Annotated in this window: 44 protein-coding genes and 1 pseudogene (1 of these 45 running past the window's edge); 17 read left to right on the forward strand and 28 right to left on the reverse strand. The window is 50.2% G+C overall.

Annotation, left to right across the window (positions count from 1 at the left end):
- Positions 1–84, forward strand: an 84-nt coding sequence (locus KNP62_RS05615) for a zinc ribbon domain-containing protein (RefSeq protein ID WP_214784096.1), incomplete at its 5' end; no start/stop codon positions are given.
- Between the two features lie 213 nt (positions 85–297).
- On the opposite strand, the gene KNP62_RS05620 is transcribed toward KNP62_RS05615, so the two are convergent.
- From KNP62_RS05620 to KNP62_RS05670, 11 genes are all read right to left on the reverse strand, one after another.
- Positions 298–717, reverse strand: a complete 420-nt coding sequence (locus KNP62_RS05620) for an RDD family protein (protein WP_214693873.1) — start codon at positions 715–717, stop codon at positions 298–300.
- Between the two features lie 14 nt (positions 718–731).
- Positions 732–1,808, reverse strand: coding sequence for a nitric oxide synthase oxygenase (locus tag KNP62_RS05625; protein ID WP_214784128.1), 1,077 nt, complete (start codon positions 1,806–1,808; stop codon positions 732–734).
- A 95-nt stretch (positions 1,809–1,903) separates the two neighbouring features.
- On the reverse strand, positions 1,904–4,735 hold the full coding sequence (locus tag KNP62_RS05630) for an EAL domain-containing protein (RefSeq protein WP_214784131.1): 2,832 nt from the start codon (positions 4,733–4,735) through the stop codon (positions 1,904–1,906).
- 145 nt (positions 4,736–4,880) lie between these two features.
- A complete protein-coding gene (gene pulA, locus KNP62_RS05635; RefSeq protein WP_214784133.1) occupies positions 4,881–7,802 on the reverse strand; it encodes a type I pullulanase in 2,922 nt (973 codons plus the stop codon).
- A 175-nt stretch (positions 7,803–7,977) separates the two neighbouring features.
- Positions 7,978–8,547: a hypothetical protein gene (locus KNP62_RS05640; protein ID WP_214784136.1), complete on the reverse strand. Its 570-nt coding sequence runs from the start codon at positions 8,545–8,547 to the stop codon at positions 7,978–7,980.
- Positions 8,548–8,607: 60 nt separating this feature from the next.
- On the reverse strand, positions 8,608–10,266 hold the full coding sequence (locus KNP62_RS05645) for an FAD-dependent oxidoreductase (protein ID WP_214784139.1): 1,659 nt from the start codon (positions 10,264–10,266) through the stop codon (positions 8,608–8,610).
- A gap of 12 nt (positions 10,267–10,278) precedes the next feature.
- A complete protein-coding gene (locus tag KNP62_RS05650) occupies positions 10,279–11,565 on the reverse strand; it encodes an arsenic transporter (RefSeq protein ID WP_214784142.1) in 1,287 nt (428 codons plus the stop codon).
- A 33-nt stretch (positions 11,566–11,598) separates the two neighbouring features.
- Positions 11,599–11,877, reverse strand: a complete 279-nt coding sequence (locus KNP62_RS05655) for a Fe-S cluster assembly protein HesB (protein WP_214693883.1) — start codon at positions 11,875–11,877, stop codon at positions 11,599–11,601.
- Entirely contained in the window at positions 11,874–13,631 is a 1,758-nt protein-coding gene (gene arsA, locus KNP62_RS05660; protein ID WP_483299204.1) for an arsenical pump-driving ATPase, read from the reverse strand. Before arsA ends, KNP62_RS05655 begins: the two co-directional genes overlap by 4 nt.
- Before the next feature lie 13 nt (positions 13,632–13,644).
- Positions 13,645–14,004 carry an arsenite efflux transporter metallochaperone ArsD gene (gene arsD / locus KNP62_RS05665; RefSeq protein ID WP_483299205.1) on the reverse strand — a complete coding sequence of 120 codons (360 nt, stop codon included), beginning with the start codon at positions 14,002–14,004 and terminating at the stop codon, positions 13,645–13,647.
- A gap of 12 nt (positions 14,005–14,016) precedes the next feature.
- A complete protein-coding gene (locus KNP62_RS05670; RefSeq protein WP_214784151.1) occupies positions 14,017–14,334 on the reverse strand; it encodes an ArsR/SmtB family transcription factor in 318 nt (105 codons plus the stop codon).
- A gap of 200 nt (positions 14,335–14,534) precedes the next feature.
- Between KNP62_RS05670 and KNP62_RS05675 the strand changes: the two genes are divergently transcribed.
- From KNP62_RS05675 to KNP62_RS05710, 8 genes are all read left to right on the forward strand, one after another.
- Positions 14,535–16,016, forward strand: coding sequence for a SulP family inorganic anion transporter (locus KNP62_RS05675; RefSeq protein ID WP_214784154.1), 1,482 nt, complete (start codon positions 14,535–14,537; stop codon positions 16,014–16,016).
- A gap of 69 nt (positions 16,017–16,085) precedes the next feature.
- Positions 16,086–16,499 (forward strand): universal stress protein, encoded by a 414-nt coding sequence (locus tag KNP62_RS05680; protein ID WP_214784157.1) that lies wholly within the window; start codon positions 16,086–16,088, stop codon positions 16,497–16,499.
- A gap of 112 nt (positions 16,500–16,611) precedes the next feature.
- Entirely contained in the window at positions 16,612–16,818 is a 207-nt protein-coding gene (locus tag KNP62_RS05685; protein WP_078147432.1) for a PLD nuclease N-terminal domain-containing protein, read from the forward strand.
- On the forward strand, positions 16,815–17,663 hold the full coding sequence (locus KNP62_RS05690) for an ABC transporter ATP-binding protein (RefSeq protein ID WP_214784159.1): 849 nt from the start codon (positions 16,815–16,817) through the stop codon (positions 17,661–17,663). Before KNP62_RS05685 ends, KNP62_RS05690 begins: the two co-directional genes overlap by 4 nt.
- Positions 17,663–18,421, forward strand: coding sequence for an ABC transporter permease (locus tag KNP62_RS05695; protein ID WP_214784161.1), 759 nt, complete (start codon positions 17,663–17,665; stop codon positions 18,419–18,421). The genes KNP62_RS05690 and KNP62_RS05695 overlap by 1 nt, the downstream gene beginning before the upstream one ends.
- A 92-nt stretch (positions 18,422–18,513) precedes the next feature.
- Positions 18,514–20,148: a C39 family peptidase gene (locus KNP62_RS05700; RefSeq protein ID WP_214784163.1), complete on the forward strand. Its 1,635-nt coding sequence runs from the start codon at positions 18,514–18,516 to the stop codon at positions 20,146–20,148.
- Positions 20,149–20,323: 175 nt separating this feature from the next.
- A complete protein-coding gene (locus KNP62_RS05705) occupies positions 20,324–21,559 on the forward strand; it encodes an exo-beta-N-acetylmuramidase NamZ family protein (protein WP_214784165.1) in 1,236 nt (411 codons plus the stop codon).
- Between the two features lie 110 nt (positions 21,560–21,669).
- On the forward strand, positions 21,670–22,569 hold the full coding sequence (locus tag KNP62_RS05710) for a CAP domain-containing protein (RefSeq protein ID WP_214784167.1): 900 nt from the start codon (positions 21,670–21,672) through the stop codon (positions 22,567–22,569).
- Between the two features lie 81 nt (positions 22,570–22,650).
- Here the strand turns inward: KNP62_RS05710 and KNP62_RS05715 are convergent, their stop codons facing one another.
- Positions 22,651–23,046 carry a hypothetical protein gene (locus KNP62_RS05715; RefSeq protein WP_214693899.1) on the reverse strand — a complete coding sequence of 132 codons (396 nt, stop codon included), beginning with the start codon at positions 23,044–23,046 and terminating at the stop codon, positions 22,651–22,653.
- Positions 23,047–23,190: 144 nt separating this feature from the next.
- On the opposite strand from KNP62_RS05715, the gene KNP62_RS05720 reads away from it, so the two are divergent.
- The 3 genes from KNP62_RS05720 to KNP62_RS05730 are packed head-to-tail and all read left to right on the forward strand — an operon-like array spanning position 23,191 to position 26,355.
- Positions 23,191–24,123: an ABC transporter ATP-binding protein gene (locus KNP62_RS05720; RefSeq protein WP_214784170.1), complete on the forward strand. Its 933-nt coding sequence runs from the start codon at positions 23,191–23,193 to the stop codon at positions 24,121–24,123.
- A gap of 11 nt (positions 24,124–24,134) precedes the next feature.
- Positions 24,135–25,268, forward strand: coding sequence for an ABC transporter permease (locus KNP62_RS05725; protein ID WP_214784173.1), 1,134 nt, complete (start codon positions 24,135–24,137; stop codon positions 25,266–25,268).
- Positions 25,255–26,355 (forward strand): ABC transporter permease, encoded by a 1,101-nt coding sequence (locus KNP62_RS05730; protein WP_214784175.1) that lies wholly within the window; start codon positions 25,255–25,257, stop codon positions 26,353–26,355. The genes KNP62_RS05725 and KNP62_RS05730 overlap by 14 nt, the downstream gene beginning before the upstream one ends.
- 39 nt (positions 26,356–26,394) lie before the next feature.
- Here KNP62_RS05730 and KNP62_RS05735 read toward each other — a convergent pair whose 3' ends face one another.
- Positions 26,395–29,079, reverse strand: a complete 2,685-nt coding sequence (locus tag KNP62_RS05735) for an HD domain-containing phosphohydrolase (protein WP_353047517.1) — start codon at positions 29,077–29,079, stop codon at positions 26,395–26,397.
- 200 nt (positions 29,080–29,279) lie between these two features.
- On the opposite strand from KNP62_RS05735, the gene KNP62_RS05740 reads away from it, so the two are divergent.
- The 3 genes from KNP62_RS05740 to KNP62_RS05750 all read left to right on the forward strand — a co-directional run bounded on the left by KNP62_RS05740 (position 29,280) and on the right by KNP62_RS05750 (position 32,752).
- Positions 29,280–29,588 (forward strand): PadR family transcriptional regulator, encoded by a 309-nt coding sequence (locus KNP62_RS05740; protein ID WP_074036378.1) that lies wholly within the window; start codon positions 29,280–29,282, stop codon positions 29,586–29,588.
- 4 nt (positions 29,589–29,592) lie between these two features.
- Positions 29,593–30,777, forward strand: coding sequence for a chromate efflux transporter (gene chrA / locus KNP62_RS05745; protein ID WP_214784178.1), 1,185 nt, complete (start codon positions 29,593–29,595; stop codon positions 30,775–30,777).
- A gap of 154 nt (positions 30,778–30,931) precedes the next feature.
- A complete protein-coding gene (locus KNP62_RS05750) occupies positions 30,932–32,752 on the forward strand; it encodes an acyltransferase family protein (RefSeq protein ID WP_214784181.1) in 1,821 nt (606 codons plus the stop codon).
- A gap of 20 nt (positions 32,753–32,772) precedes the next feature.
- On the opposite strand, the gene KNP62_RS05755 is transcribed toward KNP62_RS05750, so the two are convergent.
- Positions 32,773–33,270, reverse strand: a complete 498-nt coding sequence (locus tag KNP62_RS05755) for a YdcF family protein (protein WP_214784183.1) — start codon at positions 33,268–33,270, stop codon at positions 32,773–32,775.
- 184 nt (positions 33,271–33,454) lie between these two features.
- On the opposite strand from KNP62_RS05755, the gene KNP62_RS05760 reads away from it, so the two are divergent.
- Positions 33,455–33,748: a hypothetical protein gene (locus KNP62_RS05760; RefSeq protein ID WP_074036371.1), complete on the forward strand. Its 294-nt coding sequence runs from the start codon at positions 33,455–33,457 to the stop codon at positions 33,746–33,748.
- A 135-nt stretch (positions 33,749–33,883) separates the two neighbouring features.
- Positions 33,884–35,155, forward strand: coding sequence for an alginate O-acetyltransferase AlgX-related protein (locus tag KNP62_RS05765; RefSeq protein WP_214784186.1), 1,272 nt, complete (start codon positions 33,884–33,886; stop codon positions 35,153–35,155).
- Between the two features lie 34 nt (positions 35,156–35,189).
- Here KNP62_RS05765 and KNP62_RS05770 read toward each other — a convergent pair whose 3' ends face one another.
- The 14 genes and pseudogenes from KNP62_RS05770 to KNP62_RS05835 form a co-directional block, all read right to left on the reverse strand.
- The gene (locus KNP62_RS05770; RefSeq protein ID WP_214784189.1) at positions 35,190–36,620 is read right to left on the reverse strand and encodes an MBOAT family O-acyltransferase; all 1,431 of its coding nucleotides are present in this window, start codon (positions 36,618–36,620) and stop codon (positions 35,190–35,192) included.
- Between the two features lie 58 nt (positions 36,621–36,678).
- A complete protein-coding gene (gene wecB, locus KNP62_RS05775; RefSeq protein WP_074036365.1) occupies positions 36,679–37,788 on the reverse strand; it encodes a non-hydrolyzing UDP-N-acetylglucosamine 2-epimerase in 1,110 nt (369 codons plus the stop codon).
- 77 nt (positions 37,789–37,865) lie between these two features.
- A pseudogene (gene tagH / locus KNP62_RS05780) lies at positions 37,866–38,642 on the reverse strand (teichoic acids export ABC transporter ATP-binding subunit TagH); the annotation flags it as partial.
- A gap of 13 nt (positions 38,643–38,655) precedes the next feature.
- Positions 38,656–39,453: an ABC transporter permease gene (locus KNP62_RS05785; RefSeq protein WP_214784192.1), complete on the reverse strand. Its 798-nt coding sequence runs from the start codon at positions 39,451–39,453 to the stop codon at positions 38,656–38,658.
- Positions 39,454–39,470: 17 nt separating this feature from the next.
- Positions 39,471–40,760 (reverse strand): nucleotide sugar dehydrogenase, encoded by a 1,290-nt coding sequence (locus KNP62_RS05790; RefSeq protein WP_214784195.1) that lies wholly within the window; start codon positions 40,758–40,760, stop codon positions 39,471–39,473.
- A 145-nt stretch (positions 40,761–40,905) separates the two neighbouring features.
- The gene (locus KNP62_RS05795) at positions 40,906–42,204 is read right to left on the reverse strand and encodes a glycosyltransferase (RefSeq protein WP_214784198.1); all 1,299 of its coding nucleotides are present in this window, start codon (positions 42,202–42,204) and stop codon (positions 40,906–40,908) included.
- Positions 42,201–42,554: a hypothetical protein gene (locus tag KNP62_RS05800; protein ID WP_214784200.1), complete on the reverse strand. Its 354-nt coding sequence runs from the start codon at positions 42,552–42,554 to the stop codon at positions 42,201–42,203. Before KNP62_RS05800 ends, KNP62_RS05795 begins: the two co-directional genes overlap by 4 nt.
- A gap of 11 nt (positions 42,555–42,565) precedes the next feature.
- On the reverse strand, positions 42,566–44,527 hold the full coding sequence (locus KNP62_RS05805) for a hypothetical protein (protein ID WP_214784202.1): 1,962 nt from the start codon (positions 44,525–44,527) through the stop codon (positions 42,566–42,568).
- Positions 44,528–44,587: 60 nt separating this feature from the next.
- On the reverse strand, positions 44,588–46,753 hold the full coding sequence (locus tag KNP62_RS05810) for a glycosyltransferase (protein ID WP_214784205.1): 2,166 nt from the start codon (positions 46,751–46,753) through the stop codon (positions 44,588–44,590).
- Entirely contained in the window at positions 46,750–49,833 is a 3,084-nt protein-coding gene (locus tag KNP62_RS05815; protein WP_214784207.1) for a CgeB family protein, read from the reverse strand. The genes KNP62_RS05810 and KNP62_RS05815 overlap by 4 nt, the downstream gene beginning before the upstream one ends.
- A gap of 220 nt (positions 49,834–50,053) precedes the next feature.
- Complete coding sequence (locus KNP62_RS05820; RefSeq protein ID WP_214784210.1) at positions 50,054–52,120, reverse strand: bifunctional metallophosphatase/5'-nucleotidase; 2,067 nt, start codon at positions 52,118–52,120, stop codon at positions 50,054–50,056.
- 241 nt (positions 52,121–52,361) lie between these two features.
- Positions 52,362–54,473: a heparinase II/III family protein gene (locus KNP62_RS05825; protein WP_214784213.1), complete on the reverse strand. Its 2,112-nt coding sequence runs from the start codon at positions 54,471–54,473 to the stop codon at positions 52,362–52,364.
- Positions 54,474–54,644: 171 nt separating this feature from the next.
- Positions 54,645–57,209: a hypothetical protein gene (locus KNP62_RS05830; protein ID WP_214784216.1), complete on the reverse strand. Its 2,565-nt coding sequence runs from the start codon at positions 57,207–57,209 to the stop codon at positions 54,645–54,647.
- Between the two features lie 191 nt (positions 57,210–57,400).
- On the reverse strand, positions 57,401–57,671 hold the final stretch of the coding sequence (locus tag KNP62_RS05835; protein WP_214784218.1) for an Ig-like domain-containing protein. 2,300 nt of this gene lie beyond the right edge of the window; only the last 271 of its 2,571 coding nucleotides appear in the window; the start codon falls outside the window, past its right edge; its stop codon occupies positions 57,401–57,403.

Raw genomic sequence — 57,671 nt, forward strand, 5'->3', positions numbered from 1 at the left:
GTCCGTGAATGGACATGTGTCTGTGGCGCGCATCATGACCGTGACATCAACGCGAGCATCAACCTATTGATGTTGGCCGACTGAACATCATTCAGGGCAGGGACTGCCCGACGAGCTTGGTAAACAACCGTGGCTAGTAAGAGCACGGTCTTCCCAAGAAGCTCCCCCTTCAATTTGCGAAGCAAATAAGTGGCGAGCAGTTCACTCCAATCCCATTATACCTTATTTTCTGTCACGATTCCTACCCGACCGAACGGGACGCAAAAACAGAGCGACACGCGGTCGCCCTGCTTCTTTTCACTTTGTGGAAATCAATTTCGTATGGGCGAACTCGTCATGCGGCAACTCGAGGTCTTTATTCGACTTCATCTGTTGAAGCGCTCGAATGAGTGGGATCCCAAGCGTCGCCGGATAGACGACATCTTTATAAAGCGTTCGTTTGATGACCTGCTCGAGGGAGAGCGGGCGTCCGTCCGCACTCACGACTTTGATCCCGACGACTCGGTCTCCGAGTGTCTGACCATTTTGGTACAGCATACAGTAAACCTCTCCGGCCATCGTCACAACGGTCGGTAAGTAATACCGCTTCACTTCCTTGTCTGGCCATACCTTTTTACGGATGGCCTTTTCAATCAATTTGGCCGGCGTCTGAAAGACGACTTGGTCGATTTGACCGGCGACGGCTCGTTTCCAAAGTGGGACTGCCACAGCAATCATCCTTTCTCTCGGTTCTAGCCTTTTATTTCCTCTTTTACCGGCTGACGAAACCCAGAGAACGGACATCCGCTTCGTGCGAACAAGTTCGGTGTTTTGATGATGTTGTCATACTGTTCATGAAAGACGTGCGTCGTCGCAGGCGATAGAGGCGGGATGAGCCAGCTCCACTGCCCTGTGACGTCACGCCCCGCTTCCCGTTCATTCTTTTCGAATCGTTTGAACTGTTTGGCGGCGGTATGATGATCAACGATCGTGACACCCGCCCGCTCGAACGACTGGAGGACGGCGATATTCAATTCAACGAGCGCGCGGTCCCGCCAGAGCGAGCGCTCTTTCGACGTATCAAGCCCGAGTGAGCGGCCGACGAGCGGCAACAAGTCATAGCGATCGGTGTCTGCCAAGTTACGCGCACCGATTTCTGTCTCCATATACCACCCGTTGAACGGCACTGACGTAAAACGGAGACCGCCGATTTCAAGTTCCATGTCAGCGATGGCCGGAATGGCATGCCATTTAATCAGGCGACCATCAAACAAGTCAAACTCCTCGTGAACGATGTCGACTTCGAGCACGGCATCACTCGGCAAGTCATATAGACGAACATCCTGACCGTCCGTAATCATGAGCGGTAACTTATCAAACGGCGTGCCGGCCCCGACCCATCCGAGTTGTTCTGCCCGTTTCGTCATCGCCACGGACATCGGGTCCCCGATGATTCCGTCCGGTGTCTCATATCCGGCATACCGAATCAATTGCGTGTTCAACAGTTTGAACTTGTTCGGAAGGACCGTCATCGTCGAGCGGATTTTTCCACCGTTTGTGGCGAAATGAAGGTGATCAACAAGCCGAGCGTAAACGTCATCAAACGTTTTCGCATCCCGGGCATCGATCACATGAAGCGTCTGCCAAAACAATCGTCCGATGCAACGGTTCGAGTTCCGCCATGCCACTTTTGCGCCTTCACACAACTCCTCCGTCGTCAACGAATACGTACCCGTGCGTTCAATTTCTTGTTCGATTTCTCGCAAACGTTCGGAAGGGTCGTCTTGCCACTGTCGCATCCACTCGCTCGCTTGTTCATACAAATTCATGTCTTAAGTCTCCTCATTTATTCTCTCTTCTCCATCTTAGAGAAAAGGAGACCTTCGTTTCAACTATCCGTTCTCGCACGTGACAGGTTACGTCGTCACGAGTCATCTGCTTGATGCACGAGTTGCATGTAGTCGGAGAGCGCTTCATCCCCTGTCACTTCCGTCTCTAGAGAAGTCAGTTGTGCTTCGACCGTCGGACTCGATTCGTATGCAGCGGCGTATTGGTAAACTCCATTCGTCACTTCCGTCATCTGACGCAAGCGAACGGGCAAATCCGCTCCGGACGCGAAACGAATGATGAATTCGACCTCGCCATCTAACGGAAGACGGAGCGCAGCGTAAAAATGAAGATGCTGGTCTGAACGCGATGTCAACACAATCGAAGAGATTCCGACCGATACGGGTTGCTCGCGAATCGTCGTGATGGTGATTCCTGCTTGAATGTAGCGATTTGTCGCCATCTCGTGGTCATCGAGCGGGTCGGCGAGCAGTTTCCCGGTATGCATCATCTTCTCGAACACCTCTCCACGGACAGGTGGACTGAACAGATACCCTTGAATCGTTTTGCATCCGAGTTGACGCAGTAGCAATAAATCATCCATCTGTTCGATACCTTCCACGACAACTTCAAGATCGAATTCCTTGGCCAAGACGACAAGACTATGGATGATGGCGCGGGCTTGCTTGTTCTCGGATACACCGTGACCGAAAATCCGGTCAATTTTGATCGTGTTCACTTGGAATTGTTGCAAATAGGCAAGTGATGAGTACCCTTTTCCGAAGTCGTCGAGAGCGAGCTGAATCCCGAGTGCTTTCAGTGAAGAAAAAACGTTCATGATATGGTGTGTTTCATCCAGTTGCGACGTCTCGGCCACTTCGATTTCAATCCAATGTAACGGGACATCATGTCGCCGACTTGCTGCTTCGAACGTATGCAGCAACTGCTCGTGATACAAGTACTTCGGAGAGACATTCAACGAGATGGGGACCTTTTTCGGTAACGTCGCCAAATAGCGAAACACCTCATCAATCAAATAGTCCGTCAATCGAATGAACAGATTGCTCTCTTCAGCGAGTGGGATGAAGTCGAGCGGAGACACCACACCCCATGTCGGGTGATCCCACCGCATCAACGCCTCCGCCCCCGTGATTTCTCCCGTCCACGCATTCACTTTCGGTTGATATAAAAGATAGAATTCATTCCGGTCAATGGCGTTCGGTAAGTCACGCAACAATTCGAACCGCTTCAACTCGTCGAGATTCATGTGGGAGGCATACAACGAAATGGGAGCCGCACCCGACTTCCCGGCTCGCCCCATCGCCATATAACTACGGCGAATGAGTGTCGTCTCATCATCCGCGTCGTTCGGATAGCGACTGACCCCAACTTGCATATTCGGGTATACGGAATACGGTTCGAGTTGAAAACAGTATTTGGATAAGGTCGTGAGTCTCTTCCCGATTTGAAACAGCTGTTCATCCTCGTGATGACCCGGCATGATGACGAGATACGTGTCCCCGTCCAAATGACCGACGACTGCTTCGTCCGGTACACTCTGGAGCAAGCGATGACTCGTTTGAATCCGCCATTCATCGCCATATTCGTAGCCGAAAGCTCGATTGATGTCCCCAATCCGATTGAACGTGACCGTGAATAAGACGAATGCGAGGTCCGTCTGAATCAATCGAGTGATGGACTGAAACATCGTCTCGCGGTTCGGAAGATTCGTCATCGGGTCGAATTCAATCAGTCGAAGGACTTCCGCTTCCTGTTCCCTTACTTCGGTCTTATCACGAATCAACGCCTGAAACCCTCGCACGCGTCCTGCCTCATCGTACAAATGCTGACGGAACTCCTGAATCCATTTCTGCTTCTTCCCGACAAAAATCCGATATTCAAGCTGGACTGGGGTCTCATGACGCGTTTTCTCATTTGCGCGATTAACCTTTTCCAAGTCATCCTGATTGATGACAACTTTCCAATAATCCGGATGGGCATTGAACTGTTTCACCGAAAAACCGAAGATGGTTTGATACTGTCCTGTCGCAAACTCGATTTGGCGCGTGTCGTAACTATAATCACAAATCGCCATGTCCGAAGCCTCACAGACACGACGCAACAGCTCATCTTTATCAGTCAATTCATGCTCGATGCGTTGTTGGTCTTTCGTCGAAAAAAGAACGTACGTGAACACATTCCGTTCGCGAGACAGGGCACCTCGTATCGTTACAGGTAATTCTTCACGTGTCACCTGATGAAGAAGACGAATCTCAATCGCGAAGTCTGCCCCTTCCACGGCTGTTCGCAATGTTCGAATTGCTTGTGTAAGTTGTTCCCAGTCATCAGAATGGACAATTTCACGAATTTCGTTCAACGTCATGTCCTTCAAACGTCGTCTCGAAAGGCTGAGGAATGATGACACTTGAGAAGAGAAAGAAAACGTACCCTCACCAAGATGTGCCTCGATCATCATGAGGCCCGGCACTTGTTCAAGCAATTCACGTCCTACTTTCATGATTGCATAACGATTTTGCGTCTCCCATTCCGCGCTCATGTCTTTGACAATCCCATATACGCCTTGAATGAGTTGATCTTTATAAAGAGGGGTACACGTGACCGCAAGTTTACGTTTTTGCCCTTCATATGTTTTGACTAGTTCAAAATGAACCGTTTCTCCGACTAACGCCTGCTCGTGATAGGGAGCAAACTCTTCTGACTCCGTCGGGGAAAGGGCGAGATTGTCAAACAAAAGTCCCATCTTTTCGTTTGAATCGATCAAGCGACCGTTTGTATCGAGTACGTAGATGGCATCAGGATATTGCTCAATCAACAGGGAGTCCACATGAAATGCAGGGATTGCTCCTTTAGAAAGGATTTCCGTGTCGTCTCCATTGACGCGGTGAATCCACTTCTTGAAAATCGCCATACAATCTCTCCTTTCGAAAGAGATGGAAATTCCAAACGTAAACTCTCGCGTTCATACAAAAAGACTAGTTTTAAAACATTAATTACCAATTACCCATAATTGTGCCATAAGAAAACCCCACTTGTTTGCAAGTGGGGTCAATGAATTAGTTACGCTCGAGGACAAACGTATGGTATGCAGGGACTGTGACTCTGCCAGTCGTACGTTTGATCGTCTTCGTTCCAGCGCGGTCCCCGTCGACAATCACGTTCCACGTTCCTTTTGGAAGTTTCACGGATACAGCGTTCGGGTTTGCGTTATGTGTGATGTACAAGTCGTTCTTTTGTCCTGGTGCGTCTTCATCAATCAAGTACGTGATGACGTTCGCCTCAGACTTGTAGAATTTCAAGAAGCGCTTCACATCAGTCGCTTTCGTCATGCGGAGTCCAGGGTTGGCTTTGCGCATCTCAATCAAGCCTTTCATGTATTGGACATCCGCCTTACGGTCGGCTGCCCGTTTCCAGTCGAGCTGGTTGATTGAGTCCGGTGATTTGTACGAGTTATGGTCGCCGTCTTTCGTACGCATGAACTCCTGGCCAGCGTGAAGGAATGTCGTACCTTGGCTCGTCAACAAAATGCTTGAAGCGAGACGATGCATGTCGGTACGCACTTCTTCAGAAGCTTCCGGATTCGTCAGTTCTAACTTGTCCCAAAGCGTATGATTGTCGTGTGCTTCGACATATGTGATCGCTTGCGTCGGTTCTTTCGTGAAGCCTTTGATCATGTCGTTATACGTGATTTCACCGACGATTCCTGTCTTCACGCGGTTCTCCATGCCTTCTTTTCCGTTGATGAAGCCATTGTCTTCATCATAGAAGACGCTACCTTTCAATCCATCACGGATGTTGTCATTAAAGTGAGCAACACCAGGCATGTCGTAGGCGTTCTTTTGATTCGCTTTGAGTTCGGCGTCAAGTGGCGTGCCGAGATCCCAGCCTTCACCGAAGACGAGAATTGATTTGTCGACTTTATTCAATTCTGCACGAACTTTGTTCATTGTATCGACATCGTGGATTCCCATCAAGTCGAAGCGGAAGCCGTCCCAATGGTATTCTTTTGCCCAGTAGACGACTGAATCGACGATGAGTTTTTGCATCATCGCACGCTCAGACGCTGTATCGTTCCCGACACCTGTTCCGTTTGCGAAGTCGCCACCTGCCGTATAACGGTAGTAGTAACCCGGTACGATTTTGTGAAGGTTAGATGCTTGCGCGTCGAACATGTGGTTATAGACAACGTCCATGACGGCACGTAAGTTGTTGTCATGTAGCCCTTGAATCATTTCTTTCATCTGACTGATCCGCACTTTGGCATCGTACGGGTTTGTCGAATACGATCCTTCTGGTGCATTGTAGTTTTTCGGGTCGTAGCCCCAGTTATATGTCGCCGTCGGGTTCGTTTCGTCGACAGAAGCCGTGTTATAGTCATAGACCGGGATGAACTGGACGTGTGTCACGCCAAGGTCTTTGACGTGGTCGAGTCCCGTCTTCGTCGCTGTCTTCTTCCCGTTCTCGATCAAGCGAGTTCCTGGTTGAACGACACCGAGGTATTTGCCTTTATGGCGGATTCCTGAATCATATGTGTTCGATGTGACATCAAAAATCGAGAAGTCACGGACGTGTGTCTCATAGATGATGGCGTCCGTTGCATTTTTCAACTTCGGCTTCATCGAGTTCCAACGTTTCGGATCTGTTTCTTTCAAGTCGACGATGACACCTTGGTCACCGTTCACACCGACAGCTGTCGCATACGGATCGACCGCACGGACTTTCCCTGTCGCATGTGTCACTTGATACGTATACCCGACACCGTCGAGGTCGCCGCGTACTTCAGCCACCCACGTGCCACGTTCCCCACGTTTCATCTGGATGACTTTTTTCAAGTCTTTGTCGTTCGCTGGTCGGTCTTTCGGCATGTTCCATAGCTCGAGCTCGACTTGCTGAGCGGTCGGTGCCCAAAGAACAAATTGAGTTTTTGATTTTTGGTACGTGATGCCGAGTTTTCCATTATAGGCATACTTCGCATCAAACTCTTTTGAACGAAGTACTTTTCCTGCTTGAAGCGTCTGTTCACCAAACTCAGGATGTGAGGCTTTGATGACTTTTGCTAAATCGATATCTTCTTTGAATTCGATTGTGACTGACTTGTCACCAGCCTTTGTGATTGAAGCGACAGTTGCACCATCTACCGTCACTTCATCGATGAACGCATCTGTAATGACGCGGTTCGTCGTGAGCGTTGCTTGGCGGAACGTGTCCGCCGAGAATGAGACGAGTTTCGGTGAGCGATCGATTTCAGGCTCTGAATAGTAAATTGTCGAATCTCCTTCAACGAGCCAAATTTCTTTCGCTGAACCAAGAACGAAGCGGTCTTCTCCGTCTTTCTCCGTCCATTCTCCTTTTTTCGTGATCAAGCCCATAAGTTTTTTCGACTCTGGGTTGGCGAGCTTGACGTTCGCCACGCCACCGAATGCATCCGTCTCGTCAAACGCGATGTTCTGACCATCGCCACCGTCCGGCCAAGTCCAAAGGCCCCAGTCCGTGTATGTATTGTCGTAACGGAAATAATGAACTTTCATATCGATTTCCGTTGAAGCCGTCTCCCCGTCCGGGTTTGACGTATAAATCTTCGGATCACCTGACTTGATCCACACTTCTGCGACACCATCTTGAATCATGTCGCTCGTGATGAAGCGGTCGTTCTCTGACCCTTTATCTTTATCCCAGTTGTCCGTTCGAACGATGAGACCAATTTTTTCAGGTGAATCGACCGGGAATTCGTAAGCCGCCACCTTTCCGAATGCATCTTCCCCATTAAATGTGAATCCTTTGTTCGGGAAGTAATCTGGGCCATTCGCCCAAAGCCATAAGTTCCAATCCTTTTCGTTATCCGGCGCCTCTTGATAATGGACGACGACGAGTGTCGACTTCCCTTTATCTAAAGCGGACGTCGGCATCGGAAACATTGACAGAATTAGTGCAAACGTTAGCACAACTGCCCATACGGGTTTCCATTGCTTTTTGACCATGAGGGTCCCTCCTTGTAGCACTATTTTGAGAAAACGCTTACACAAAAATTGTAAACGGTTTCCTTTAGCGAAGCAACGTTATTTTAGAAAAGAGTCAATTGGCATCATTCTTCTTACAGATTGTCTAAGGACAATGAACTAAAAAGACGGATGTTGCTCCTTATGGCACAATCCGTCAAAGTTTATTCCATTCCTCGAGTGACTCCAAATACCACCGATAGCTTATCTTGATTTCTTCATCTGTCAAATCGGCTGGCAAAAGCGAACGTGGCACGAGACCCGTGAACTTGGCGCCTCCGACATGCGCAAAAATATAAGAGCCGACTTGCTCCGACATGTATCTCGTCAAAAATCCGGTCACATACTTCCCATCCTTGCTCTCGAAGACGATGTCGAGTCGACGTCCTTCCTGTTCATCGATGATCAACTGATTGTAAAGTCGATGTGCCTCGTCTTTGTGCTTGTATTTCATCCCACGTCTCGCATTGTCATCAATCTCCCACTGATGGTCTGCTCTCTCTTTCGCCGTGAAAATTTTCTCGAGTATTCTGGGGTCATCGATTGTTAAGCAACAAAAGATATGTTCATACGACAGTTGATCGTCGTTCACTAAGTCCATGATGTCCGTCTTCGGAATGATTCTCGCCTTATAGCGCACCATCACACGCCGGACGACTTCTTCCTTATCAAAAATGAGCCACTGCTTCCGTCGCTCAAATTTTTTATGTAGCATCTTATAATTCACACGACTCACCTCACGTTTCAGCATATCAAAAAACGACGTCCGCAATGGACGTCGTCTTATTTAGTTCCCGTACTTTTTGAATAACTGATAGTTCTTATTCCCGCCTGACAAGTTGTACACATCGGTGAACCCGAGGTTACGAAGCACGTTTTGCGCCGCATTTCCTGTCACTCCACCGTTACAATAGACGACGGTCGGCTTGTTTTTGTCCATCTCTTTCGCCGCTTCCCGCAAATTGCCGAGTGGGACGTTGACCGCACAATCGACACACGCTTTCTCGAACTGTGCTGCTTTCCGCGTATCGATGATTTGCATGTCTTCCCCTGCATCGATTCGTGTCTGCAGCTCGGCTGGTGTGATGAGTCGCGCCGCCTTGTCGATACTGTTCGAAAGGACCATTCCCGTATACATGACCGGATCTTTCGTCGTCGAGAATGGCGGTGCGTATGCGAGGTCGAGGTGGAACAAGTCATCCACTTTCGCCTTCAGTGTGATGGCCGTGACGAAGACGTCGATTCGTTTGTCGACTCCTTCGAACCCGACGATTTGGATGCCGAGCAATTGACGCGTCGAACGGTCTGCGACCGCTTTGATTGTCATGTCTTTCCCACCCATGTAGGCAGGCTTATCCGGTTTCGTGTTGTGAAGCACTTCGATGTCATATCCGTATTCGCGCGCTTCCTTCTCGGAAAGTCCCGTCTGCGCCACCGCAAGTCCGAACACTTTGAAGATACCCGTTCCGAGGATACCGCGATGCTCGAGATGACCGCCCGTGATCACGTCCCCAGCGGTCCGCCCCATCTTGTTCGCTGTCGAACCGAGCGGGCGCCAGATTGGTTTCCCCGTCACGATGGAGAAGCTCTCCGCGACGTCTCCGGCCGCATACACGTCCGGGATGTTCGTTTCCATACGTTCATTGACGGCAATCGCTCCCGTCTCACCTAGTTCAACTCCCATATTCATCGCAAGTTCGACGTTCGGACGGACCCCGACCGATAAGATGACGAAGTCAGTTTCGATCGTCTTGCCGCTCTCCGTGACGACACGTTCTACATGTCCATCACCGACAAGTTCCGTCACTGTCTCCCCGAGCATGAGTTCGATTCCGTTCTTCTCGAGGTGTTCCTCGACGCGGCACGCCATGTCTTTATCAAGTGGTGGCATCACCTGCGGCACACGCTCGATGATTGTCACGTCTACACCGCGTAGCTTCAACTGTTCGGCCATCTCCAAACCGATGAAGCCGGCACCGATGATGGTCGCATGTTTCGGGCTCGTCGAATCGACGAACGACCGTGTCGCTTCAGCGTGCTGAATGTTTCGGATTGGGAAGACGTTATCTGACTTCACACCCGGAATCGGTGGGATGATGCTCGTCGCCCCTGTGGCGAGGACGAGGACGTCATACGAGTCTGTGAACGTGTCACCTGTCTCTAAGTTTTCCACCGTTACTGTCTTCGCATCCTTATCGACCGTTGTCACGTTATGACGTGTCATGACGTCGATGTTGTAACGTTTCTTAAAGAACGCCGCGTCACGAGGTGTCAAATCGTCACGTGATTCTACTTCTCCGCCAACGTAGTAAGGAATGCCACAACCTGAATACGAGATATCATAATCACGGTCGTAAATCGTAATTTGGGCGTCCTCGTTATTCCGACGTGCTTTCGCTGCGACCGATGTCCCGGCAGCAACAGATCCAATGATGACTAGTTTCATATAACCCACTCCTTAATAAAGTAATAAGCTGATATAGAGGCCGAGCAACGTGATGGCCAGTGTCGGAATCGTCAAGATGATCCCGACTTTGAAATACTCACCCCATCCGATCTTAAGGCCTTTCGTACGGAGCACATGGAGCCAAAGAAGCGTCGCAAGTGATCCAATCGGGGTGATCTTCGGTCCAAGGTCGGACCCGATGACGTTCGCATAGATTAACGCTTCCCGAATCTGACCGGTCGTATGCGTCAAGTCGATGGCGAGCGCATCAATCATGACGGTCGGCATGTTGTTCATGACCGATGACAAGATGGCAGCCAAGAAGCCCATCCCGAACGTCGCACTGAATGCATTCACTGCAAACCAATCAATGAAGTTGGCGAGTACTTGTGTCAGTCCCGCGTTTTGTAAACCGTAAACGACGATATACATCCCGAGCGAGAAAAAGACGATGGCCCACGGTGCACCTTTGACGACTTGAGTCGTCTCTACCGCAGATGATCGATTCGCCATCACGAGGAAGAACAAGGCGATGACACCGGCAACAAGTGAGACCGGGATCCCGAGTAAGTCACTCGTGAAGTAACCGATGACTAGCAAAGCGAGTACGACCCACGATAAGCGGAACATCGTATGGTCTTTGATGACCGACGCCGGTTCAGCCAACTGAGACGCGTCATATTGTTTCGGGATGTCTTTTTTGAAATAGAGATACAAGACGAGCAGACTACCCGAGACTGCGAACACGTTGACGAATACCATCCGCGCCGCATACTCGGCAAACCCGATACCAAAGAAGTCAGCCGAGACGATATTGACCAAGTTCGAGACGATGAACGGGAGACTTGCTGTGTCAGCGATGAAGCCGGATGCCATGACATATGCCAACACGACCGCGTCCGGCAGTTTAAGTGCCCGCACCATCGCCAAGACGATCGGTGTCAAAATGAGCGCTGCCCCGTCGTTCGCGAACAATGCTGCGACGAGCGCGCCAAGTAAGGTGATATAGACAAATAGCTTCACCCCACCGCCTTTAGCGATTCGTGCCATATGTAAAGCGGCCCATTCAAAAAATCCAATCTCATCTAAAATGAGTGAGATCAAAATCACGGCGATAAACGTGAATGTCGCGTTCCAGATGATGCCCCATACCGTTCCGACGTCATCGAGGTTGACAACGCCCGAAAGGAGAGCGATGACGGCCATCCCCATCGCCGAGTAACCGATGCCGAGGCCTTTCGGTTGCTTGATGATGAGAAAGAGCGTCACCAAAAAAATTAAACTAGCAATCCACTGCACAATGAGTTCCTCCAATAATCTCTATTTATTTCATTAACAAGACGGTTGTAAACCGTGCAACACGAGCGTGATGCCATCTTCTGTCGATTCGACGTCGAGCGTCACGTTTTCCGCCAACGCCTCAGCTTCCTTCGCAACAGCAAACGTGAGCGTGTCGAACTGCTTCACCTCGTCTGTCTCTTCTGGTGTCGCCACGGCTAGACCGAGCGTCGGTCCACAGCAACCCGCCTCTGTGATGATGCGGACAGATTTCGTTTCTTCCTCTTCTAACGCGGTTTGTAAAAAGTCGATTGCTTCGTTCGTGATGTTCATTGTATTTTCTCCTTTCCTAATTGAGATAACGCCGAGTATCCGACTGGCAGTTGTTCTTGCCATGCGAGAACCGTCGGACGCGGATAGTTGTTCACGCGCTCTAGCCAAATCGCCTCGCTCGCGACTTTCGATGTCAAGAGCTTACTCGTCACATCGAGTGGCGTAAACGATTGATTGACGACCCAAGCGAACGGTTGAATCGCTGCCCGTTGTAAGTCTGCTGTGAGACGCTCCGCTTCATAGACTGGCGTCGCTTCAGGCAGTGTCGTGATGATGACGTGCGTTTGTTTTGGGTCACGCAGTTTCGGTAACAACTCTCGGACCGCTTCCGGAACGACGCCGGTCGACCGTTCGAGTTCACGATGATAGCTCTCCGTCGCATCTAATAATAGAAGCGTATGTCCCGTTGGAGCTGTATCGATGACGACGAAGCGGTCTTTCGCTTTCGCCACTTGATCAGCAAAGGCACGGAAGACAGCAATCTCTTCCGTGCACGGTGAGCGCAAGTCCTCTTCGAGCATCATCCGTTGCTCTTCGTTCATGTCTCCGGCTTCCCGGAACACATCCGCCCGATACTTCTCAATCTCGGCTTTCGGATCAATGGCATCGACGGTGAACGTGTCGGAAACGTCTACCTCAATCGTAAGTCCGACATGAGCGGCCGGGTCAGTCGTCGTCAAATGCACAGCATGTCTTCGTTCGTGAAGCGCGACAGCAAGAAGCGAGGCGAGTGTCGTCTTCCCGACGCCACCTTTCCCCATCGTCATGATCACGCTTGGACCGTCAGCTTCTACTTCGTCGACGAGTTGATCGATCGAGCCGAAACGACTCGTGTCATAACGTGCATCCGAGATGACGACCGACTTCCCGCTCACAAAACGCTGGAGCGCCGATATCCCGACGAGATTTTCATATGCATACGGAAGCGTGAACGTCTCAAAATCGGCGATTTCGTGCGGGAGATTGTCGAGTGCTTGTTGTTGGCGTTCGATGAACCGCTTCGTGAAACGGTCTGTCCCTTCACCTGACTCGACAACACCGTTGATGATGAGTTGCATTCGCTCGATGCCGATGGCGCGAAGCTCGTTCGCGGCTCGCGCCGCTTCGACGAGTGTCGACTTCTCAGGACGAGCGACGAGCAATAACGTCGTCTCGTTTTCATCGATGAGCGTCTCGACGGCTCGTTTGTACTGCACTTGCTTATCCACAAGACCAGCCAATGGACCGAGACAAGACGCGCCAGTCGTATTCGTCTCTAAAAATTCATCCCATGCGCTCGGTAGTGTCAGTAATCGGAGCGTATGCCCGGTCGGTGCCGTATCGAAGATGACATGGTCGTATCGTTCCCGTGCTGCCTCGGACGTCAACAACTCCGTAAACTGGTCGAATGCCGCAATCTCGACCGTACAGGCGCCAGACAACTGTTCTTCCATCGATTGGATGGCAACGTCCGGTAAAATGCCCCGATACGGACCGACCATGCGTTCCATATACTGTTTTGCCGCCTGTTCCGGGTCAAAGTTAGCGATTTCGAGCATCGTCCCTGTGACGGATTGCGGTGTCTCATCGAGCTCCATCTCAAACACGTCTTGTAGATTACTCGCCGGGTCGGTCGAGACGAGTAAGATCTGTTTTCCACGATTGGCGAGCGTCAAGGCGAGACTCGATGCCGTCGATGTCTTCCCGACGCCACCTTTCCCGGTCAAAAACACATAACGGGTCGGTTCAATCGTCTGAAAATCAAATGGCTTCACTGTGAGCATCTCCTTATTTTTTGAGTGAGATTCGAACTTTCGGTTTTTCTCCATCTTGTTTGGCGAATGCTGCAATCGGTAGTCCCGTCAACTCTGCCATCTCTTCATTCGTCAAATAGGCGCCCCGTTTCACAATTCTCCCGTCGACGAGCGTCATCGGGAGCACATCGAGCCCGTTCATGATTTCAGTTTGAACGATGGTATTCTCGACAAATCGGTTCGGTTCCGATGCGAGATTATAGCGCGACACATCAAAGCCTCGTTGCTTCAATACATAATGAATTGTCGCTACCCGCGTCAGTTCAGGGTCGATGGACGGTCCACATAATCCCGTCGGACAACACATGGCTGGTTCGAACACTTCAAGTTTCATCTTCATCTCTCCTTAAATGGCACAATTCGGCTCACAATCACAGCTCGGCTCATTCGTCTCTAAATTCGCTAACAAATCAGTGACGAGCGGATAAAACGGACTCGTCTCGTTCAATCGATAATGGATCCACTGTTTGTCCCGACGCTCGAGCAAGAGTCCCGCCTGGCGCAACATCTTCAAATGGCGACTGATGGCCGGTTGCGAAATATCGAAACAATCGACGAAACTACAGGCGCACTGTTCGCCTGCTTCCATCTGTTTCAACATCGTCAATCGGGTCGGGTCCCCGAGCACCTTGAGCACTTTACTCAATTCTTCCACGGTATACATGACTACTCCCCTACCTTTCATATAACTTTTTTGTTATATAACCTGCACGTTATGAAATTACCATAGTTTTTCACGCGAAGCAATTGTCATTTTAGACTAGATTCGGTATGATGAAACACGTTGAAAATGAACGGATTCCATTATTTTGATTTTCGTGAAACTCGAAAATCAAATCATTTTATAAAGAAAGGTGTGTTCTTTTGGAAAGATTGAATACGTTGAAACACGAATGGTTCGGAAATATCCAGGCCGACATTTTGGCCGGGATCGTCGTCGCCTTGGCGCTCATCCCGGAAGCCATCGCCTTCTCCCTCATCGCAGGGGTCAACCCGATGGTCGGGCTTTATGCCTCATTCATCATCGCCATGGTCATCTCGTTTGCCGGAGGTCGTCCGGCCATGATTTCGGCTGCGACCGGTGCGATGGCGCTCGTCGTCGTCTCGCTCGTTGCCGACCACGGTCTGCAGTATTTGCTTGCTGCCGGTATTTTGACCGGAATTATTCAAATCGTCCTCGGTTATCTCGGCATCGCCCGCTTGATGAAATTCATTCCCCGTGCCGTCATGGTCGGTTTCGTCAACGCACTTGCCATTTTGATTTTCCAAGCGCAATTGTCAAACTTTGAAGGGGAAAGCTGGATCATCTGGGCAATCGTCGCGGCGTCACTCGCCATCATCTTCTTGTTCCCACGTGTCACGAAAGCAATCCCTGCGCCGCTCGTCGCCATCGTCGTGATGACGATTCTCGCGATCACGCTAGGACTCGATACAAAAAACATCGGGGACATGGGCACGATTTCGGCGACACTTCCGGATTTCTTATTCCCGGATGTGCCGTTCACGCTTGAGACACTCATGATCATCTTGCCGTACTCGATCTCACTCGCGTTCGTCGGCTTGATTGAATCGCTCTTGACGGCCCAAATCGTCGATGACATGACAGGAACGGATTCGAATAAGAACCGCGAGTCGCGTGGTCAAGGGATTTCGAACATCATCGCTGGATTCTTCGGTGGGATGCCAGGATGCGCGATGATCGGTCAATCGGTCATTAACGTCTCCTCAGGTGCGCGTGGTCGTCTCTCGACATTCACCGCAGGACTCGCCCTCTTCATCATGATCATGACAATCAGTGATGTGCTTATGCTCATCCCTGTCGGCGCGCTCGTCGGTGTCATGTTCTTCGTATCGTATGCGACGTTCGACTGGGGCTCGCTCAAAGCGATGCGTACCGCTCAAAAGTCAGACACGGTCGTCATGCTCGTCACGGTCATCGTCACGGTCTTCACGCACGACTTGTCACTCGGTGTGCTCGGTGGAATTTTGACGGCTGCGATTTTGTTCGCTGCCAAAATTTCGAAAATCGACCTCGGTCGCCACGTCACGTCGCATCGCGTAGACTATACGGTAAACGGACAACTGTTCTTCGCTTCGACGTCTGAATTCGTCAACCAGTTCGATGTGACAGAAGACGTGGATGCAGGTGTCAATCAAGTCACCATCGATTTTGCGAATACGCATCTTTGGGATGACTCGGCCATCGGCGCCATTGATAAGGTCGTCTTCAAATACCGTGAAGTCGGGATTGAACCTGAACTTCTCAATTTGAATAAAGACTCTGAAAAACTGCTCAACACGCTCGCACTTCACTTGAAGCAACAAGACGCGAACGCGGGACATTGATTCGGCATTCCCCCGCTTCACCAAATCACCTATACTAAATGTAGAACGTGCGAAAGAGGAGGAGTTTTCATGGGAAAGGTATTTTTAGCGGCAGATGGTTCTGCCCACTCGAAACGTGCGCTTGAAAAGGCGATTCAACTCGCAAAGGCGTGCAATGCGTCGATTGACATCGTTCATGTCATCAGTGCGAAAGAATCGAAAGAGGCCGCCCTCAACTCAACAGGCAAAATCGACTTGGAAACGAAGCGGAAGCAGATGCTCAAACCGTTATTCGATTTGACGGAAGCTGAAGGCATTCCATACGAGTACATCGAACTCCGTGGTGAACCGGACGTCGAGCTCGTCAAATATGCGAACCACGAACCATACGAATATGTCGTCGTCGGGTCACGCGGATTGAACACGTTTCAAGAGTTCGTGCTCGGAAGCGTGAGTCATAAACTCGCCAAACGTGCACTCGCTCCTGTCATCATCGTTAAATGATTCATCTTCCCCATCTCATTGTGAGATGGGGATTTTTTGTGTCTCATACAGGGGACGCCTTGTTTGTGTAGAATGTGTAAGGACAGTCTATCTACCAAAGGAGGTTCTCGCTATGGACATCGCAAACGACCCGAATACACTTTTTCTCATCCTGTTACCTGTCCTCATCCTGCAACTCATCTTGCTCGTCGTCGCTTTGATTGACTTGTTCAAACGGGACATGACGAACGGCCCGAAATGGGTATGGCTCCTCGTCATCGTCTTCATCAACATTCTCGGCCCAATCATCTACTTCTTATGGGGACGGACGCCGCGATGAAAGTCACACAGTTAACCAAACGACTCGGTTCCTTCACGGCCCTCGATGATGTCAGCTTTGAGTTGCGCCCAGGATGTACCTCTTTACTCGGAGAAAATGGTGCCGGTAAGACAACGTTGTTGAACTTGCTCGCGCGAGTCACAGACCCGACGAGTGGTGATATGAGCGGACATGATCAGATTCGAGTTGGTTATTTGCCCCAGCGACCAGCCCTCTATCCATCCCTCACGCCAGTCGAGACAATTCGCTACGCCGCTGAATTGACGGGAACGAAACATGTCGATCCGGTCAATCTATTAAAGCGCGTCGGTCTCGAGCCGGTCGATCGCCCGGCCTCGAACTTATCGGGCGGGATGCGCCAGCGTCTCGGCATCGCCCAGGCACTCGTTCATGATCCTGAATTACTGTTACTCGACGAACCTGTCTCGGCTCTAGATCCACGCGGTCGACGGGAAGTCCTCGATTTATTGAGCGACTTGAAACGAGAGCGAATGATTCTCTATTCGACACACGTCCTCCCGGATGCAGAAGAAGCGAGCGACTGGGTGCTCTTGCTTCGACAAGGTAAACTACTAATGGAAGGCACGGTGACTGACTTGCTCGGGTCAAAATCAACGATTGAGTTACGTCTCTTCGACGACCCGACGAGCGGGACAGATTGGGAAACGTTGGCCGGTGTGCGTCATGTGACGAAGAATGGTTCGACGTGGACGTTTGAATCGACGGACCGGGACATCGCTGAACGTGCGATCTTGAACCGAATCCTTGAACTGAACGTCACCGTCCAATCGTTACACGTCGGGCATCCGTCACTCGAGTCCTTGTTCTTGGAGGTGAATGCCTGATGCGCACGGCAATCTTTAAACAAGAATGGCGGGAGTCGTGGGCGAACAAGCGACTCATCTGGATTCCGATTGCTCTCATGCTCCTCGCCTCGATGCAGCCGCTCACGCTTTATTTCTTACCAGATATCCTCGCTTCCGGCGGGAACTTACCGGATGGTGCCGTCATTGAAATTCCGACACCGACACCGGAAGAAGTATTGATTTCTGTCAGCGAACAGCTTCGCCAAATCGGGCTCCTCGTCATCTTATTGTCGGCGATGCATACGTTCAGCCATGAACGGACGAACGGGACCCTCGCCTGGCTCAAGTCGTTACAAATCCCGACGTCACGCATCGTCGTCAGTAAATGGGGACATTACGCCCTACTGACTGTCGGCGGCATCTTGCTCGCACAAACGGCAGCCGCCTATTATACGGTCATTTTATTCGACGCATTCGATTGGCTCGACTTTCTCATATCGACCACACTCCTCATCTGTCATTTCGTCGTTCAGTTATCGATTTTCTTCCTCATCGCCGCGATGTTGGAAAGTGGTGTCGTTGCGGTCGTATTGACGCTCGGTCTTCATTTCGTCATGTCTCTCATCATCGGATGGGTCGACCTCGATTGGATGCCTTGGATGCTCGGTCCGCTATCGAGTGAGGTGCTCCTGACAGAAGTAGATCTCATGTGGCCGCTCGTGACCGGGATGCTCGTCGTCATCCTCTCGCTTTATGTGGCGTCGAAGCGCCTTCGGTTTATGAGTCATTCGGCGTAAACGTCTGATCCTTCAATTGAATCCTTTGACTCAGCTTGACATTGGATAAATATGGGTATCTCTTCTGTATTCGTATGGAGGAGGTTCAATCGATGGCATGGAAAAGGAAAATCGGCATCGGATTTTTAATAGGTGCCTTATGGGTGAGTCCCCAACTCGTTTCCGCTGAAGGGTCGTTTCAACAGACCGAAGACGGGATCGTTTACACGTCGAGTGACGGGACGGTGTTGACGGGGTGGCAACAAATTGATGGCAACATATACTATTTCGATTCGGAAGGAATCCTTCTCACCGGATGGCAACAAATCGAAGAAGCTACATATTATTTTGAAACGGATGGTCGCCTCGTCACCGGCAGCTATTCCATCGACGGAACGACTTACACCTTCGGTGAAGACGGAAAACTGCTGACCGGATGGCAAGAACGAGACGGACTCCTCTATTACTACAACGAGACCGGTCTGCCCGTCACAGGATTTCAGACGATTGACGGCAAGCGCTATTATTTCTCAGACAAAGGCGTTCGCCTCTCCGGTTGGCAGCAAATTGCTGGCGCAAAGCACTACATCTTTTCAGACGGGACGATTCGTACCGGCATGTATACGCTCGGTGGAAAATCATATTTTCTGCTGAATGATGGTAAAGTCGCGACCGGATGGCAGACAATCAAAGCCCGTTCCTACTACTTTGGAAATGACGGAATCCGCCGCCAAGGCTTGGCCTGGGTCGGGAAAGACGTATATGGATTCCACCCGACTTACGGATACAGCCTGAAAGGGGCATATCGGTTGCGCGACCGCAATTACTTATTCGATTCAACAGGAAAGCGGCTATATGGGTTACAACGGATCAACGGCAAAACATATGGATTCCACCCTCAGTATGGTTATCGTCTAAAAGGGAAATTCAAGATGGGCAATGAAACATACTTCTTTCATTCGACCGGCGTCCAAGAGACCGGATGGAAATACTCGACACGCTATGAATACTTCGCCCCGGCGCTGACGAAGAAGACGGACTGGCAGCTGATCAAAGGACAGTGGTACTACTTCGATGCCAACGGACGTATGTACCAAAACAAACGTATCGGCAATGCCGCGTTTGATGCGAAAGGAGTCTATTCCCCTCGTCTATCGATGTATAAGATGAGCGTCCCTCTCTATCGGCAGTTCCCGATGGGGTACCCGTCCGGTTGTGAGTTCTTCTCACTCAAAATGGCGCTCGAAGAAAAGGGTCGTGCTGTCAGCGCATCGACCTTATACAACGAGATGCCGAAGAGTATGTGGAACGCGCGTTATGAGAATCGGTTATACCGCTGGGTCGATCCGAACGTCATGTTCACTGGCGACCCGCGCCGTACGTTAGGCAAGTACAAGAACTACGGCATTTACCCGAAAGGCATGATTGGATTTTCTAGTAAATATCGCCCGGTGAAAGACTTGTCGGGGCAAGGACTCGCTTCAATCGAACGTGAGCTGTCGATGGGCAACCCCGTCATCGTCTGGGCAAGTGTCGACTTCAATAAACCTTATGGCTATTTCAATTGGTACACTGCTTCAAACAAGAAGTTCACCGGATACGTGAATTACCACGTCATGTTGGCGACCGGTTATGACAAATCAAATCTATATATCAATGACCCATATCGCGGTCGACTCGTCGTCCCGAAATCGAAAGTGAGTGCCGTCATGGGCGCCACGGGATGGAAAGCGCTCTCGGTCAGATAAGTGGGAACGTGTCTTTCATGAGAGAGACACGTTTTTTGCTGTCTGATTAGGAGAATAGTACGAAAAACAGAAATATAAATTCCTATTTTTATTCATAAATATTGAAATTAAATTTCCTAATGATACACTCCCATTAAGTATTTGAAGCGCTTACATTTTCTAAGGAGGAACTCTCATGAAAAAATGGATTGGTGGTATGGCAGCATTGACGCTACTCTCGACTTCAATCGTCTTGCTGGATGCGGACGCAAAATCTGAACCGAAAAAGCCTAAGGTCGAGCTTGGTGTCGACCGCTTGATGGAGAATCCGGATATCTTGAAAGGAAAACGAGTCGGACTGATCACAAATCCGACCGGGATCAATGCGGAGCGGACAAGCATCGTCGATTTATTCGACCAGTCCGATGACTTTGAATTGACGGCACTATATGGACCCGAACACGGCGTTCGAGGGGATGCCCAGGCCGGCTCCACTGTCAGCTCTTACATCGATGAGGTGACAGGTTTGCCCGTATATAGTTTATATGGCGCTACGAAAAAACCGACTCCTGACATGTTAGAAGATGTGGATGTGCTCGTCTTTGACATTCAAGACGTCGGGACTCGCTATTATACGTATATCTACACGATGGCCTATGCGATGGAAGCCGCTGCCGAGAATGGGATTCCATTCGTCGTCCTCGACCGCCCGAACCCCCAAGGCGGACTTCGTGTCGATGGTCCGGTGCTCGACCCTGACTACGCCAGCTTCATCGGGCTCTATCCGATTCCCTTGAAACATGGGATGACCGTCGGCGAACTCGCACAGTTGTTCAACAGCGAGTATCACATTCAGGCTGACCTCGAAGTCGTCAAAATGAAGGGATGGAAACGTTCGATGATGTATGAGGATACGGGGCTTCCGTTCGTCATGCCGTCCCCGAACATGCCGACGACCGACACGGTCAACGTCTATCCTGCGACCGGATTGTTTGAAGGAACGAATTTATCTGAAGGACGTGGGACGACAAAACCGTTTCAACTGATTGGTGCCCCTTATATACAAGCACATGAGTATGCGAAAGAGCTGAACGACCTTGACTTGCCTGGTGTCGCCTTCCGGGCCGCTTCGTTCACGCCGACATTCTCCAAACACGCGGGCAAACTGACGCACGGGGTCGAGGTCTATGTCACCGATCCGACTCGATTCGAATCAACGAAAACTGGGATTGCGATGATTCAAACGGCACACGATTTATATCCGGACGACTTTGCGTTTCTTGCGAACGACTTCATCACGAAACTGACAGGAAACGCCTATGTGAAAGACATGATTCTCGAAGGAGCTCCGCTTGATGAAATCCTGACTAAAATCGAGGACGAACGGGACGCGTTCCTCCCGATTCGTAAAGACTACTTGATGTATAAGTGACAGAAGGATGGGCTCACGAAGAGTCCATCCTTATTGTAATGAAATGGTAAAACCAAAAATCGACCAAATAATATAGAATATAAGAAGTTAAACAAAAGGAGTCGATCCATTTGAAAAAAATCATGACTGCCTTTCTCTTGACCTTCATTGTGTCGCTATCGGCAACGTTGTCGCAACAACCCATTGTTGCACATGCGTATACGGAAGTATCGGTCAATACGAAAGGGTATGTGACGAATATTAGTAAATTATACGCGCGCCCGACACCATCGCTCGGTGCCCCACGACTGAATGCCATTCCTCGTGACGGCTCGATGCGCGTACGCACCACCTTTTTCGTGAATGGAGAGCGTTGGTACAAGATTCAATGGGGCAGCGGCTATGCCTATGTGCCTGGGGATTATGTCCGTTTGTCTACTGCCGAAGTTCGTTTCACGACTCCAACTTACGTCAAACCTTCGAGCGTGTACGTGAAGTCCGCGCCGCTGACGACTTCGTCGAACGTCAAATTTTTACGCCAAGGCACGGCACTCGAAACAATCTCGTATCGCTATACGGGAACGTCTCGATGGTATAAAGTCCGTTACGGCTCGTACGTCGGGTATCTTCAAGCCAAGCATGTCAGCTTCACGTCGCCAGTCAACGTGTTAACAGAGACGAACAAAGAACGACAGGCAGCCGGCTTATCGCTACTCGCCGCTTCGAACGAAGCAAACCGTGTCGCACAAGTCCGAGCGGATGAAATGGCTAGGACAGGTCAGTTCTCCCATACGTTGAAGGAGAACGGTACGCCTGGTGATACATTACGTGCCTATGGCGTGTCATACCGGGGATGGGGAGAAAACATCTATAAAGGCTCGAGCGATCCAGTCCGGGCAGTGGACGCCTGGATGAACAGCAGCGGTCACCGCGCCAACATCTTGAACGCAAACTATACACATCTCGGGATTGGGAAAGCGACCGATGCCCAAGGGTCGACCATTCACGTTCAAATCTTTTTGACGAAATAATCAATGGGAACCAGTCACGTCTGTGGCTGGTTTTTTCGTACAAAAAAGAGCGGGTTCGCACCCGCCCCACCTCTTATCTATTCATACCTCATGCTCTTTCACAAGCACACGAAAACGCGGTCGGACGGTCAATTCGATTGACGTCACGGTCCGCTTCCGGTCTTCCGCGAGGACGATCAACAGCTCCGCGTGGTCACGTCGGTCTTCTAAGATTTCGACCTTGCTGACGGTCCGAAGCAATTGGTAGTAAAGAAGTTCCCCGTCCCGGTCTTTCACATTGATTTCAAACTCGTGATAGCTCGGGGAAATTTTAAAGTAGAATGTCTCCTCTTTATTGGTGAATCGAAAAATCGACTCGTCATAGTAAAATGGTAACGTCGAATCCATCCGTTTCGGTTCGACTGTACAAAATGCAGACAGTACGATTTCGTCCGGGAATAACGCCCCCTCATGTTTATTGAATTGCCACCCTTTCATCCCAATCCCTCATTTCAACACAATAATTATCTGAATAATTAGATTATTGCACATTTTCATGAATCCGGACAGGTATATTCGTGACAATCCACGAACACCTTTGTGTAGAATGATGAGTCTTTCACATGAGAAAGGAGTACATCTATGTCGATCATCTCGCTCGATCATGTCACGAAACGGTTTGGAGATACTGTCGCCTTGAACGACCTCAGTCTGAACGTCGAAGAAGGAGAGTTGTTCGGCCTCCTCGGTCCGAACGGTGCCGGTAAGACGACGGCCATTTCCGTCATGTTGAATCTATACGAGGCGGATTCGGGATCCATTCGCATCTTTGGACAATCGATGCCAAAAGACGAACTGTCCATCAAGCGACGTGTCGGGATCGTCCCGCAGCACGTCTCCGTCTATGACCAACTGACCGTGTATGAAAACATTCAATTCTTCGCTGAATTATACGGATTCAGTCCAAAGGAAGCGCGACAAAAGACCGAGGCCGCGATTGCGTTCGTCGAACTCGATGCCCATCAAAAGAAACGCCCACCAGAACTGTCCGGCGGTCTCCTCCGCCGCCTCAACATCGCATGCGGAATCGTGCATGAACCGGAACTCATCTTCATGGATGAGCCGACCGTCGCCATCGACCCGCAATCACGAAACACGATCTTAGAGAATATCCGTGAACTGAACCGTCGTGGTGCCACCATCATCTATACGTCACACTACATGGAAGAGGTCGAGCTGCTCTGCGACCGTATCGCCATCGTCGACGAAGGAAAAATCATCGCTGAAGGGACACAAGATGAGCTGAAAGACCGCGTCATGACGCTCGAGACAGCCCGCATCAAAGTTGATGCGCTTACCCCGCACCTGCTCGAACGGCTCGATGCACTCGACCACGTCCAAAAAGTGCAATATGAGGAACCGTATATCGAAGTGTCGCTCGATAAAGATACGCCGCTCGCTCCGCTCCTGGATACGCTTCATCAGGAGCATGTTCACTTCACGTCCATCACGGTCGACCGTCCTTCCCTCAATACCGTCTTTTTGGCATTGACCGGGAAGACGCTCCGGGAATAGGAGGTCCTTTCATGTGGACATTTATCAAATATGATGTGAAACAGCGGCTCCAGGATCGTGCGACACTTTTTTGGATGCTCCTCTTCCCGCTCATCCTCATTTTCGGACTCGGGACGATGCTATCGGCCGTCTTCAGTGACACATTCAAACTCCCCGTCACGAACGTCGCGTACGTCGAAGCTTCAACCGACCAGTATCGAGAACCGCTCGAGAACTTTTTGAACGACGAAGACATTCAGGCGTTCATCCGCCTCGTCCCTTATGAAGACATCGCGTCAGCCGAACAAGGGGTGAACGATGGGGATGCAGACGTCATCTTACGGCTCGACGGCAGTGACCTCACGCTGTTATACGAAGAACCGACGACCGTTGAGTTTGACGTCCTTGAAGCCATTCTCAGTCAGTATACGGCAATCGCCAACCAACAGATTACGCTCGCGGAGTCTGGTCTTTCGGCCCCGTATGAGAATGAGGCGTGGCTTGATACAGAGAGCGTCGATTTAGCGGGGCGGACTCCGACATCGCTTGAATACTTCACTGTCACCATCTCCATCATGACCGCTCTGTTCGGGTCGTTCTATATCACGGCGATGGCACGAGAAGAACAGCCGAACACGGGTAGCTATCTACGGATTCAAGCCGCTCCTGTCCGAACGGTCCAATATCGGCTCGCACGGACGTTCAGCCGCTACGTCATTATTTTACTTCAGCTCATTTTGTTGTTCTGGTTCAGTCATTTCGTCTATCGGACGTTTGATTTGGCAAATATCCAGTTCGGTTATTTGATTCTTGCCTGGCTCGCCTTGACCGCGTATGGGGTTGCCATCGGGTTTGTCATCGTCAACCTGCCGAAGTTGAGTACGACGACAAAAGATGCGGTCGTCAACGGCTTCGTTGCCATCATCATGATTTTATCAGGGGGCTACGTTCCCGGATTCGATCAAGTGACGCTGAACTATGCACCATGGGCCGCGTATGTGTTCATGCCGATTTTCATGCGCGACGGGATGCTCGCCGTCATGCTTCGGGGAGGCGACATGAGCGTCTATTGGGAAAGCCTCGGTTTACTCGGGGTCCATCTGCTGATCTTCATCGTACTCAGCTATCTTCTGTCGAAAGGGGTGAGGCGCCATGGTACTCATTAGGCACGTCGCCAAACGGATGCTCCGAAAGAAAGGGCTCTGGGTATTCACGTTTGTCTCGATGTTTGGGTTTGCGCTCATCCTCTCCTTCGTAGGGGGGACGTCGAGTCTCAATGCGTCGATTGGCATTGTCGATGAGGACGGGGATATTCTCGCCGAGCGCCTCATCGAAGAAGCCGAACGTTTCGGTCGCGTCACCATGCTTGAGACGAGTGGCGAAGATGTCTTGTTAGAAGGAGAAGACATCGTGCTTCTCATTCCTGAAGATTTTACAGAGCAATCGTTCAACGGCGATATGCCTCGTCTCTCGTTCTCCGCAATTGCCGGCAGTGACGCTTCTTTAGTCGAACAGGCATTGAACGGTCACTTGTCACGTGAACGCCAGCTTCTTGAGGCGAGTGAATATGACGAAGCCACATTCACCCAACTCGCGACCGAGGAGACAGATAACGGATACACGCTCTCTAGTGAACCGTTCCAAGAGAGCGTCGCGACGACCGCACGCACACAAGCGTTTTTCGGTCTCTTGTCGTTCATCATGATGTCGACGTTCCTCCAGTTCATCCCGATGTTTGTCGCGGATGACCGGGACGAGAAGATTTATGCCCGCCTGTTCGCCTCACCGGTGTCACCACGGCGGTATTTCGCATCACTTCTTCTCGCCTTCTATCTCGTCGGCTTCGTCTATGTCATGCTGTTGATTGGCGTGAGTCTCGCGCTTTACGGCCAAGACGTGTGGACCCATCTCCCGACCGTCTTCGCCTTGTTCTCGGCCTACCTGCTCGTCTGTCTGGCATTTGGTGGCCTCATCGCGGTATTTGCGACGAATCGAGAGAAGGCGAACATCTTTCAAATATCGGTCACGATGGCATCCGCCATTACCGGAGGCGCGTTCATCAGTCTGCTTTGGTTACCAGATTCATTGAAACTCGTCGGACGCTTCCTACCGACCTATTGGCTAAATAACGGGGTCATCACGATGTACGAAGGACAGTTTCCGTTCCTCTCCATTCTCGTCATGATTGGCATGACCGCCGTCGTCTTCTTGTTGACGGTTCTCGTCTTGAAGAAGCGTCCACTCACCGTTTGAAAAAGCGAGTCCTCCCAAAATAAGAGAGGACTCGCTTGTTTATTGTTGTAGGGTTGGGACGACTTTTTCAAAGAAGACATCAACGAGCGTCGGGTCGAACTGCTTGCCCGCCTCTTGTTGAATGATGGCAAGCGCCTCATCAATCGTCTTCGCCTGTCGATAAGGACGCCCCGTCACCATGACGTCGAACGTGTCGGCGATCGAGATGATGCGGGAAGCGAGCGGAATCTCATATTCACTGATCCCTTTCGGATATCCTTTCCCGTCCCATCGTTCGTGATGGGCCAAAACAATTTCAGACAAGGCGACATATTCAGGAACCGTACTTAAAATGTTGTAACTGACCTCGGGATGTCGTTTGATTTCACGCCATTCAGGTTCCGTCAAAGCACCAGGTTTATCTAAAATATCGTTACTAATCGCTACTTTGCCGATATCGTGCAAAATGGCGGCCGTTCGGATTTCATTTACCTCTGCGCTCGTGAAGCCCATCGCTTCCGCGAGCTTCCCTGACAAATTGGCGACACGCTGAGAGTGCGCCTCTTCACGGGGAATCTTCTCATATAGTGTCCGCATGATCAGTTGAATCGAGTGGTGGCGGCGGCTTTGTTTCTCCGATACTTTATGGTGATACATCCGGTCTTCCGCTAAATTGAAGACGTCGGTTAATCCGATGGACGCGTCGTGCTTGACCGCCTCACCGAACGAGGCGGAAATCGGGAGCCCTTCTACAGTTCGTCCGAGGAAGAGTCGGCTCAAACGATCCGACAAGTGCTTCGCCTCGTCGAGTGTGGTGTTCGGCGAGATGACGACAAATTCATCTCCACCGATACGTGCCACTTCATCTTTCGCTCGCAACTCATTCCGTAAAATATTCGCCGCTTCGACGAGCAACCGGTCTCCAATTAAGTGTCCGAACGCGTCGTTCGTCAACTTCAGTCCGTTAATATCGATGACGATCAGTGACAATGGATAAAACGCATCGTCGTCATAACGTTCCAGCGCTTCTTCAAAGTACCGACGATTTTTTACCCCTGTCAACTGGTCGTGATAGCTTAAATACTCGATTTCTTTCTCGTACTTTTTCTTCTCTGTGACGTCACCAATATATCCGTGCCAGAGGACATGACCGTCAGCAATTTTCTCTGGGCGGGACGATCCTAAAATCCAAATTGTTCGTCCATCCTCGGTCAACACACGAAACTCCGCGTCCCATATCGTCAAGTTCCGATACGATTCATCAATCGACTGCATGACGTGAGGATAGTCATCTGGATGCATCCGTCGGAAGACGAGGCCGGCATCTGCCTGCACTTCTTCGGCAGTAATCCCTAACATGTCTTCAAAACCGCGACTGAAGAATGGGAAGTTGAAGCTACCGTCCGGCAACAACTCGAACTGATAGATGGCTCCCGGAATTTGGTCAGATAGTTTTGTCAACAGACGGTCCCGCTCGGCCAACTTCTCTTCCAACTGAACGCGATCCGTCACATCTTTCGCGACGGCGTAAATATAGTTCCCTTGAAGTTTACAATGCCATTCAATCGAACGATAGGTGTCATCAATCGTTCGGAAGCGATTGACAAAACGGAACAGTTCTCCCCGTTCCTCGAGTTCTGTAAAGCCCGCTTCTGTAATGACATCATCGTCTGGATGAATCAAGCTAAGAAAATCCATATTTTCAAGTTCATCAAGCGAGTAGCCAAGCACCCGTTCCCACGTATCATTCAAATGTAAGACTTGGCGTGTATTAAGCGCCATGATGCATTCCAGGTCAAGTGTCGCAAACCCATCGAACATCGACTTCTTCGTCTCCCCGACTTGGTGATCCGCTTTGACCAATTGTTCTAGCACATGGACAAGATACAACTCGACAAGACCAAGTCGATTCGCCACTTTCCCTTCTTGCATCACAATCGTCAAATCTCCATATAGTATCCCATCCTTCTCAATTTTGAAGAGGACGACCTCTCCAAGCGAGAAGATGCGGAGTAAGTTTTTGACGAGTCGTTTCGGAAGGGCACCGTCAATCAACGGATCAATCCCCTCAAACACAAGTGGATTCGGTTTACTGAACAGCTCCCGTCGTTGGTCGGTCATCGGCCACTTCTTCCCAACCGGGTGGAACCCTAACACATCGAGACTTCGTTCTAACATCTCGTCCATACCGGACAATGCGACCGTCGTATATGACTCGCCATCACTTTCCATCAAATTAAGTGCGACCGCCTTCGCCCCGGTGAAATCACGAATCTGATCAAGGAACTGTTGGTTCATCAATAAGTCGCTTCCCGTTGAAACGAAACGATGCGAGACGTTCACGAGCTGCTTCAAGGCATTATTTTCTTGAACATGTCGCGTGATGTCATGAAACATGACGGAGACAAAGCCTTTTCGTTCGCTGAACACGGACATTTCGAACCATGACTTGTTACGGCGAGAGAAGTGTTCAAACGTCACCGTACCGCCATCACTGACGACCCGTGCCACTTGAATCATCCACTCCCGCTCGCTATATTCAAAATCTTTCAATGCCGTCGACACTTTCTGCCCGATAAAATGTTTCCGTTTTCCCTTCATCATCTTCTCGAAGGCGGCGTTCACTTCAAAGAATTCATAGTCAATCGGCTCCGAAGCGTCGTCGTAAATCACTTTAAACTCGACGTAGCCTTGGGGCATATAACGCAACAATGTATCGTATGAAGAATGAATGGGGTTTGTCACGTCACTTCCTCCTCAGCAAATAAACTCAATACCTAGTTTACCTCATTTGTGATAGATTCCCTATTTTTTCCGAACTCATTCCCATCTTCTTATTATAAGTTTTTGTAAACTGCAGACAGCGTGCTTGTAACTTTCTCACTCGTTTGTTAGACTGTTTTCGAAAACCGATATCGAAATTCGATATGAAGGAGATGACACGTATGGAAGATCGCGTCCTGCGGAAACTGTTCCTCGGATTCATTCACATCCATATCTTGCATCATGCCGCTGAACATCCAGTGTACGGGGCATGGATGGTCGATGAGCTAAGGGAGCACGGATATGAAATCAGTGCCGGTACGCTCTATCCAATTTTGCACGGGATGGAGAAGGATGGCCTCCTCGTTCGCGAAAACGAGACCGTCGACGGACACGTCCGCAAAAATTACGTGACGACCGAAAAAGGGCTCTCGGTGTTACAAGAAGCCCGCCAGAAAGCTTATGAGTTATTCAAAGAAATTAAGGAGTGAAGATATGACGACACAACGTGTGACGTTCAAGACGTTACTAGAGATTTTATTCGTTTCAACCCGGCTCGGTCTGACATCGTTCGGCGGACCGGTCGCCCACCTTGGCTATTTCCATGAGGAATATGTGAGACGGCGCAAATGGATGGATGAGAAGGCATACGCCGACCTTGTCGCCTTATGTCAATTCTTGCCCGGTCCCGCGAGTTCGCAAGTCGGGATCGGCATCGGCATCGTTCGTGGCGGGATATTAGGTGGGATCACCTCGTTCATCGGCTTCACGACCCCGTCGGTCATCGCCCTCATGTTATTTGCTTTGGCACTGTCTGGTCTCGACGTCTCCGATGCCGGTTGGTTGTACGGATTGAAAGTCGTCGCCGTCGCCATCGTCGCCCATGCGATTTTAGGCATGGCGAGTAAGCTCACACCTGATCCGAAGACGAAGACGATTGCCTTCTTCGCACTTGCCGGCGTATTACTTTGGCAGACGACGTTCAGCCAAGTGCTCGTCATTCTCGTCGCTGCTGTCGCTGGGTTCTTGTTGTTCAAGCCAGATCGTCTCGATGCGAAATCAAGCACGTTCCCTATTTCAAAACGACTCGGTGCCGTCTTGCTGTCGGTATTCGGGGCACTTCTCATCATCTTACCGATTTTACGGGAAACGTTTGAAAATCAGGCGATTGCCTTGTTCGATAGTTTTTATCGCGCCGGTGCGCTCGTCTTCGGTGGCGGGCACGTCGTCTTGCCGCTTCTCGAACGTGAACTCGTCCCTGCAGGTTTCTTGAGTGAAGAAGCGTTCCTCGCAGGATACGGTGCCGCCCAGGCCGTTCCGGGACCATTGTTCACATTCGCTTCTTACCTCGGGACAGTCATCAATGGGATTCCGGGTGGGATTTTGGCGACGGTCGCTATTTTCTTACCGGCGTTCTTGCTCATTCTTGGGGCACTTCCGTTCTGGGATGCGCTTCGCCACAATCCGAAAGTCGCTGGAGCCTTAATCGGGGTGAACGCTGCGGTCGTCGGTATTTTGGTCGCCGCATTCTACAGCCCAATTTTCACAAGTACCGTCAACGGCGCGGTCGACTTCGTCTTTGCCGCTTTCTTGTTCGTCATGATTGCCTACTGGAAATTACCACCTTGGGCACTTGTCATCGCTGGCGTCATCGGTGGTATGTTAATCAATATGGTGTAATCACTAAGGGACATCGCGTCCCTTTTTTTGTGGATTTTTTTGCTCATTTGATTGTTAATCTTTTGAAACCATTCCCTCTCGCCCACTCGTTATACTGAAGAATGGATTCTAAAAAAAGGGAAATGTCCGCTTTGACTAGAAAGGAAGTGGGGGCATGAAACCACTTAAACATACAACGTATATGCCCGGTCTGGACGGCTTACGCACATTCGCTGTTTTGACTGTCATTTTATATCATTTAAACGTACCTTACATATCCGGGGGATTCCTCGGTGTCGATGTCTTCTTCGTCCTGTCCGGTTATTTGATTACCGGTATTCTCATTCGAGAGTGGACGAAGACCGGCACGATCGACTTGAAAAGATTCTATATCGCCCGTTTCCGTCGACTGCTCCCGGCGCTCGTCTTGATGTTGTCTCTCGTGATGACATACGTCACGCTCTTTGACCGCTCGTTGCTTGAGACGGTACGGCAAGATTCACTCGCTGCGCTCGCTTACGTGAACAACTGGTGGTACATCTTCCATGAAGTGTCATATTTCGAGAGCTTCGGGAAACCGTCACCGCTTCAAAACTTATGGTCCCTCTCCATCGAGGAACAGTTTTACGCGGTCTGGCCGCTCATTCTACTCGTCGGCCTCGCCTTCCGGAAACGGTTGCTTCAATTTGTCGCAGCACTCTTACTCGTCTCGGCGGCATGGATGGCGTTCCGCTACGTTCCAGAAGCGGACCCGAGCCGTGTCTACTACGGGACGGATACACGCCTGTTCGGTCTGCTCCTGGGTGTCATGCTCGCATTTGGCTGGCGACCAGATACGTTCAAAGCGGTCATTCCAAACATCGGACGACATATTTTGAACGTGGCTGGTGCGATTTCTCTCATCGGAATCGTCGGGATCATCGTCACGGTGAATGCGTATGACGCGTTTCTCTATTATGGAGGCTTCTTGCTCGTTGCCTTCTTGTCCGCAATCTTGATTGCCGCCGTCGCCCATCCGGCGACGATCTGGTCACGCCTATTTGGAAGCGCTTGGCTTCGTGTGATCGGCACGCGGACGTACGGGATTTATTTATGGCACTATCCGGTCATCATCTTGTCGACACCGCTCGAACGACTTGGAACGTTTTCACCGCTCCTTGCGGTCGGTCAGGTCGCACTCACGCTGTTGATCGCCGAGTTGTCGTATCGCTATATCGAGACACCGATTCGTCGGAACGGATTCATCGCCTCGTTCCGTCAACTCGTCTCGACACCGACGCACCCAAGTGCCCGTTTCGCGGCCACGGCTTGTGCGACGGCACTCTCACTCGTACTTGTCGGCAACTTGACCATCTTGGCCTTCTCTGAATCGAAGCCGGCACAAGATGAGATTCCGATTGTAAAAGTGCCGATGCCAAAAGAAGAGACACCTGACGTGCCAAAAGAACCTGAAACGGACGATTCGGAAGAAGCGACCACAGACGTGACGCCTCCACCAACTGAAACGCCAGAAGAAAAGAGTTGTCCACCGGCCCTTGCGATTGGTGATTCGGTCATGCTCGGGTTGAACGAATACTTGGCAGATGCGTTTCCGAATATGACCATCGATGCTGAAATCGGACGCCAAGTCCGTGATGCCATTCCTGTCGCATCTCAGTATGCATCGTATAACGCGCCAGGACATGTCGTCTTCCTTCACCTCGGAACGAACGGGGCGTTCAAAATGGAACAACTCGACACGCTCCTCAAGCAGTTCGAGCGAGCGGACCATATTTATTTGATCAATACCCGCGTCCCTCGTCCGTGGGAGAGCGAGGTCAATGAGAAGCTCGCTCGTGCAAGTGAGCTTCATGAGAACGTCTCCCTTATCGATTGGCATGGTCAATCCGTCGGGAAGGAATCTTATTTTGAGAGCGACGGCGTCCACTTAAATGTGGAAGGCGCCGAAGCGTTCGGTGAGGTCTTAAATCAAGAAATCGGCTGTCAATCAAACTAGGCTCTTGCGGATGCAAGAGCCTAGTTTTTATCTTTGAATAGATAGCGGACGAGTAGTTTCACATAAGCCAATACTTCACGGATCACGTATCGCCCTTTTGCTAGTGGCGGAGTCGGTGCATACAAGGCATCGCTCTCGAGTTGGAAATAGAGCTTCGCAATGAGACGGGCCCGCGGGACATGAAAGTCATTCGTCACGATGGTGAGCCCTGTCTCGCCTTGCCAAAACGATTGACTGTGCCGAAAGTTCTCGATTGTCGAGGTAGAGGTCGCTTCAACATGGATTCGGTGTGGATCAATGCCACGCGCCATCAGTTCCCGTTCGATCACAAGTGCCTCGGCCATGCCTTCGTCTGGCCCTTGTCCCCCAGTTGCAATGAGTTCTACAGTTGGATGCGCCTTCGCATAATCAGCCGCGACGTCAATCCGATGACGGAGCGCTCTCGATGGCGAGGTGCCGTTGACCTTTGCTCCAAGAATCAATACGAAGCGATAATCCCCCGCTGCATTCGTTCTCATATGGTCACCTACATTTCATACTTTCTCTTTTAACCATACTCTAAAGAAAGAAACGAATGCACGCATTCGGCACTTTTACAAATTTAAGTAAATATGTTGGGATTAATATGAAATAAGATTCCAAATATCCAAAAAATGTTTTATGATAATGGTAATGAGACTTTGAAAGGAGGATAGGTGACCCATGACTGATTCTGATAAATGGTTATCCACCCGCTTCTTATATACACGTGATGCACGACTGTTCGCAGAGATTGAAGTCATTGAGCTCGATCCGTCACACTATAAGTTCGTCATTCATCCGACACCACTTGGAGCCGATGAATCGTCTTATATGCGACAAGGTCCTCTCGACTCGGATCACCTTCCTTCTGCGTTCGCCGATGTGAGTCGTGTGTATGCAAGACAGCTTGATTGTTTACGTGCCGCAACCCGACTCGTTTCATCGATTGGACCGGCCCGCTTTACCGCTCACTAAAAAACGTTTAGAGTGACGTCATGTCACTTTAAGCGTTTTTTCGTATCACTTTGCTGATACATAATTGTTACAGTTACAGAAGCAAATATATGGTAGAATGAGACTCGGATTAATCTAGTAACAAAGGAGTTCTCTATGCAAAACTTAAACGTTGATTCTCATAAACAGGACCCCCGCTCCAATCGAAAAAGACGCAATCATCCAAAAATCATCCTTCAACTCGTATTGATTTTATCCTTTGTCGCCTTTTTAGTCGGAGGCGCCTATTTGACGCTCTCTTCTGAGAAACGAGACGTGTCTGACATGGAAAACCGCAAACTTGCACAAAGCCCGAATTCTCCTACATTTGCACACATCATGTCAGGTTCATATATGAAACAAACGGAGTCTTTCGTCACCGACCAAATCTTCAATCGCGATGCTTGGATCAGCTTAAACGCCTTTTTAAATAAAGATGTCTTTAAGCAAACCGTCAAAAACGGGATTTACGTGTCAGATGACGGGACGATGGAATCTCCGATGAAAGAGTCGATTGATACGGATACGCTCGTGAACGACTTGACGACGTTTACGTCCCGCCTTGAAGAGCGTGGCACCGAGGTGTATTTCGGACTCGCTCCGAACAAAGCTTCGATGGCGAACGTCGAACCTCACATGCCAGACTATATGGGCAACGAAGCCCCTCGTATTTACAAAACGGTCCGTGATCAATTGACGACAGTGCCTGGTCTGAACGTGATGGACTATCGGAAGTCATTGAACGAAGCGCAACAGTTAAGTGACGTCTTCTTCAAGACCGACTATCACTGGAACATGAACGGGGCCTATGCGGCTTACGCACAGACGGTCAACACGATGTCGAAAGATCATCCTGAAATGGGTCTAACCTTAAAACCGAACCAGCTTCGGACGAAAACGCACGAACAACCTTACTACGGTTCGTACGCACGAAGCACGACACTCCAATACGTGAAAGATGGTGACACGTTCGAATGGATGGTACCGAAAGAAGGCTTCACGCCGAGTTCGGTCTGCTTCAATCGGGCGACACCTTGTAAACCGATCACGAGCATCATCAACAAAAAGCCGCTCAAATCGGAAGAAACGTATACGGAGATGTATTCGCTCTTCCTCCATCGGAACTGGCCAATCGTGACGATGGACCAGGAACAACCGGTCAATGACACACGGACGCTCATCTTGAAAGACTCATATGCGAATCCGATGCTCACCTTGTTACCCGAGCATTTCGGACATGTATCGGTCATCGATGTCCGACACTTCGAGGAATCTTCCATCGAATCGTATGTGAATGAAAACGACATCGACGTCGTCTTGTTCATCCATAACGTCAACTTGAACGAGTTCGTGAACCTGTATCATGAAAAATTGAATGAACCCACATAAAAAGTCGTTCTCCATTGTGAGAACGACTTTTTCGTTAGAATCTGAAATAAATAAACGGGTTAAAGCTACTCGCGACGACATACGAAATCGCAAAGATAAAGATGGTTGCCAAGAATCCGATGCGCATGAAGCCAGCCGTGTAGTTGACCCACAATTTTCTACTGTTTTGTTCAAGCAGGAGCACCTTCTCGCCGAACCATTTCGGAATCGGTGTCGCAGCAATCATCGCAATGGATAAAATCACCCCGTATTGAACGAAGTAGAACATTGCTTCATGATCCCATACCGGTCCACCGTTCAAATGGAACATCGCAGACAAGTACGAAAGCGCATATGGGAAGTTATCGGCTCGGAAGAAGACCCAACCGATGATGACAACAAATAGCGTGAACGCATGCGCAAGTGCCGCCGGGAGCGCTTTGAGCCAAGCACCGAGGAACGCCCGCTCCAACATGATGAATACGCCATAGTAGGCGCCCCATGCGATGAACGTCCAGCTCGCACCGTGCCAGACACCGGTCAGTACCCAGACGACCGCTAAGTTGCGATAGAGCTTCCACGCACTGCCTCGATTCCCGCCAAGCGGGATGTATACGTAATCTCGGAACCAGCTACCGAGTGAGATATGCCAGCGCCGCCAAAATTCAGAGACGGACTTCGAGATGTACGGATAGTTGAAGTTCTCGAGGAAGTGGAACCCAAACATCCGACCTAACCCGATGGCCATATCGGAATACCCGGAGAAGTCAAAGTAGATTTGGAGCGAATAGGCGATAATTCCAATCCAGGCGAGCCCCATCGACATGTTGTCTGTACTTTGTGAGAAGATCTGGTCTGCCACATATCCAGCATTGTTCGCGAGAAGCATCTTTTTCGCCAAACCGATGACAAACCGTTGCACCCCGCTCGCAAAGTCATCCATCGTCTCTTTACGATCATTGATCTCATCTGCGACCGTCTGATAACGGACAATCGGTCCGGCAATCAATTGCGGGAATAAGGAGATGTATAAAGCAAGGTCGAGAGGGTTCCGTTGAACTTTCCCATCCTTCCGGTATACATCGATCACATAACTCATCGCTTGAAAGGTGAAGAAAGACACACCGATCGGAAGTGGAATTTTCGGGTCGGTCAATTCGAGCCCCGTGATGGCGTTCACGTTTTCAATGATGAAGCTCGTATATTTGAACACAGACAACAGGAGTACGTTGGCCGCGACCATGAGCCCGACGATCCACTTCGCTTTCTTCTTTTCTTCCCGATAGCGGTCAACATAGATTCCGAACAAATAGTTCATCACAATCGATGTCAGCATAACGGCTGTATAAATCGGTTCTCCCCAAGCGTAAAACAAGAGACTGGCAATCAGCAGGATCGTGTTTTTCAAAAAACGTGGAGATACATAGTATAAGATCAAAACAATCGGTAAAAACCAAAATAAAAAAATCGTTGAACTGAAAAGCATGGATTCCCTCCTTTCTCAAAAAAAGAATAGACTGCCCCGAGGGACAGTCTATCATCAATCAACGTGTGAAACGTTCGACGATTGCGTCGACGATTCGGCGTGACGCCTCCCCGTCCCCGTAAGGGTTAGACGCTTTTGCCATACTCTCATATGCGGCTTGATCCGATAACAACTCATCAGCGAGTCCGAAAATGACTTCTTCCTCGACTCCAGCGAGTTTCAACGTTCCTGCTGCAACGCCTTCCGGACGTTCTGTCGTGTCACGAAGAACGAGAACCGGTACACCGAGTGATGGTGCTTCTTCTTGTACGCCACCTGAATCCGTCAAGATGAGGTGCGAGCGTGATGCGTAGTTGTGGAAATCAAAGACATCGAGCGGTTCAATCAAGTGAACGCGGTCTAAATCATTTAAGATTTCACCAGCAAGTTCGCGTACGATCGGGTTCATGTGAACCGGGTACACGACTTCGATGTCATCATACTTTTCAATCAAACGACGAACCGCGCGGAACATGTTGCGCATCGGCTCTCCAAGGTTTTCACGACGGTGTGCCGTCAAGAGGACGAGACGCTTGTCTTGACCTGTGATTTTGTTGAGCAATTCACTGTCGTAGTCATCTTGCACTGTCGTCTTCAAGGCATCGATTGCCGTATTCCCTGTCACGAAAATATCGGCTTCTTTCTTGTTCTCACGAAGCAAGTTTTCAGCTGATGTGTCCGTCGGAGCGAAATGAAGGTCTGCCATGACGCCTGTCAATTGACGGTTCATTTCCTCAGGGTAAGGTGAATACTTGTTGTATGTGCGAAGCCCTGCTTCTACGTGACCGATTGCAATCTGGTTATAGAATGCAGCGAGTGATGCCGCGAACGTCGTCGTCGTATCACCGTGAACGAGAACGATATCCGGTTTCGCTTCTTTCATGACTTCATCAAGTCCATGAAGGACACGTGTCGTCACATCGAAGAGCGTTTGGTTTTTCTTCATCACGTCCAAATCATAGTCCGGTGTGATTTTGAAAAGTTGAAGGACTTGATCGAGCATCTCACGATGTTGAGCTGTGACGACGACAATCGGTTCGATCCCTTCACGTTGTTTGAGCTCTAACACGAGCGGGGCCATTTTGATAGCCTCAGGGCGTGTACCGAATACGGTCATAACTTTAATCATACAGATTCTCCTTTAAGCGTTTTTCGTGGCAAGATAATCGTCTCACCGACGTCATCTTGGTCCACAATCGTCGTACGTTGCGCCATCTTCTGTTGCTTGAATTCCGATTGACGCTTCGCATCCAACGTGCGGAACCATTTCAAGAATTTCATATACTCGTCTGCGACCTCATCCACGGGTCCGTATTCGCGAATCTCTCCGTACTCGAGCCAGATGGCTTGTGTACAGAATTGACGCACTTGGGAAACCGAGTGACTGATGAAGAAGATTGTCTTCCCTTGATCTTTGAACTCGTTCATCTTGACGAGACATCGATCGGTGAACGTTTGGTCCCCAACGGACAACGCTTCATCGATGACGAGGATATCAGGGTCGATGTTGATGGAGATGGCGAAGCCAAGACGTGACTTCATCCCGCTCGAGTACGTTTTAACCGGTTGATCGATGAAATCGCCGATATCGGCAAACTCGATAATTTCCGGGGTAATGTCTTTGATTTGCTGCTTGTTCATCCCGAGCATGAGACATTTCAGTTCAATGTTCTCCATCCCCGTCAAATTGCCGTTCAATCCAGAAGAGATGGCAATCAATGACGGTTTGCCTCGAAGCTCGATCCGTCCGTGTGTCGGTGGAATCACGTCAGAGAGAAGGTTCGACATCGTCGATTTCCCAGAACCGTTAATTCCTAAAATCCCGACCACCTCTCCGGGCGGAACTTCAAACGTCACGTTACGAAGCGCATAAAACTGTTTCCCGTTCGCACGGTTGAACAAGACTTCTTTCAATTTGTCACTTTGCTTACGATACAACGTGTATCGCTTCGAGACATTTTCGAATTTGACTTGATAGCTCATACGTCACTGCTCCTTAAATATAGTCGATAAAGTAGCGACGGAAACGCACGTGAATCGCTGAACCAATGAGGAACGTCACGAAGGTGAAGCCCCAGAAGTAAAGACCATAAGTGAGATTTTGCATAATCCAATCCGTTCCGAGGAACATCGAGCGATAGCCTTCCACGAGGTAATAGAGCGGATTGGCCATCAAAATCAATTCTAGTTTCCCGGACGGTTGCCAAAAAATCGGTAATAGATACAGCATCATCCGAATAATTTGTGACAGCAAATTTTGAAAATCTCGGATGATTGTGGCTAATGCGGAAGTCAACAATGCGAACGCATATAAAAACGCAAGCGCACTAAACAGTAAGTACGGGAGGAACAAGATGTTCCATCCTTCACTGATCCCAAACGCCATCATTAAGATAAAGGCGATGACGACCATGGCCACGTGTCGGTATAGCTCCGACAAAATGACATAGGCCGGAATCGTACTGATTGGAAAACTCATCTTCGAGACGAGGGCAATCTTAGAAAAAACGGATCGAGATCCGCTGACAATGGCCGGTCCAAAGAAGAACCATGGCACAATCCCTGAGACGAGCCATGGTAAGAACGGGACATCCCCAACGTCTCGACCCGCACGTAAACCGAATCCGAAGACGAGCCAATAGATGGCGATTTGAATAATTGGTGTGATGATTTCCCACAAGTAGCCAAAATACTGCATCGAGTAACGACTTTTCGTTTCATAAACAGAGAGTCTCAAAATGAGATAGAGACTCTCCCAAAGTTCAATGAAAACTTGTTTCGATGCTTTGATCATATTGGGCACCTAACGGTTTAGGCCAACGTGACTTTCCCGTTGACGTAGTTGTAAAGGTTTCCGTAGTTTACAACGGCAAGGTCGCTGTCATCGGCCTTCACGATATTACGCGTGTCGAAAATCATTGGGCGACGCATCGCGCCGTTCAATTCTGCGAAGTCGAGTGCTTTGAACTCGTTGTGGTCAACGAGGACGAGGACGAGGTCCGCATCTTGAATCGCTTCTTCTTTCGAGACGAGGTCGAAATGTTTCGAAGAAGAGACTTCGACGTGTGGGTCGTGGACGGCTACGTTCATGCCGTCAGCGAGCATCAATTCGATGATGTCGACCGCTGGGCTTTCACGCATGTCGTCGACGTTTCCTTTGTACGTTACACCGAACGCCGCGATTTTCGCGTTGTCTTGTCCTGCGACGAGTTTCTTGACGTTCTCGACGACGTAAGCCGGCATCGATACGTTCGTGTCACGTGACAACTTGATGATTTTCGCAAGTTCTGGTTGCTTCGCGACGATGAAGTATGGGTCGACCGCGAGACAGTGGCCACCTACACCTGGTCCTGGGCTATGCAAGTTAACACGTGGGTGTTTGTTTGCCATCTCGATGACGTCAAGCACGTTGATGTCGAGGGCGTTACATACTTTCGCGAGTTCGTTCGCGAGGGCGATGTTCACGTCACGGAATGTGTTTTCCATGAGTTTAGACATCTCTGCTGTTTTGGCATCCGTCTTGATGATTTCACCTTTGACGAACGTGCCGTACACTTTTGCACCAGCTTCTGCACATGCTTCTGTGATCCCACCGACGATACGGTTGTTGTGAACGAGCTCATGCAAGATTTGTCCTGGGAGGACGCGCTCTGGGCAGTGTACGAGGAAGATGTCTTCGCCGACTGTGAATCCAGCAGCTTCGACGAGCGGCTTCACATGGTCGTCCATCGTACGTGGCTCGATTGTTGATTCCACGATGATGACGTTTCCTTTTTCAACGTGTGGAAGCACGCGTTTCGTTGCTTCAAGAACGTATGTGAGGTCACATGATTTGTGCTCGTCGTCGTTGTTTGGTGTCGGTACCGCGATGATGAACGCGTCCGCTTTTTCTGGCTCGAGTGACGCACGGAATTTACCGTTTGCGACAACTTCTTTCACGACTTCACCAAGACCTGGCTCTTCGATGTGAATCTCGCCACGGTTCAATTTATCCACGACGGACTGATGAATGTCCACACCGAGTACGTCTACGCCATACTGGGCGAAAACGGCTGATGTAGGGAGTCCGATATATCCTAATCCGATTGTACAAACTTTCATAATTGAAATAACCTCCATAGATTAGTGACACGTGTCACCGAATGTTGCAAAACATTTCATATTGTTTAGGATTTCACCAAAAATCAAACCCATTATACTCCCGATACGAATTGAGAAGCAATTACATTTTCATGACAATACTGTATTAACGGGATGGGACCGAGTAAGATTTTACACCTAAATGATGTTCCGTGCATAATGCGACGGCACGCACATCCCCACTACTATAACAAACTTCAGGCAATATTGACCAATTCGGTAGCGACATATTCGCAAATGTCAGTCGCTCAAATTGTTCATCCGTCACATGGCTTCGCAGTTCTTGACGCGTATACGGTGCCATCAAATAGACACGGATGACGACGTCTTCAGGGAATTCGGCAATGAGTGCGCCGGCTTGTTCGAGGCGTTCGCCGATGACAATCCCCCGTTCCGCTGCATGTTGATTCAATATACTAAATGAAAAATAACGAAGCGCTGCTTCCCGCACTGACGTCCGGATATGCGCGCGTTGTTCAGGAACTGTCTCATAAAATAAACTCATCATCGAGGTCTGAGCGTCGATTTTCCGCTCGATGAAACGTCGAATCGAGGCTTCTTTCGTCGGAATGGCATCGAGCCGCTTGATGACGGAAAGACGTTGGTCGACCGAGAAATCTTGGCTGACCGCTTGGCGAGAGACAGAACGTTCTCGCACTTGGCGATAATAGATCGCATCCGTCTCGGAAGGCAATATCTTCACTTCAGGCGTATACGTGGAGAACAGCGTTGAGAAATAAACGACATCTTCCCCGCTCCTTAAGGTCGGTTCGTAACGCACTTGTTTCGCATAGACGGCTGGGACAAGTTTACACGCGTTGAGCGTCAGGAGTTGTGACATTTGCTCGTACGTCGTCTCTTGTCCTGTCAGGCGTTCGAACTCCCGATGGAGGGGTGAAGGAAGTGCTTCGCCCGATGGACTACGGTCTTGAATATCGGCAATCACGATTCGATTCGGTAATGCTTGTTCGAATAGTCGCTCGACGTAAGTCGGGCTGAACGTATCGTCCTCGTCTAAAAACGTCACATACTGCCGTGTCGACGCGTCAATGCCTTGATTTCGGGCGATGCTGACATTCGCCTCTTCGACTTCGAGACGGACGACGTCGACATCTCGACCGAACGACTCACTGACGGCTCGCAATGCCTCACGGTTCGGACCGTTGAAGACGAGGACCCATTCAATCAAAGAGGCATGGATCGTTTGGACTTCTAGTGACGCAAGGCAAGCACGCAACAATTCTTCCGAATCATGTGAAGCGACGATGACACTGACGCCACGCTTGATGGAAGAACCGTCGAGCCAATTCGGGGTCGACATCGTCTCAAAGTGACGATTGACGGTCTGGACCCATGCCTTTTTCTCCAATTGGATGTCGTTTAGCTGTTCCTCATACGTTTTCATGATGGATTCCCTTCACGCTCAATCTTTGTGATGAGCTTACCGGCGAGCGGGATGGCTTTCGCACGATCAATCACATGCTTCATCCGCTCCACTTCTTCCGTCATCGTTTTCACTTTGTTCTGCTCAGAAGCTGCCGTCTTCCGCCACTTTTCGGCGTTCGCTTGGGCTTGACGCAATTCTTTTTCGAGTTCTTTCATCTTTTGAACCGTGTTCTCTTTTCCTCGAATCTGTTTCGCGCCCTCTTCGAGCACTTCTTGTTTCAACATTTCCATCTGGTCTGTCATCATTTGCAACTGCTCACGTAAAAAAGCATTCTCACGTTCTACATATTCAACTTGTTGACGTTCCATACTCGATGTCCTCAGCTTTCTATGTCCCATGCATCCATTCGGAGACGGACCGCATGTTGATCATTTTGGAATTTGATGGCGAGCTTCATATACTTGGCGTCCAACTCTTTCGGGACACGTTGTTGTAACGTGTTCACTCCCGTCCGGAGCGTTTGACCAAAGGCTGCCTTCTTCAAGTTTTTCTTCGCATCATATTGCATGATGTACAGTTCGATTGACGTGTCTTCGTCTGACAACAATTCAATCGTCCCTGACACTTGGATGAACGGTGCGTTCCCGAGCGTCGCATCCTTTAAGAACTCACTTGACGGAGGTGAACTGAAGCTCTGGTTGAAGAGCTGGATATATCCATTCTCTCCATGTAACGGCTCGACGTCGACCTCTGCCTTGAATTGATTCTCTCTCAGGCTGAACAACTCTGTGTTGAACGGGACGAAATAGTGATAGATGAACGGTTTGATCGTCACCGATCGCGGTTGGTGCGCTTCTGGAATTTCCAGTGCGACCTGTTCCGCTTCAATCGCCGTCTCTTCCAACAAATGCGACCAGTTTTGCGTCGTCCAGTCATTCCAGATGGAGACGACCTGATGGTTCGGCTTGTCGCCCTTCGGCATCGCTTGGCGAACGGAGTCTTCCACATGAAGGAGCTCATGCATCCGTTCGACTTGGCTCGGCACGACCGCATCGAGCATCAACCGCCAGTTCAGCGGTGCCGGCGTCACAGTCGGCAAGAGCGGCGAATCGCTCCACGCGAAACTCTCTTTGACCAGATGGGGAGGTGTCGGACCGAACAACTCATCGAAGGCGACCTTCATGAGGTGACCTTGTCGTTTCAATTCATATGGCGCTTCGAGAATATGGCGCAGCACGTCACGGTCGAACAGTGGTTGAACGAGCAACATCTCATCCATGAAGCCTTGTCGTGCATACGCATGGAAGTGCTCCACTTTCAACTCGAACCACGCCGCCTCGAGACGTCCGCTCCAATCCCGGTCTTCGTACGTGTCAAACAACCGTTCCAGCATCGCCTCGACTTGTTCGCGCTCTGCTTCACCAAACCCTTCGAAGGGACGAATCGCCCGTCTCGAGAGCTGTTGTTTCGCCTCATGCTCATCCATCGTCTCTTTTAAGAAAATATGCTTACCGTAGAGCCAGTCTGAACCGTGTTTCCCGATTTCAACGTAGTCCGTATCACGTGCCCGTCCAGTCGGAATCGACTCATACGCGCTCAAGTTTCCTTCTGTCACATCGAACGACTGTGCTACCCGTTTCGATAGCGACAAGTGGATGTCTGTCACCGGCGGCTTCGCCTCGACAAGTTCGGCTTCCTCAAATAGTTGGCGTGCCAGTTCTGCCTCGTTTCCATCTAATGAAGGAACGTGAAGGCGCACCGTCTTCCCTGCCTCGAGTGTAAGTTTCGTGAAGACGAGGTCAAACGCCGAACCCGCAAACGGAAGATTCACTGTTTGATAAGGCGGAATCGATTGACGTAACGCCTTGATCCATGTCGCATCAAAATCTTCCCGTAACGTGTTCGTTCCCATCGGTAGGTCGTCCCATTTCTCGATGGTCACGTCCCCGTCTTTGACAGTGAGACGCTCGCCTGCTGCGAGTCGCTTCACGCCTTCGATACGGGTGTTACGTCCAAACACATGACCGACAAATCGCATTTGCGAGACAGCTTCAGACGACACTTCCGTTTTATCGGCCCGCTCTGCCACTTGACGGAGCGATGTACCGACGACGATCGGGTCTGTCGTGTAGTAGACCGGGATGACGTTATTGAATGGGACCGACACGGTGAACGTCTCTTCGAATTGAAGGGAGATATAGTGACCGTGTGGCTCGTCACGTGTTGCGTCAAACCAGCCGATGCGTGCATCGAGCGGTTCTTTCGACAACACATGGGTCACCCCGTCACGCTCTGTCAACTCGACGTGTCGGGTAGTGGCTTCATACAAAAAATAACTCATGGGATGCTCCCCTTCTCTTTGTTTTCAAAAGAAGCAAACCCGCGATGGCGGGCTTGCTGATTATGAATGGACGGCATTCAGTTCTGCTAGTAAGAGCTCCTCTAATTTCGGAGCGAGCGTTTCAATCGCGAAATGATGATGCGCATACGCTTTATAGGCCTCTGTCGCTTCCAAGAGACGTGCTGAATCCCCTTTGAACGAACGGATGATGTCGACGCCTTCTAACACGTTTTCCATCAACACATCGTCCGGATAGATCGTCTCACTTCCCGTCCAATGACGGATGATCGGATACGTACCAGACGTCATCGCTTCAGCCGGTGCCAAGTGGAAACTTTCCAAGTCACTCGTCGACAGCACGAAGCCGATTTTCGTCAACCATTCCGGAACGTCATCCCCGTGTCCATCGAAGCGAACGCTCTCTTTGAAGATTGGTTGCTCCAATCGCTCGAGCAAGCGGTCGTAGTAGGCACGCTCGTCTTCTCGCTTGTTGATCCAGTAGATGTCGTTTGGATGATGGCCTTTGATAAAGAGCTTGTATCGTGGGTCATCTTGTAACAACGTTTCGAGCATATCGAGCGCGAGGTCGAGGCGCTTCAGTTTCGGGTTGACCCCGATCATCCCTAAGTGGAACGTCAAGTCTTCCGTTTCTTTCGGTTGGACGAGACGCTTCCCGTCGACCGCGTTATAAATCATCGTCATCTTGTGACGCGGGATGCGGAAGAGACGATACATCTCTTCAAGCATATATGGCGACACCAAGATGATGCGGTCGATGTTATGAAGGTTGTATTCACGTGGGAACGGTGTTTCTTTCTCTTGGCGGTGAATGCGAACGATCATCGTCTGATGCGGCTTCTTATGATGCGAGTACCAGACGGCGTTCCCGAGACCCCATTCACAGAAGATGATGTCTGCTTGCTCGAGACATGCCTTACTGTGATTCACGTCATGAATCTTATGTCCTTCCCATTGGTCGATCAAGACGTTGAAGCGCGGGTTGTTCTGGAAGTAGTCCATGAACAGGCGCAAGAACTTGAAGTCATGACCAGCGAAGAGAAGATTAATCTTTTTCATCGACCAAAGCTCGTCACGAAGACGTGCATACGTGTTACTGAACGTGTAATACTGCGACATCTCATAGAGACGTTTCGCCGCGTCAGCGTACACATCCTCATCCGTAAGCGCGAGACGCGCCTTCTCGATGAATGCTTCTTCCGAGTTGACGAAGAGCGGATAGTCTTCCCCGAGAATGAGTTCGTGCATCGGGTTACGGTTCAAGAGGACCGGTTTTCCGAGCGAACCGTATTCGAGCAATTTCGTCGAAAGCTCAAGACTCGCGTCGAGCTCTGGATGACGCCACGATACACCGATCGCACTACGGTCGATGAGCGTCTCGACGTCCGCTCGCGGAATGCCTTTGAGCCAATGAATCCCTTCCTCCGACTTCAGACGCGCTAACGTCTCTTGTTTGAAGTTCGGGTTGTTCGGGTCTTGGTTGAACTTGTCGCCCGCAATATGGAGTTCAGCCGGATACGTCTCACGTAACTTGGCGAATGCGTCCAAAATCTCGGTCGTGTACCAAAGCGGTGCGAACTTCCCTGTATAGACGAGGCGGTCGTTCGGTTTCGTGAACGTTGGCTGCGTCCCTTTCCCGTTCGGAATCATCGGATTCAAAATCAAGAACGGGCGGTCCGTCGGCAAGAACGACTCGAAGTACGTCTTCATCGCCTCGGTTTGACAAAGCATCCGAGCCGAACGGGACGCAATCTGACGAAGGCGTGCGAGTTCTTCTTCCGACGCTTGTGTATGGTCGTGCGTGAAATCCGTGATATATGTCCACGTCTTCGCCATCGTCTGTTCATATTGAGACAGGTCATACGCCAACTGGAATCCACGGACGAACGCCAAGTCATAGCCGTCTTTTGTCATCAACTCATCGATTACTTGTGCTGCCTCATCCGCTTGAAGGACGCCACGTTCATGATAAGGTGTCCCTTTCTTCGGTGAGTTTGCTCCGAACAAATCGATGAAGCGAACGTTCGGCAACTCTTTGATGCCCGCCGTGACTTCTGGTTTGGTGATTGAGCGTTTGAGGAGGACATCGACGTGAATCGATGGGTCCTGCTTCAACATCGAGACGACGGAAGTCAGCCAGATGGCCGATCCGTCAATCAAGTTTAAGTTGACATCCCCATAAACGAGGACGCGAAGTGGTGTCGTCATAATTGTACCTCCTGAGCGACTGCTGTTGGCATCTCGCTCCCTGCTTTTACATATTGATACGGGTCTGTACTAAAGATTCGTTCACCGGATTGAGCCAACTCTTTTAGCGTCGCATCTGTCGCGAGAACGTCAAGCGCTTCCCGGACACTATAGAAGCGGAGAACGTCCGGCTTCATGATCGAACGTGAAGGCGTCGCGTCGAACACATAGCGATATGTGCCATCCGAATCGACCTTCTCGAGCGTATCGTTCCAAGTGAAGTAGTCCTCTTTCGTCAAAATGTTCGCTTCCGCATAGCGCGTCGCCAACATGTAGTCGGAGATGTAAGAAGGACCATAGTAATCTGCCGTCTGAATGTAGGCCATCCAATCAAAGCCGTCCATGATTTCAGACAAGGCGTTGTACTGCGGCAAGTAGCTGAGCATGAATGTCGAGATATCCTCGGTGTTGTATGCCTCGTAAACGTCTAAATGTCCTTCGAACTTGTCGAGGAAGACGACGAGATGTTTGTGCTCGTAGTCCTGTGCACGGAACGTGTCGACGACACGGTTCATCTCTTCTGTCGAGCGGACGAATGCGACGAGCGCGACTTTCGGATGGTCGACACGATACGGGAGTCCGATCGTGCTGACGACTTGTGCGAGACGTTGCGTGTACGTGTGGTTCTTGAGCACGTGACGCATGCCACCCATCGCCACGTCCTCATAGAACGCATCGTCGGTGAGCAGTTTACGGAACGTTTCTTCGAGCATCTCATCGCCCTCATCGAGGAAGACATAGTCGCCGAGCATCTGTTTAACACCGACCGAACGCGTACTGACGACCGGTGTCGCACACGCGAGTCCTTCAAAGACACGGCGCGAGAACATCGTCGGTGAATCGTTGACCGAGTTGACATTCAGCATGACTTTAAAGCCTTTATACGCTTTTGCGATTTGATTATATTTCAAGCTACCACGTATTGATTGACGGAACTGTTCAGGGAACTGAAGTTGGTCCGTCTCGCCACGCTGGTTCATCTCGTAGTTGCGGTCATAAATGACGAGACCATACTTGTCAGCAGCTGCGAACAAGCGGTCCATGTCAATCCGACGCGACTCGTGACGGTTGGCATAATAAGAGCCCGCGAAACAAGCGTACGGTTCACGTGTTCCCGGAAGGCGGATTGGGTTATGCTCTTTCGGCTGTGCCGCAAACGGCAATGCGCCGACACGGTCATGCCCACAATCGCGCTTATAGTTCTCGAGAATGTTCGCATCCGTCGTATAGACGAAGTCAAAGCGTTTCGCCGTCTCGATGAAGCGATCGTAGTGAATCGGGTCCTCTTTGTTCCAGAAGACGGTCGGAACGTTGTTCAGACGGCACCAGTCAAGGAGTGCATCGAGGTCTTCCCACGTGTTCGTCCCATACTTGACGATTTTCTTCTCCCACGTCTTGTCGTTCCCTTTCCATGCGGATTCGACCATGAGGAAGTCAGGCTGGCGGTCAGCCAAGACGGCTGGCCAATCGTCTGGTGAGAAGGTGATCAACTCACACTCCGGACGATACGATGCTGTCGTGAACTCATCGAAGATGGCCGCGACTTTCATCTCATGCAACTCACGTGGTGTCGTCTCAAACAGACGTGCCTCACGCGGGTCCACCCATTCCGGTACTTGCGTGCGGTTGGTGATAATCTCTTCACTGACGCGGATACCTGTGACGAGTGTCTCACCTTGTCCATCCACACGAAGGGCGAAACGGAGGTAGCGGACATCTTTTCCGAACTCGAAAATCTTCTCGCTACCGAGCTGAACTTGCTGCATCGACAATCGTTCCGTCAGCGAGTACGAAATGATATAAAGGACGACGCCTGTGTTCGCACCGAGCTCGCCATCGACTGTGACGCGATAGCGATGGTTCGGTCGGACCGTGTATGGGTTCTCTTTCGGGAGAACCGTGAAGCGGTTATTCGTTTCCATATAAGAAACGTAACGGCGCACGTCCGGCTCGATGTCCAATACGAGACGAAGGCCATTCGGATCTTGTTTCAATTTAATCGACTCCGGTGTCGGAATCGTCCAATACGTCGGATCTAAATCGAATTGTTCCGTACGGCGGACACTATTCTCACGGATGACACCAAGCTTGAGGTCTGAAATTGCCCCATCGCCGTAGAAGCGGATGAAGTAACGGACCGACTCGTGGCTAGGTGTCAGGCTCAAGACGTTACTGAAGCCGAGTGGCACTTCAATCAGTTGATCGCGCTCACCGTGTGCATACGTCGCCACAAACAATGTCGCTTTCGCCGTTTGAGACGCATCTCCTTTTAAATAGAAGCGATAGACATAGTCGTCCATATCGGCAAGCGAGAAGTCGATACCGCGCTTCGTATCCACGTGTGGAAGAGCCGCTTCTTGCACGCCGTAGTGCTCGTACTGGCTACCTTGTCCTGTCACGATGATGGCCTCGTCTGAAAAGTCGACAATGCGTCCGACAGGAGAAATCAATTCAAGCGTCGAGGCATCCAGCTCGATCATCGCGTCAAAGTCGGCATCGGCAACGGCACTACCCATCCCTTCCACGTTCCATAGCGGTTGGCCATCGACGAGGAGCGATTGGATGAGGGCGCGGCCTTTCCCTTGTGTTTGGATGACGAAGCGTGTCTTCGTCTCGTTTTCGCGAAGGGCGACCGTCGTGCGAACACCGTCACTCACACGGACGACACGTGTCCGTTCTTCGTCGTTATACAACATCACGAGTAGCGTGACTTCGATGTCACCACTCTTTTCAACGTTCAAGCTCGCGTCAAATTCACGAATCGACGGATTGAGCTGGAACGAATCCGGGCCAGGGACGCCGCGGAACGACGAGGCACGTTCGCCATACGTCAAAAATTGCTTCTCAGCCATCGTTGAAACGAGCGCTGCACCATCGAGTTCGTAGTTTGCAGATGTACGTGCGTACCAAGACGGGACGACCTCGACGAACTGTCTCGTCTGGACTTGCGTCTGTGTCCCTTTCATCAACCGACGACCGATGCGTTTGCCGCGCTGCATGCCTAGGTAGACACCGCGTTTCACTTTTCGTTTCCAACTCATGGGGGGTTCCTCCAAATTCATTATGGCATCGTTTTCTCTTTAGCCGATGCCCTGTTATTTGAAACATCACGTTTCGACACCCATTGATTATAGCAAACGCTCAATTCAAAAGGCAAAATCAACTGAGTGACAAATCGAATACAAAGAGAACATATTGTTTGTTTCGATTGAATTCATCAAAAAACAGGGCACCCGATAAGGATGCCCCGCCTAAAAAATCTTATTTTGCTACGTCGACGATACGACCTTCAACCGTTGGTGTGATCTCACCAAGGTCGAGCATGTGGTCGCGGAGGTTTTCCCAGTCGCTAAGACCGAGGTCCGTCACACGTGCATCTTTGAATGCTGCTTCGAACTCGACATAGTTGTCGCCGCCCGTCGCTGTGTAGTAGTTTGTCGCAACTTTGTACATACCGTTCGGATCGATGGCAACATCCGTCGTACCGTTGTTGTATGTCACCTTCACGATACGCTCGTTCGCTGGCTTCGAGCTGTCGAACTCGACTTTCAATCCTGATACTTGGAGGAAGCCGCCGCTCTCACGTGGGTAAACGCTAACGCTGCGCTCGAGTGCCGCGAGCAATTCAGAACCTTTGAGGTTCATGACAGCAAGCGTGTTACCGAACGGAAGGACCGTGATGACTTCACCTGTCGTGACAGGACCTGCATCGATGCTCGAACGAATACCGCCTGAGTTTTGAACTGCCGCGATGATGTCTGCATCGTAGTCTTTCGCTTTCGCGAGCATGCCGTCTGCGATCAAGTTACCGAGAGGCGTCTCTTGTTTACGTACACTTGGTGCTGAAATGTCGCCTTCGTCACGTGGGTTTTCAAGTGCCGCTGTCAACGTGACACCGATCGGGTCATTGCTGATCTTGTCGACATCTTCTTTAAATGGTGCAAGAAGTGAAACCGCGCGAGCGTCTGGCTCGAGTACTTTCACGTCGATCAACTTACCAGCATGCGAAACGATTTTCCCGTCTTTGTCGAACTCGACGTCAAGTGTACCGAGGAACTCACTGTACTGGAAGGCTTGGACGATGAGCGTCGGCTCTGTTTTATTTTCTGAGATGACGACAGGTGCGTTCAAGCGTGAATGCGTGTGACCACCGATGATGACATCGATGCCGTCAACGTTTTCAGCTAGAAGCAAGTCGTTGTCGACTGTCGGGTTGTCGTTGTAACCAAGGTGCGAGACCGCGACGATTTGATGGACACCCATGTCTTCGAACGCCTTGACCGCTTTCTTCGCCTCATCGATATAGTTTTGGAACTTGATTGGACCCGGGCTAGCGATGTCAGCCGTTTCTTCTGTCGTCAAACCGAAGAATCCGACTTTCTTCCCGTCAACCACTTTGATGACGCCCTCATAGAGACGACCGTTGTAAGCCTTCTCTGTCGTTTCATCACGGTACAAGTTCTTCATGTACTGGTCGCCAGAATAATCGACGTTCGAGCTGACGAACGGGAAGTTCGCATAACGAACGAATTGTGACAACTCTTTATGTCCTTCTTCTGTTCCGAGGTCGAACTCGTGGTTACCAGGTACCATCAAGTCGTACTTCATGTAGTTCATCAACTTGAGGTCAGCTTGTCCTTTGAACTCGTTGAAGTAAAGTGAACCAGAGAAGACATCTCCCGCATCGATCAACAAGCTATCTGGTTTTTCAGCACGAACTTGTTTGACAGCTGTCGCACGGTTCGGAGCGTACTTGAGCGCCGCATGCGTATCGTTCGTATGCATGATTGAGAGGTCGTATCCTTCTACTTTATAAGGAACGTCGAGTGTCACGGTGCGGCCTTTATGCGTGTAAGATGCCGTCGCGACGAACTCACCAATCTTATCTGTCGAAAGGTTTGTCCACTTCACCGGTTGACGGAGGACACGGTCGACGAATTGGATTTGAAGCGTGTTCAACTGGCCAGTCAATTGCTCACCATGTTTGAACGTCCAGTCCCCTTTTGGAGGGATGATTGCTTTCGGATAGTTAACGACGCGTACTTTTTTCTCGAAGTACTGGTTCTTCCATTTAATGTATCCTTTAGCAACTTGATATGTACCGAGCTTGTCCATGTCGACTGTCGATTTGTACCAATAGATTTTGTTCCCTTGATACGTTTTGTCGAGCGCTGCGTCAAGATCCCCGTCTGTGACGAAAGCTGCTTTCAACTTGATTGTCTTTTTGGCAGGAGCCGCTTCTGTCACGACCGCCGGGGCGATCACCGATGCCGTGAGCGTTGCTGCGAGCATTCCTTGATAGAACTTGCGTGTTTTTGAGTTCAACATGCAGATATTCCTCCTTTGAATATGTATGAGTCGACCGTACCGAAGTCACACCCTCGATTTTGACCTCCTCCGACAGATGTCTGACATCAAGCCAATGGAAGCGATTACAAAACCTGTATAGACTTCATCTTTAAAGATACGCAATCTCACAAAATAACACAATTACTTTTCTGTAAATATTTCGTTATTTCTTGTCGGAATTGAAAAAGAAGATACCAATTGGCATCTCCTCCTCATTTCCTTATAGCGTCTCACTTATTTCCTCACTCACACCTTTCGGCATTTCGACGGTACGAGATTGTCCGTTCGACAAGGAGTAGTTCACGACGTAAGCCGTCTCTGTCTCCATTACGTTCGAGAACGTAACGCGCGTCCCTGTCTTCGAAAGATGGAACAAGGTGACGAACGAGGTTCCTTTCCCAGTTTTTGTCGAAACGACTTGGTGACGTGGCTTCCATTCGAAATCACGATAGGCGACAAAACTCGGTTCGATTCGCACCGTCCCCGTCGAAGCGATCGGCAGTTGAATCATCTGGAGTGTTCGCCCTTCCGCATCACGGAAAAACATCTCACCCTCACGTTCTTCGACCGGTTCAAGACCGACTCCGAGATGGAACCGTTGCGTGAACGGGACGCGGGCGTCACTTTGAATCGTATCCGCGACAAGCACGGTGCCGTCTAAATCGTGCGCGATGCTTCGCGTATGATGAATCCCTTGCCCCATCAAATCACTGAATCCGCTCGCCCGTTGTAATCCATCGACTTCCTCGACCAAAGTGATCCCGCTTTTCCCGATCGTGCTCGAATGGAGCGTGAGCTGACGAGATCCCATGTTCACCGTGTTGTGCGCTTCGACACGGACGGCCGTATCTCGCTCCGGTCGGTTCGTGTACCCATATCGTCCGGTCTCGACGATGAAATCGCGTCCAAATCCGTACAGGTCGATGCTGAGATCATCTTGATGTTTATGGGCCGTATTATGGAACCCCGCTGTCATCATGAGTGAGACCGCATCGGCGAAAGGCTCATTCTCTCCCCAATGTTCGCGCAACACCGCGTATTGCGTATCGAGCTGTTTCACGCGTTCCGTCGGTCGCACCCCTTCCGTTCCTCCTGTCACCGCATAAAGCAGTTCAGGATAGTCACGCAATGTCGAAATCATCGACGTCGTCCGCGGTTCCCCCGTCGTGTCGCCGAAGAGTGGAAGCGTCCGGTTCGGTTTCATCAAATGGACGAGCGTCTCTGGCATTCGTTTGACGGCCTCTAGACGAGGAGATGTCACGAAGCCGTTCGCCTCGATCCAGCGGTTGAAGCGATACAGCATCTCGTACGTATACACCTGATAACCCGGCGAATGCTCCAAGTGGACGTTGTCAGGACTCAGGGAATGGTCCAACTGTGTCGTCAACCGCGTAGTCGCAAGCTCATTCCAAACACTTGATTGTTCGAGCTCAGGGAACGTCTGAGCGATATCCGTCAACGCCATGTCTTGGAAGATTCCATGATTGTGACGTTCCCGATAAAATTTCGCGTCCGCCAAGATTTCACCGTGCCCTTCAATCGTTTGAAGCACACGAGCGCTGAATGCTGCGTCGTTATTTAAAGGAGACTTCTTGTATTGATTCCAAAAGTTGATGAGATGGAATGTTCGAATCGCTGTCCCTTGTTGGTGATACGCGTTCGGGTAACGACGATACGAGTCGGTCGGATATTGCTTGACCCAGCTGTCGACGAATGCCTTTCCGTAAGCCAAGTAGTTCGTGTCTTTCGTATAGTGATACGCCATCGTCAGTTGGTTCAACACCATCCAGTATTGCATTTGGAACATGAACGACGTCGAATCACCGACAGTGATGTCACGCTCCCAGTCAAACGTATGAATGTCTTCCACGATTTGTTTGCCCGGGGTTGCCCCGATGCGCCACACCCCGTTCATCGCCGAGTCCGCTTGGCTGACGGCTTGCGCTTTTGTCAGAAATCCATAGTAGTACGGGACCTCACGTCTTTCGACACGTGCCGTATAGTTATGAAGCAATCGTTCGTATTGTCCGTCAGAGACGACGGCTTTCGTCAATAGTTGAGCCTTTAACGGGATTTCTTGCTTTTTGACGTACGTGCGTCGCCCGTTCACCTCTACTTGATAATAGCCACCAGACACACCGACGACCGCATATTGTTCATTCGGTAGCAGTTTCCCGATCGGCTTCATCGTCTTATCCGGCAACAATCGATACACGGTCGTTTCTTTTGATACTTCTGTAAAGAACGGACGTGCCACCTCTTCTGCCCCAGCAGAAGTTGTCGTGAGAAGTAGCGCCGTGGATAAGAGCGCACCTTTAACATATGTATTCATCCAATACCTCATTTATCTTTTTTTACCATCATACCATGACTAAAAGGGATTTTTTTCAAAAAGAAGAAAAGCGATTTTTAAATCTTACTATGTAACAACAACTCTCAATAGCCAATCACGTAACCCATATAAAAAACGTCTATCCCAATTGAATGAGATAGACGTTGAATGTTAGCGGACCGTGACGTAAATCGTCTGTGAACGACCTTTTGGCGTCGTCATCCGGACCGTCAAACGTGTGCCTGATTTTTGAGCTGCCATCGAGACAGACGTCGATTTTGACGTCACCGTCTTCGATGTGAGGAGTGTCGACCCGCGATGGATCGTCACTTTGCCGTAATCGATATTGGCGTTCACCATGACAGAACGTGACGAGCTCGTCGGCGTCGTCACCGTGAACTTCGGTGTCAGCCCAGCCTTCACGTAGACCGTCTGAACGAAACGATACACGCCTCGCTTACTGACGAGTGTGACTTTCGACTTGATCGGTTGAGGTGCCAAGTTCATGACGACACGTCCTGTCGAAGAACTCTTCCCGCTCGCGATTCGTGTCGAGCCGTTTTGCAACGTGACGGCGCTATTCGGAAGCACCATCCCGACCCATGTCTTTTGCTCATCATGGAGGCGGATGTTGCTGAACGTGACTTTCGGTAACGCGAGACGCGTATCTAGCTTTTGACCTCCACGAACGAGACGAACGAGGACGATGTCCCCAGGTCGTGCCGGAACCGTGAATCGCGTCGAGGAGACCGGTGTCGCCGTCGTACGTTTTCCGTTGATATAGAATTGAAGGTCTGCCTTCACGTCACGACGAACGCTCACGACCGTATGTGTCGCTGTCATCGCGACATCTGTCACTTGAAGAATCGTCGGTCCGACTGCAACGACACGATGTTCCGTTGTTTTCGAGCGGTCTCCTGTCGTGGCAACTGTACGAATGACGTCACTATCTTGAAGCGCCTTCAGCAACGTTAACGTACGACCGTCCCCAACGAACACATCATTGACGTACGTCTTGTACGTAATGCCTTTAGCTGTAGACGCATAGGATAATGTCGTATCCCCTGCGTTCGGTGTCACCTGGAACGTGAAGGTCGGTTCAGCCCGCTCAAAGACAACGAGCTCCTTCTCCACCCCTTCCGTGCCCGCTGGTGCATATGTCACGCTGACGCCTTTTGCGAGCGGATCGACTGTTCCCGTCACGCGCGCAATGCCTGAGGCGTCTGCTTGAATCGTGTCGTACCACGAATGGAATTGTTCTTTGACGAAGACATCAATTTTCCCGTTCGGCACGGTTTTAAACATGACACCCGTTTCGACAGAATCTCCCAACACCTCAATCGTGTTGGCTTCTGGATTCGGAACCGGTACGGTGAACGGTTGACGGTACACCGCTGACCCGTTCGCCAGACTCGTCACCGTGAACGTCGTACCTGGCGCAAGCCGTTCCGTCGTCACTCGGAATTCACCAGATAACGTCGCTCTCGTTGAATATTGAATCGGTTCTTTTCCGTCTTGATGAACCCGTACCGTCACACCTGCACGCGGTGCCGTTTGTCCAACGATTTCACCCGCAAGTCCGAACTTACGAATCGAAACGTCCCCAGCATTGTAGGAGAAGAGCGTCCCACTGAACGTTTTGCCCATGTATGTGAGGTCATAGTTGACGTCCGTCACGTACGAAAATACTTGTGGTGAAGCGACTTCATTCGATTTATTCGCTCTTAAGCGCTCAAACGGAATGGTTTCGGTCACCCCGTCCAGATTTGTCGATTTGAACGTTATTGGATATGAGCGGCCGACATATAGGTATGGGTCACCTTCTGTGTTTGCCCCTTTATCCACTTCGAATTCAAGTTGAGTCGGCATTTGTTTATAGGAAGAAAGCGGAATCGTCTGATCCGAGAACGCTAAAACGCCAGGGAATAGCGTCGGGTAGACGATTGGATCATACGTCTTCAATTCTCCAGATGCAGTATGTAAGACCCCATACATGCCTTGCGAATACCAATGCAAGAACCCATCTTCTTCTGCATATTGTACGTCATACCACTCAGGAAGCGCGATCAGTTGTCGGGTTGCCTCAAGATAGACGTACCCTTGTTCCGGATAAGCGATGACACCATCAAAGGCGAGCGCTTCCTTATCACGGACTTGAACCTTCACATCAAAAGATTGAGTCGATTCCGTTTCACCGGTCACTGCGTTCACACGGTCAATCTTTAACAGGTCATGCTGTGCCGCAATGACGGTCTGACCATCGGTAGATAACGTGACGGCAGTCCCGAGGTCGGAACGCTTCCAAATGACATCCCCTTGAAGGTTCGTCATGATCACTTCTGTCCACGTCGCCCATAAAAGTCGATCATGCGCGACGTCTGCTCCGACGATTCGATAATTTTCCGGGACCCGATGCGATGTGACCTGACCATCAAGGTCGATGATGTAACTGCTCGTTGAACAAATACCACATCCGATTGTAAGGACGAGATGCTGACCGTCCACACTCATCACGGCATTTTTATCATTGGACCAGTGTAAATCCAATTCGGTCGATAACGGAATGCGTTCTCCCGTCTCCACGTGATAAAGTTCCTTTCCATCCATCGTGATGACGTAAGGACTGTTAGAGATCCGATAATGGTTCGGAAGCGACTCACCCGCTTCTACCGAATCAGGCAAACTGAATATAGGAAGAAAAACGGCAAGTAGAAGTGCCCACAGCAATTGTTTCACGTATATTTCCTCTTTTCTTTAAAAATGGTAAAAGATTAATTTGATGACAATAAAAGTATAATTTGTTTTATAGAAAAGGGGAATTGTTTTTTAACATAAAGCAAAAACCGATAGTGCCGAGGCACTACCGGTTTACAAGATGGCTCCGTCCGAAGACATTGCTCTATTTAACCCTAAGGGAGGGTCAACAATTATTTAGTGATTGTTGCGTTAACAATCACGTTACCTGCAGCATCAGCCAATGCAGCATCTTTGAACTCTACAGACAAGTTGTCAGTGAGTGCGAAGTTAGCAGCTGTTTCAACAGTAAGTTTGTTACCGTCTACAGTCAATGAAGCTGGCGTTACAGTGACACCGTTCACTTTAACGATGATTCCTGTAGTTGCTCCAGATACGTTTTCAGAGAATGATACTGTAAACTTGTTACTTGCTACAACATCGATCTTCGTAGCAACTGGTGCC

The organism is Exiguobacterium sp. s183 (genome assembly GCF_018617655.1).
GTDB lineage: Bacteria > Bacillota > Bacilli > Exiguobacteriales > Exiguobacteriaceae > Exiguobacterium > Exiguobacterium aestuarii_A.

Coding starts and splice junctions, on each gene's coding strand:
- KNP62_RS05620 (WP_214693873.1), bottom strand. CDS start 717: ATGATTGCTGTGGCAGTCCCACTTTGGAAACGAGCCGTCGCCGGTCAA.
- KNP62_RS05625 (WP_214784128.1), bottom strand. CDS start 1,808: ATGAATTTGTATGAACAAGCGAGCGAGTGGATGCGACAGTGGCAAGAC.
- KNP62_RS05630 (WP_214784131.1), bottom strand. CDS start 4,735: ATGGCGATTTTCAAGAAGTGGATTCACCGCGTCAATGGAGACGACACG.
- pulA (WP_214784133.1), bottom strand. CDS start 7,802: ATGGTCAAAAAGCAATGGAAACCCGTATGGGCAGTTGTGCTAACGTTT.
- KNP62_RS05645 (WP_214784139.1), bottom strand. CDS start 10,266: ATGAAACTAGTCATCATTGGATCTGTTGCTGCCGGGACATCGGTCGCA.
- KNP62_RS05655 (WP_214693883.1), bottom strand. CDS start 11,877: ATGAACATCACGAACGAAGCAATCGACTTTTTACAAACCGCGTTAGAA.
- arsD (WP_483299205.1), bottom strand. CDS start 14,004: ATGAAACTTGAAGTGTTCGAACCAGCCATGTGTTGTCCGACGGGATTA.
- KNP62_RS05670 (WP_214784151.1), bottom strand. CDS start 14,334: ATGTATACCGTGGAAGAATTGAGTAAAGTGCTCAAGGTGCTCGGGGAC.
- KNP62_RS05680 (WP_214784157.1), top strand. CDS start 16,086: ATGGGAAAGGTATTTTTAGCGGCAGATGGTTCTGCCCACTCGAAACGT.
- KNP62_RS05685 (WP_078147432.1), top strand. CDS start 16,612: ATGGACATCGCAAACGACCCGAATACACTTTTTCTCATCCTGTTACCT.
- KNP62_RS05690 (WP_214784159.1), top strand. CDS start 16,815: ATGAAAGTCACACAGTTAACCAAACGACTCGGTTCCTTCACGGCCCTC.
- KNP62_RS05695 (WP_214784161.1), top strand. CDS start 17,663: ATGCGCACGGCAATCTTTAAACAAGAATGGCGGGAGTCGTGGGCGAAC.
- KNP62_RS05700 (WP_214784163.1), top strand. CDS start 18,514: ATGGCATGGAAAAGGAAAATCGGCATCGGATTTTTAATAGGTGCCTTA.
- KNP62_RS05705 (WP_214784165.1), top strand. CDS start 20,324: ATGAAAAAATGGATTGGTGGTATGGCAGCATTGACGCTACTCTCGACT.
- KNP62_RS05715 (WP_214693899.1), bottom strand. CDS start 23,046: ATGAAAGGGTGGCAATTCAATAAACATGAGGGGGCGTTATTCCCGGAC.
- KNP62_RS05720 (WP_214784170.1), top strand. CDS start 23,191: ATGTCGATCATCTCGCTCGATCATGTCACGAAACGGTTTGGAGATACT.
- KNP62_RS05725 (WP_214784173.1), top strand. CDS start 24,135: ATGTGGACATTTATCAAATATGATGTGAAACAGCGGCTCCAGGATCGT.
- KNP62_RS05730 (WP_214784175.1), top strand. CDS start 25,255: ATGGTACTCATTAGGCACGTCGCCAAACGGATGCTCCGAAAGAAAGGG.
- KNP62_RS05740 (WP_074036378.1), top strand. CDS start 29,280: ATGGAAGATCGCGTCCTGCGGAAACTGTTCCTCGGATTCATTCACATC.
- chrA (WP_214784178.1), top strand. CDS start 29,593: ATGACGACACAACGTGTGACGTTCAAGACGTTACTAGAGATTTTATTC.
- KNP62_RS05750 (WP_214784181.1), top strand. CDS start 30,932: ATGAAACCACTTAAACATACAACGTATATGCCCGGTCTGGACGGCTTA.
- KNP62_RS05755 (WP_214784183.1), bottom strand. CDS start 33,270: ATGAGAACGAATGCAGCGGGGGATTATCGCTTCGTATTGATTCTTGGA.
- KNP62_RS05760 (WP_074036371.1), top strand. CDS start 33,455: ATGACTGATTCTGATAAATGGTTATCCACCCGCTTCTTATATACACGT.
- KNP62_RS05765 (WP_214784186.1), top strand. CDS start 33,884: ATGCAAAACTTAAACGTTGATTCTCATAAACAGGACCCCCGCTCCAAT.
- KNP62_RS05770 (WP_214784189.1), bottom strand. CDS start 36,620: ATGCTTTTCAGTTCAACGATTTTTTTATTTTGGTTTTTACCGATTGTT.
- wecB (WP_074036365.1), bottom strand. CDS start 37,788: ATGATTAAAGTTATGACCGTATTCGGTACACGCCCTGAGGCTATCAAA.
- KNP62_RS05785 (WP_214784192.1), bottom strand. CDS start 39,453: ATGATCAAAGCATCGAAACAAGTTTTCATTGAACTTTGGGAGAGTCTC.
- KNP62_RS05790 (WP_214784195.1), bottom strand. CDS start 40,760: ATGAAAGTTTGTACAATCGGATTAGGATATATCGGACTCCCTACATCA.
- KNP62_RS05795 (WP_214784198.1), bottom strand. CDS start 42,204: ATGAAAACGTATGAGGAACAGCTAAACGACATCCAATTGGAGAAAAAG.
- KNP62_RS05800 (WP_214784200.1), bottom strand. CDS start 42,554: ATGGAACGTCAACAAGTTGAATATGTAGAACGTGAGAATGCTTTTTTA.
- KNP62_RS05805 (WP_214784202.1), bottom strand. CDS start 44,527: ATGAGTTATTTTTTGTATGAAGCCACTACCCGACACGTCGAGTTGACA.
- KNP62_RS05810 (WP_214784205.1), bottom strand. CDS start 46,753: ATGACGACACCACTTCGCGTCCTCGTTTATGGGGATGTCAACTTAAAC.
- KNP62_RS05815 (WP_214784207.1), bottom strand. CDS start 49,833: ATGAGTTGGAAACGAAAAGTGAAACGCGGTGTCTACCTAGGCATGCAG.
- KNP62_RS05820 (WP_214784210.1), bottom strand. CDS start 52,120: ATGTTGAACTCAAAAACACGCAAGTTCTATCAAGGAATGCTCGCAGCA.
- KNP62_RS05825 (WP_214784213.1), bottom strand. CDS start 54,473: ATGAATACATATGTTAAAGGTGCGCTCTTATCCACGGCGCTACTTCTC.